This window comes from Streptomyces spinosisporus, assembly GCF_022698145.1.
Lineage (GTDB): Bacteria > Actinomycetota > Actinomycetes > Streptomycetales > Streptomycetaceae > Streptomyces > Streptomyces spinosisporus.
This window is the reverse complement of the sequence record NZ_JALDAX010000018.1, coordinates 113030-167978: the sequence shown is the minus strand read 5'-3', so window position 1 is coordinate 167978 and position 54949 is coordinate 113030. Positions and strand designations below refer to the sequence as shown.

Sequence of the window (54949 nt, the reverse complement as noted above, 5' to 3'; positions counted from 1 at the left end):
CCGTCTTCAGCGCCGCGCTCCGTCGCTGTGTGCGACGGACGGCCGTGGAACGGCCATCGTGGAGGCCCTGCTCGACGAATACGGGGGCCACCTCAGCACCGAGATGCACGACGACGGCAAGACGATCTGGGCAGAAGTGCCCAGTCGTCTCTTCGCATGCAGGTGATCACGCGGAATTGACGCACCCTCAGGCGCGGTCGGCCAGCGTGACCTTGATGCCGTCCAACGTGCAGCGCAACATGAACTCGAACATGTTCTGCGGTGTGACCGCCTGGAATTCGGCCGCTCCGAACTGCGAGATGAGGGGCAGGTCCCGGCTGGCGAAGACAGCGGTGATGGCTGACTGACGAGAGGCGAGCCATGCCTCGTCCTCCGCAGCGCTGGTGGCCCGGGCCAGAGTCAGTGCCGAGCCCTGCACCGCCGCACTGACGGCGACGGCCACTTGCAGCATTTCCGGAAACGCCAGGCCACGGTCAGCGACGGCACGCATGCGCCAGTCCGTGTAGGCCATCATGGACGCCGCCAGGGGAGGGCGCGTGGTCCCGGCGACGATCAGTGCGAGCCATGGATGCGCACGGTAGATCTCCCATTCCCGGCGCGCGGAAAGCTCCAGGTCGGCCCGCCAGCCGTCCGTCCCGTGGGCGGGCAGCGGATGGGCGGCGAACAGCGTTTCGACCACCAGGTCGATCAAGGCGTCCTTGTCCGGGACGTGCCGGTATTGCGACATCACCCCCACGCCCAGCTCTGCCGCGGTGCGGCGCATGGAGAGGGCTTCGAGCCCTTCGCGGTCGGCGATCCTGATGGCCGCCTCCACGATGCTCTCCGCGGTCAGGGACGACTCCGCCGCCTCACCTCGCCGTGGGGCGACGCCGGCCGTCCTCCGTGTCGGGGCGGGTGGTTCGAGGGAGCCGTCCTGACCAACTCCGTTGCCGTCGACGGCGTGAGCATCGCGACGGGCGCGGTAGGCCCGAGATCTGCAGGCCGGCGAGCAGTACCGCGGCGGCCTGCCTCGCCCCTTGGCGTGGACGGGCTTACCGCATTCCTCGCAGCGCATAAGATCCCTCACCTTCATTTCGTGACGCACTCGACCTGTCACGAAATATAGCAGGCGAACGATTGGCCGGGGGAGTGTGGCGCCTGTAACTGCCTTGAGCAGTGCGCAATTTGCTTTCGTTCCATGACGGCGTACGATGCACGCATGATGCATACGCCGTACTCATCCGCTCGTATGTCCGCCAAGACCGTGCTCGTCAGACAGGCGGCCGTCGAGCTTCGCTCCGTCTCCAAAATCCATGGACGTGACGCAGGGGCCGTCCGAGCGCTGGACGACGTCTCCCTCACGTTCGACTCCGGCACCTTCACGGCCGTGATGGGTCCTTCCGGATCCGGCAAGAGCACCCTGCTGCATTGCGCCGCCGGCCTCGACAGGCCCACCTCTGGCAGCGTGCACATCGACGGGGAGGACCTGTCGCAGTACGACGAGGCCGGGCTGACCCGTCTGCGCCGGGACCGGATCGGGTTCGTGTTCCAGACGTTCAATCTGCTGCCGACGCTGACCGCCCGTCAGAACGTGACGCTCCCACTGGAACTGGCGGGAAGGCGACCCCGCCGCGGTGATGTCGACTCCCTCTTCGCCCGGCTCGGGATCGAGGAGCGGGCGGATCATCTGCCCGGAGAGCTCTCGGGCGGCCAGCAACAGCGCGTCGCCTTCGCCCGCGCCGTCCTGGCGGAACCCGCAGTGATCTTCGCCGACGAGCCCACAGGCGCGCTCGACACCAACGCCGCGCGCGAGGTGCTCCAACTGCTCCGCTCGGCGGTGAACGAGAACGGGCGGACCATCGTCATGGTCACCCACGATCCGAACGCCGCCTCCTATGCGGACTCGGTGATCTTCCTGGCCGACGGTCGCATCGTCGACACCCTTGCCCGCCCCGGCGCGGAAGCCGTGGCGGCCCATATGACACGACTGGGAGAGAGGGTTCGGTGACCATCATGGCTATTCGGACGCGCACCACACGCCCCACCAACGCGCTTCTCCTCATGGCTCTACGAAGCCTGCGCGCCAGGCCCACGACACAACTGGCCGCCGGCCTGGTCCTGCTCATCGGTTCGGCCCTGCTCACCGCTCTGGCGGCACTTCTCGAGACGGGACTGGCTGCGAGCGGCAAGGACCACACCCTCTTGATCATGCTGCCGGCCATTCTCGGCGGATGGTCCCTGCTGATCGTGACCTTCGGTGTCCTCTCCACGGTCTCGCTCGTCGTGAGGCAACGGGAGCGCGAGACAGCTCTGTTGAGGACCATCGCGGCCAGCCCGAGACAGGTACAGCTACTGACCCTGCTCGAAGTGATTGCGATCGCCCTGCCGGCCGCCCTGGCGGGCCTCGTACCGGGAATTCTGCTGGGCCGCCTCCTGCTCTCCAGACTCACCGCGGCACACGCGGTCAAGTCTGTGACTGCCCTTGAAAACGGATGGCTCACTGTCACCGTGGGCGCGGGAGTTGCCCTGACAGCTGCTCTTGCGGGTGCCATGCTCGCCGGGCGCCGAGCCGGCCAGGTGCCGCCTGTCTCCGCGCTCTCCGCGAGCGCGGGCGTCGACACGACCGGAAAGACCCTGACACGCACCAAAGTCGTGAGCGGTGGCCTCATCACACTCATTGGCCTGGGGACCGGGATGAGCACGCTGGCACAGGAAAACGGTCCTCTGTTGTCCAGTACGGCCGGGCCGGCAGGGGTTGCGGTCGCCGTGGGACTTGCCCTGCTGGCACCTGCCGCCGCCACCGCGGGCGGCCTGGGACTGGCGCGCTCTCGTTCAGTGATCACACGCCTCGCCGGGCGCACACTCAGGACTCGCGCTCGCCAACAAGGCAGCCTGATCGCGCCGTTGACCCTGCTGATCGGTGTCGGCAGCGGGACACTGGCCATGCAGCGTATCGAGGACAGTCGACCGGCCACCGACGGACCGCAGTTGGCAACCGTCAACTACCTCATCGTATTGGCCATCGTCGGATTCGCTGTCGTGGCCGCGAGCAACACCCTCGTCGCAGCTACCCGGGCCCGCGGACACGACTTCAAGCTCCTGGCCCTCACGGGTGCCACCCGTCGCCAGATCCTGGCAGTGGTGGGCACCGAGGCGCTCATCACCACCGTGATCGCCGCAGTTCTCGGAGGCGTCTCCACCGCGGTGACCGTGCTCCCCTTCAGCGTGGTGCGCACCGGTACGTTGATTCCGGGCCAGGCGGGACCCCTGTTCGCGCTCCTCGTGGCGGTCGCGCTGGCGATCACCATTCTTGCGAGCGTACCGACAGCATTCCGCCAGATCCGTTCGAGCACGGCTCGGTAGGCGGGCACTGAATCCGTGGTGCGCATGTGCAGATGCGGCGTTCACGCGGGTGTTGAAGTGCACAGTCCCACGCTGCGTGACGGCCACTGAGGGGCATGCCGAAACCCACCGAGAGCAAACAGTGCATATCCACGGTGGTTCAGCGTGCCGGTCGTTCCTTAATGTCGGTCCTCGGCACACGTACTTACGTCAAAGGAGCAGGCATGTTCGGAGGCGGGCGTCCCCTTCGAAGTCAGTCAATTCAGTTGGCTTGCGAGCCGGCCGGTGCGCCGACCGTGCATGCCGCGTTCGACGTGGTCGATCTGCGCATACTGGAACTCATGGGGTGCGGCCTGCCGGACTCCACCATCGCCAGACGTCTGACCCTGAGCCACCGAACCGTCCAACGGCGCGTGCAGCGAATGATGATGAGGACCAGCGTGGTCAGCCGGTTCGCGCTGGGACTGCGCGTGAGTGAACTCGGACTTCTCCGAACCGACGACCAGCTGCCGACACCGTGACGGCCTCTGAAAAGACAGGGTAGCCAGGAGGTCGCCCCAACTATGCTCTGCACCATGCATGCTCGCCGGCACATCTGCCCGCCGCCCCGCTTCTGAGCGGGGTGTTGCCAGGGCCAGGCCGACGCATACGGCCGCGGCCCCAGTTCGACGTAGCTTGAAGCCGTCGAAGTTCTGCTGATGCCCCCGCTCCGACGATGCCCTTCATCCACGTCGAAGCCGGAGCCCAACCATGCTCACACGCTCGTCACTCTCTGCTGCCCTCGTTCCACGGGGCACTGCCTTGCTGGTCCTCGCCGGACTGCTATGGGGTACCGGCGGCCTCGCCGGCTCACTCCTCGCCTCTCGCACCGGGATGCAACCCGTTGCCGTCGCCGCCTTCCGACTGTTGCTCGGAGGAATCTTCATCACTCTCTACGCCGCCGTCGCAGGGGGGGTCAGGACGGTGCCGCGCACGCGCGCGGCGGCAGCTCGGCTTGCTGTCACCGGCGTACTGATGGCCACGTACCAGACCGCATACTTCGCGGCAGTGGAGGCCACGTCAGTGAGCCTGGCAACCCTGACCACCATGGTTGCCATCCCCGTACTCGTGACGTTCGGCACCGCCGTCCTCGACCGGCGTCCGCCCACGCTGCGTGCGGTCACATCGATCGTGGTCGCTGTCGGCGGGCTGATGCTGCTGCTCGACTCCCCAACCGGCGCGGGCGGCAACGGAATTGCGGGTGCGGGCTTGGCCCTGCTCGCCGCGCTGGGGTTCGCCGTGCTCACGCTGGACCGCCGAGCACCACTACCCGGTCTGGACCGGAACGCCGCGACCGGACTGGGCTTCCTGACGGGAGGCCTGCTGCTGTTGCCCGCCGGTCTGCTGTCCGGGATGGTGCTTCCGCTGCGGGTCGACACGGTCGGTGCCGTGATGTTCCTCGGGCTGGTGCCAACAGCCGTTGCCTACACCAGCTACTTCTCGGGGCTGCACCTCGCCGGTGCAGCCGCAGGGATCGTCGCTGTCCTCCTCGAACCGCTCACAGCCACACTGCTGGCTGTGCTACTCGCGCATGACCACCTGAGTGGGACTCAGATTCTGGGAGCTGTACTCGTCCTGGTCTCCATCGGCGTCCAGCAGGCTCCGAGCAGGACGACCTCCCGACCGTGACATCTGCTCGGGCAATGAGGTCATGCCGTTGCCCGAGCACCGGTCACGCCGGTGACCGGCCTGAGGAAGGTCCGGTCGAAACGGCGGATGCAGCCGGTCTGTTCACTGAGCTGCCAGAGTCCGCGTGCCTCAGCGTCACGGCGAATGGCCTCGCGGTAGCTCTCGTAGGCGGCGAGACTCGGGAACGAGAAGAGGGCGTAGGCGATGTCGTTGGCCCCTTCACTCGGGAGGAAGCATCCATGATGGGTGCCTCCCAGTCGGTTCACGATCGGTATCCAACCGGTCACGTACTCCTCGAAGGCGGAGACCTGGCGCGGGTCGATTTCGTAGCGCAGATGACAAGTGATCACGAAGTCGTCCGTCCTGACCGAAGGGGAGGGGGTCTTGAGGTCGCCTCAGATGCGAGAGCAGGCCGACGACAGGGCCAAGGGAGGTGTGGGCCGGCGTAGTTGGGGACGTCCCAGCAGGACGTAGGCCGCGACACCGACGTCCGCAATCGTCATCCTGTTGGTGTCGTGCATGTCGGTCGTCCTTGCTTCGACGTCCATTCCGAGAAGCTCTGTCGCGTCGTGGATGTGATGACGGACCGTTGCCTCCGAGACTCCCAGTGCCGTCGCGGTTCTCCGTGCCGACAGGTCGTGTTCGAGCCACACGCACAGCGTGTTTTCAAGGTCTCGCTGACCGGACCGCAAAGGGCTCAGCCGGATCTCGGCCCATGACCGGACTGCTTCGGCCTCGTACGCCAAAAGGTCGTCGAGGTCGTGGACAGAACCCGAGACGGCCGGCGGCGCGTCGGGCAGGGACAGGATGTCCAGGGCCAGGAGGACAAGGATGCGGTCGTTCGCGGTGTTGAGGTCCAACCCGAGGACACGGCTCGCCCGCGCAAGCCGCTGGCGCAGTGTGTTGCGGTGGATACCGAGACCCCGGGAGGCTTCCGCCGGTCTGAAGGAGCATCCGATGCGCAGGGTGTCGAGAAGTTGCTGCTGTGCGGGGTGCCCCAACACCGGCTCGAGCAGGTTCACGGCCCAGGCATGCGCTGTCGGGCGCGGAAGGAGCGGAGCCAGTTTCGACTGCGCACCAGTACTGATCCGACCAGCAACACGCGCCGCGTGCTGGAGTGCCTGGGCGGCCTCTGCGTGGGCGCGAGCGCCGGACTCCATGTCATGGGAACGGCTGGCCCCCATGACGAGCCAGCCGCGCTCGCTGACGAGAGCGCGGAGATCGGCATCCACGCTCGCATCGTGTCGTGCAGACGTGACGATGACGATCTGGCTCCCCTTTTCGGGGCAGGGTGTCACGAGGGCCCGGCCGCTCAGGTTGTCTTCACACCACCGCAGCGTGGCCTCTCGGTCATGTCTCCCGGTGTCGAGGATCCGGACACGGACCTGCTCGGTCTCCGCGAGGGACGGGGCGAGGGCATGGGCGACGAGCTGTGCCTTCGTCGGTCCCGTGCCGAGCAGCAACTGCGCCGCCGCCTGGCTCACACGACGCGGTTCAAGCACCGTGTCCCGATGCCCGCGCCCCACCTGCTCGAAGAAGCCGAGGAACTTGGCCGCGTGGCGCATCAGACGGACTTCGGGCGCGCCGAAGGGGCGGTGCGACGCGACGCCCAGTACGAGAGTGTCGCCGCCGAAAACCCCGATCGCCCGCGTGTGTTGAGTGGATACGGCACTGCCGGCCTGCGTCCTGGTGACCAGATGAAGGGCACGGTTGGTGCGGTCCCCAGGGGCGGCCACCAGGACGCCCCTCTCGTGGGAGCCCAGCGCCACATCCGCATCGAGGGCGGAGGACAACCAGGTGATGATGTCTCTGGCCGCACGGGAGTTCTGGACACGGGCCGGCAGCCGGAGCATCAGGTCTTCCAGCCGCTCGACATGACGCTCCGCCACGGCGGCCCGCTGCTGCTGAATGAAGTGGTTGACGCCGACCCACTCCGAATCCGCGTCCGTCGTCAGGACCGGGAGCTTGAACTCCTCTGCCTGCGCCTGCACTTGAGGACTTCTGGCGACCGAGCTCTGCAGTGTTCGTAGAACCAGTCCCGCCGAGTTGTGGAGGCGAAGATCCGCGATGAGATCGCAGAGCTTCCTGGCGCTGTGCCCCCCTGGAGGGTGCCCCCATGTCACCAACGCCAGACCGCCGCCCGACACGGGGAGATGCTGCGAGCTGGTGTCGTGCCCCGTCTGCCGTGCCGGAACGACCGCGGTGACCTCGGCCACGTGTGTCTCACCGTACGTGCTTGCGTGCGCCGGATGCGCCCAGCGAAGCCGTAGGTCCGGTCTTGTCTCGATGAGGTGATTGAGAGTGAGCATGGAACCCCTCCCTTCCTTGTCGCTCCGGGATCACGGCACCGCCCGACTCATGGCCATTCGCATAACAAGCGTTACGGTAATATACCGTGGGGTCATGGCACGTACCAAGGGAGATCACGAGGCCCGCCGACGCGATGTATCCGAAGCGGTCTGGCAGGTGATGGCCACCCGCGGCTTCAGCGGTCTCACCCTCCGCGCGGTCGCCGACCAGCTCCGCGCGACCACCGGCCTGCTGACGCACTACTTCCCCAACAAGCGGGCCCTCGTGACGTACGCCCTGGACCTGCTCGAGGAACGAACCGCGTCCCGGCCCCGGCGCCCCGCAGGCGAAGGAATCGAGGCTCTGAGGGCGGCCCTGCTCGACATGCTGCCGCTGACCGAAGAGACCACCTCCACCAACCGGATCTGGGTCTCCTCCTGGGACCAGGCCCTGTCCGACCCGGATCTCACGGACGCCTACGCCCGCAAGTACGCCCAGAGCCGCGCAACGCTCCGCGACCGGGTGGCCGCCGCTCAAGAACTCGGTGACCTGCCTCCCGGCGATCCCGAACACATCGCAGCCGGCGTCCAGTCGTTCGTGCTCGGACTCGTGGTCCAGGCCCTGTTCGCCCCATCGGCCTTTACTCCTTCCCGGCAGATCGAACTCCTGGAAGAGCACCTTGCCGCGATCGCCGTCCCGCGCCCGCTCGAGGACCCCCACTAGGGTCGTCGCCGGAACTCTTCTGCGGAACAAGGCCGTTGCGCCGAATCACGTAGGAAGCTGGATGTGCGCCCTGCTTACGGAGGCGCTCTTGGCGAGGACCTGGAGCACATCGGTTCGCACACGCTCGCATCGTGCACGCGTGGCGTCCTGAGCGCCGTCCACGTCCCGATCACGCAACCGCTCGTAGATGGCCTCGAGTTCGCCGGGCGGACTGGCGATGCCAGGATCGATCAGCGCGGCCATTCGCAGTACTCGTTCCAACTCGTCGAGTACGTCCACGACCGCCTTGCTGAGACGGTTGTTGCCGCTGAAGTTAACGATGATGCCCTCGAACTCTATCCCCGCCCGCAGTGATTCCTCCTGTTCCACCTCGCCTGCCGCCAGCGCGAAGGGCACTTTGGACAGCACTTCGAGTCGCTCCAGCGCCGGCGCTGTGAGTCCCCGGCGCGCCGCGGCGCCGGCAGCTTCGCTCGACAGCAACGAACGCAGGGCACAGAGATCGTCCGTGTCCTGGAGCGTGACAGGGCTGACGACGTAACCCGCTCGCGGCAGGGCATCCACAAGGCCGTCGCGCCTCAATCGCGCGAGCGCCTCACGCACCGGCGTCTTGCTGATATGCCACTGCTGAGCGAGCGACGTCTCAGTGAAACCGCTACCCGGGGGCAGCGTCAGGTCGATGATCTGACGCCTGATGGCTCGGTACGCCTGACTCGTCCGGTCGAGGCCGCTCTGGTCGCTGTCGATCAGCAGGAGGGCGGGGATGTGAGGGGTGCCGGTCAGCACGCTGTGGATGTCGGACACCGGGGAAGTATATCAACGCGACCTGTTGATACACCAGGGCGCGGGTCACAGGGCCCGAGCGAACACCACGCGATCCTGTTCAGGGCCGTCGTAGCCGATCATCGGTTCAGAGCAGTCGAAACCCATGGCCTTGTGAAAACGGATGGACCGGTTGTTGTGCGGCGAGGTCACGGCCTTGACAGTCGTGCGCCCTTCTTCGCGCGCCATGGCAAAGAACTGCTCGTACAAGGACCGAGCCAACCCGGAGCGCCGCATGTGCGGTGCCACCCCGGTGAAGTGGATGTAGGCCTCGTCCGGTCGGGACGGAGACATGAAACCAATGACGAATCCAGCGAGCTCGCCGTCCCTGCTCTCGGCGATCAGGCTGGTGTCGTGGAAATGGTTCAGATAAAGCCGGTTGAGTAGCCCGGTCACGGGTCGCCCCCACCAATCATCTATCACGCGCACGATCACGTCGTAGTCCTCTGGGCGAGCGCTACGAGTCACAACACCGCGTGTCAGACGTTCAGAAGTCATGTCCTACCTCTCGTGCGATCCGGGCTCTCCAGTAGTCGCCCATTTGACCACAGGTCCGCCGATTGCGGACCGTACGTGGCGCAAATACGCCAACCCGGAATGACGTATCTACGACAATTCGTGGGTCGGGGTGGGCCGACCTATGATCTGATGTGGGTGACCTGTCACTCGGAGATCGGGATCCACGCACTATGTCTTTCGGGCCGCCGCCCTCACCCTTCACCCAATCGACGCGCACTGCCCAACAGCGGAAGCTACGCCGCATCAGGCTCTGGTGTGCATTCACCGGCTTCCTGGTCGTCCTCCTCGGTATTGGGGGATGGATAATGTGGCCGAAAGGGAATTCCGATTCCCCAGCGAATGTACGTAGCGCGGCGCTTTCGCCTGACGCTATACGGGAGACCGTTGAGAAAACCCCGCGAAGCCCGGAGGGGCAGACGGGCGGGCGGTGGTATGAAGACGGATACAAGAAGTACGAGACTCACAAGGCGCCCGGAACCTGGGCCACGGCAAAGATAGTCGCCAGAGGGATCGGCACCGGTACCGTCGCCGGTGTCGACGCTCGGACGGGCGACAAGGCGTGGACGTTCAGACTCAAGGGACATCTCTGCGCGACGACACAGCACGTCACCAATGCCGGTGAAACGGCTGTCGTCGCCCAGTCGGAGCCGGCGCACATGGAGGATGGGGCTCCTGCGCTGGACGGCTGCGACCAGGTGATCTTTTTCGATGTCGACACGGGGAAGAGGCTTTGGCAGGTGAAACTGCCCCGAGCCCAATCAGCCAGCGTGTTCAACACGAACGTGACCATGACCCGCGGCACAGTGGCCGTGGCGTGGGGCGATGGCTCGGCCGCATTCGCCATGGACCACGGACAGCGCCTTTGGGCGAGCGCAGGTGCCTCTGCCTGCCGCGACATAGGCTTCGCCGGCGGCCGCGCTCTGCTGGCACTGGTCAACTGCGAAGAAAACGGTGACGCGACCTATAGGGTACAGAAAATCGATCCGCAGACAGGTAAGCCGAAATGGAATTACCGAGTCAGTCGCGGTGTCAAGAGCGTGTACCTTCCTTCCTCTGAGCCGCCGGTGCTCGCCGTCGCCGCGGGTGATGACAAGGTCACCGACCTGATCACACTGGATGATCAGGGTAGGCATCGAGCCACGATCTCGATGCAGGATTACTACGACCCCATGTGCTCGCGCCAAGAGTACGGCGTAATAGAGCGCTGCGACGCACTTGTCGTCGGACGCGAACAGCTCTTCGTAGCAAGCAAAGACACCATCGAAGTGGACCAGGCTTCCAATTGGATCATCTCCTTCGACTTGGCGACGGGAAAAACTGGGCGCAAGTTCGAGGGGAGGGCCGCATCGCCGATCTACCCCTTGCGGATGAGCGGAGACAAACTCCTGGCGTATCGCGAGAACAGCATCGATGTCGGACTCTCCGCCGTCATCAGCATCGACCCCACCACGGCAGAGCAGACTCCGTACCTGCTTTTCGGGCTCGATATGCAGACGGGTCCCGAGGTGCAGGATCCCTCGATGGCTGACATCGTCGTGGAACATGGCCGGGTTTTTCTGGCCCCGAAGGAAATCGAAGGGGATGCGACGGACGAGGAAAATCTCGCTCTGGTTGTACTGGGCATGGAACCAGCGAAATGAGTGCGTGCGACAGTGGGCGATGTGATGAAGACTCCTGACGAAGTGGTGCTTCGAGTCTCGCTGGCGCATGCCCGGTTGCTTGAGTTGGTCGAACAACTGGATGATCGACAGAAAGACGCCGCCTCTGCCTTGCCGGGCTGGAGCCGCGGCCACGTCGTGAAGCATCTCTCCGACAACGCCCGAGCCTTCGAGCGGCAGGCACGTGCGGCCATGCGGGGCGAGCTGGTCGACATGTACGACGGCGGCCAGACAGGGCGTGACTCGTCGATCGACTCCGGTGCCGCTCGGTCCGTGACGGAGTTGTGCGAGGAACTGGACCTGGCCCAGCGGGGTCTCGAAGACGCGTGGAGTCGTATGACGGAGGCCGATTGGCGACGCCCTGTCCGGTTCCGTCGCGCCACGGTCCTGGACACCGCGCTGGCGAGGTGGCGTGAAGCCGAGATTCATGCCGTAGACCTCAAGGCCGGCTGTCGCCCGCGCGACTGGTCAGTGGACTTCGCCCTGCATGCCCTGGATTTCCTGTCCTCGCGGACGCCCACCGGGGTGCAACTCGTCTTGCGCGTCACGGACGAGGAATTCGCTCGAACTCTGGGAATTGGCAGAACAGTTGAAGTGAGCGGGCCCCTGCGTGACCTCGCGGCCTGGATGGCCGGACGTGATGTCGACGCCGGTCTGATCACGACTGACCCCCACTTGCCGACACTGGGCGCCTGGCCTCCGGACCCTGCAGATTGAGAGCTGAGTCGAGTTGCGGGGCTGCGACAGTCACCGAGGTCCTCACCGCAGGTTCCGGGCCGACTCCGGCCTTGGTGAGGGACCGGTCGAGCCACGTACTGACGCCGTCGGGCACCGAAGCGGGCACCAGCGCCACGTCCACTGTCGCCTCGCCGACGGCGCAGGCGCACGTGGCGCGACGGGGTGACGGGCCGTGATGTGGTGTTCCACCTCGCTGCGGAGACGGACATCACCGCTGATCGTGAGCGCCACGAGTTGGTGACGGTCCGCGGTACCCGGGCAGCTGTCGACGCGGCCCGCCAGGCGCACGTTCCCCGGTTCGTCCATTGCGGAAGCGAGGCCGCACTCCTTGCCGGTGACCCGCTCGTGGACGTCGATGAGAGCGCGCCGCTGCGGCCCGACTCGGAGGCCGCTTACTGTGCGATGAAGGCCGTGGCCGAGAAGATCGTGCTCGACGCGAACACCGCGGACTTCGCCACGGTGTCGATTCGCCCGAGGTTCGTCTGGGGTCCCGACAGCATCCTCGTCGAAGGCTTGGCGGCCGCTGCGAAGGCCGGGCAGTTCGCCTGGATCGGCGGAGGCCGGCACACAACTGACGTCACGTTCGTCGAGAACGCCGTGGAGGGACTCATGCTCGGATGGCGGCGCGGCCGACCCGGGCAGGCCTACTTCGTCACCGACCGGCAGCGTGTCACCCTTCGCGAGTTCCTGGAGACCCAGTTCGAGATTCTTGGCGTCCAAGTCTCGATCCCCGACCTGGACTTCGAGATCGCCGCCCGCGAAGTACCCGTGCCCGCCCGGTGGTTCCTCGGGCAGGAATGCACCCTGCGGACGGACAAGGCCGTGTCCGAACTCGGCTACGAGCCCATCGTCTCGCACGCCGCCGGTCTGGAGGCCGTCAGGAACTCGGTGGCCGCCGGCCGCGCGTGACCATCGCGCCGGCTGACTCGTACACCGGCGGGCGTGGGCAAGGTGTGGCGTGTTTCTAAGTCACTTCCTTGCCCACGCCCCGACCTGGCCCGGATCAGGCGACGGCAGTGCCGCCCGCGCTCGAATCAGGAACGCTCGTCACCCGCCCAGTCCTTGTTGAAGCCTCCGAGATGCGGGTGGTACATCTCGTCACGGGTGTGTTGCGTGAACTCGACCTTGATCCACAGACTGTCGAGCTGGAATTGGTCGACGCAGGCATCGATCAGCGACTGTGCCAGCGCGGCCCGGGTCTCGCGAGTACGTCCGCTACGGATGTCGCACATGATGAGGGCGGACGGCGTGGGCTCCTCATCCTCGTGGCAACGCCAGACGCCGCCGTCTCCGAGAGCGTGGATGGAAACGGTGAGCAGGTCGGCGTTGACCTTCATACGGTCGGCGTAGATCTGTCCCACGCGTCTCGCGAGTTCTTGCCTGGCGGCCACTGACGCGTCGAGCGGCAGGTCGATCTGGATGGATGGCATGGTTCACATACCTCGGCTCTCGATCCCGGCGGCGATGGCGAAGAGCGACTCCTCATCGCCCGTGTTGGTGATCAGTTGAACCCCGACCGGCAGCCCGTCGACGTGCCCAACAGGCACGCTCAGTGCGGGAACTCCGGCCATGTTCCAGGGGCTTGTCAGCGACAGCAGGGCCGCGCGGGTGTCGAGGGTTGTGCCGCCGACCCGCACAGTTCGCTGATCGATGTGCGGAGCGGTCACAGGAACGGTTGGCATGGCGAGGACCGGATGGTCCTCGAGCAAGCGCAGTACCAGGTCCCGGAATTCGCGTCGCGCGCGATCGGCCGCCGCGTACTGCTCGTCGCTGATCGACTGGCCGGTGCGAAGCCGCGCGCGGACGTCGGGGTCGATCAGTGACTCCTCGCCGCTGAGATGTGCCTCGTGGACGGCGAATGCCTCCCGTCCCTGCAATGTCGAGAACGTCCGGAACAGGTCCTCGGTGTCGCCGAGGGCTCCCGAGAGTGTGTATGGGCCAACTCCGTTGCGGGTCAAGGAGTTGTGTACGACCTCGGCGACCCGGGAATCGGTGGGCGCAATCTCCTCGGGGGTCACCCACGCGACGGACCCCTCACGTGCCGCGCGGCTGCCCGACGGCACCTGCTTGTGCTCCGCACGTCCGACGGTGAGGGCACGAGACGCAAGCAGCGCGTCGTGACCGGTCGTTGTGAACAGGCCGACATGGTCGAGCGTCGGCGCCAGCGGATGGACCCCGCTCACGGGAAGTGCGCCGAAGGCCGGCTTGAAGCCGACCACACCGCACAGGGCAGCCGGGACGCGTACCGATCCCGCCGTATCGGTGCCCAGAGCGAGGGGAACCATCCCAGCCGCCACCGCGGCGGCACTGCCGCCACTGCTGCCGCCGGACATGCGTTCAGGGTTGACCGGGTTTCTGGACGGACCGTGGACCGAACGGTCCCCGGTCGCGCCGTAGGCGAACTCGTGCAGGGTCGTCTTGCCGATGATCACGGCTCCGGCTCGTCGTAGGCGGGTGACGATCTCCGCGTCCTCGGTGGCCCGGGTCGTGCCGAACGACGAGGCCGATCCGCACGTGGTCGGCAGCCCCGCCATGTCGATGAGGTCCTTGACGGCCACGGGTATGCCATGCAGCGGTCCGAGATCGCATCCGGCGGCGAGGTCTGCGTCCGCCTGCTCGGCGGCGGCCAATGCGCCGACGGCATCGACCAGGACGAAGGCGTTCACGACCGGGTTGCGCTCCTCGATCCGTTGCAGCGCGGCACGGACCAGTTGGACGGACGTCGTCGTCCCTTGCCGGAGCGCGCGCCCCAGTTCGGAGATCGTGACGGGTGTGGTGACAAGGTTGCTCATGACGTGACTCCCGGAAGGACGGAGAGCAGGGGCACGATCAGCGCCGTACAGATGCTCATGGCGGCGACGTTGCCCACGAAGGGGTGGAATCCGGCGGGGAGGCGGCCCGAGATCGCCGCGGCGGTCGGAGGAGCGACGAGCGCTCCGGCGAGGGCTGCGACCACGGTCGGCAACAGCGCGCCGTGGTAGGTGAGGACCGCGGCCGGCACAAGGGACACCGCCGGCACGAAGGTCGGGTAGAAGCCGGCTGCCAGCCAGCGGTGCCGCCAGAGGAACACGCCGGCCAAGGCCGACATGAACTGGCCGACGAGGATGGTCACGAACAGGCCCGACCCGTAGGCCAGCGACTCCGACGACGTCGCGTACGCGAGGAGCGCGCCGATGACGAGTGCCGCGCTCGCCCACTCGTTGCCGAAGAACTGCGCTTCGGACAGGTCGGCCAACGCACGCCGAAGCATCCATACGGGGCCCTGTTGGGCCGGCCGGCGACCGGAGGCCGGGGGAGCAGGGACCACGGACCGCCATGCCCATGGTTCGGGCATCCATGGCAGCCGGGGGCAGATCGTGAACGCCAGCGCCGCGGCCAGTGCCATGCCGCCCGTCGCCCCGACGACCGACGGCAGGTTGAGCGGTTGGCAGACCCACGTGACCAGCGCGATCGCCGCCGGAGGGGCAAGCAGCGCCCCGGAGACGGCACCCGTGAGAAACACCCGCCAGCCGGGCCCGTACAGGGCGACGACCGCAGGAGCCACGGACACGAGCGGCACGAACAGCGGCTGCCACGTGCCGTCCGCCAGCGTCGCACCCCACACCAGGGCGCTGAATACGACGCTGAGCAGCGCGGCGCCGGCGACCGAGGGCCAGATCCCGGTCCCGCATGCCTGGACGAAGCCCTGGAGGTACCAGCCGCGGCGGTGTGCGATGTGGCCGGTCAAGCCACCGGCGAGGAGAAGAGTTCCGGCCGATCCGACCGCGTAGAACTGCGGTTCGGAGATTGCGGCGAGCACCCACCGGGCCAGGCCCGGCAGGTCGCCGTAGTCGCCTTGCCAGGTGTGCCCGCCGGCCAAGGCCCAGACGGTTACGCTCGCCAGGGCGACGAACGTGACCGCCACGAGGGCCCGCAGCGCGGACCCGTACGCCGGTTTCGTCGGATCGACGACGCCGCTCACGTCGTCACCGTGGCAGCGGCGGCGCGCCGCGGTAGCCGAGCATCTGGTCGTAGAGGTCCGTGCGCCGGTCCCTGTGCAGGTCGTTGAGCTGGTTCCAGATCGGCGCCGTCCTCGTCGCGGTGAGGTCCACGTCGGCGTAGATGATCGTGTCCTCGTCCGGACCGGCTATACGGTCGATCGGCCACCCATTGGTGCTCGCGATGAGCGAGTTGCCCATGAAGCCGGCCCCGCGCTCCTGTCCGGTGCGGTCCGCCGTCGCGATGAAGACGTTGTTGACATGTGCCGCCGTGATCGTGAGGTGGGCGGCCATGCACACGCCGCTCGCGTCGTACAGCGGCGGCGGAGTCCACACCCAGCCGGTCGGGATGCAGATGATGTCGGCGCCCATCTGGGAGACGATGCGGGCGGTCTCCGGGAACCAGATGTCCCAGCACACCAGCAGCCCGATGCGGCCGATCCGGGTGTCGAAGACCTTGAATCCCTCGTCACCGGGCGTGAACCACAGCTTCTCGGTGTTCCACAGATGCGTCTTGCGGTAGCGGCCGATGTAGCCGTCGGGGCCGACCAACACAGCCGTGTCGTAGAGCCGTTCGCCGTCTCGCTCGACGATGCAGCCGACGACGTACATGCCGTGCTGCGCGGCGAGCCGCTCGAACAACTGCAGCGACGGCCCGTCCGGGATCGTCTCGGAGTGGGCGAAGGCCTCCTCGCGGGTCTCGAACACGTAGCCCGTCGTTGCCAGTTCGGGCAGGACGACCAGATTGGCGCCGGCCTCACCCGCGGCGTTCAGACGCTGTTCGACCGCGGCCGCATTGGACTTGAGGTTCTCCAGTCCGACCTGCGGCTCGAACTGAACGACTGCTACCCGGGCAGCGCTCACGCGGGCCCGGTTCGTCTCGGTCACTTCGGTGGACATCAGTTGCTCCTTGATGGCTGGTTCGGCGGATGGCCGGCTCGGCAGATGGCCGGCTCGATAGACGGCCGGTTCGGCATCTGGTTTCAAAACAAGACCAGGCGGGTGGAGAGTATGATGGGTGGTCTAGTTTTGCAACCACCTCGGAGAGGCTTGCCCAGCGGGCAGACAGGGAGAACTGATGGGAGCGTCGAAGGTGGCTCTCGCGAAGGCGTCGTGCCCGGTCGCACGGGCGGTGGACGTGATCGGGGACCGGTGGTCGCTGTTGATCATCCGCGACGTGTTCGACGGGATCTGTCGCTTCGGAGCGCTGCAGCGCAGCCTGGGTCTCGCGCGGAACATCCTCACCGAGCGGTTGCGCACCCTGGTCGCCCAGGGAGTGCTCGAGACCCGCCCCGCGTCAGATGGCACGGCCTACCACGAGTACGCCGTCACCGAGAAGGGCGCCGATCTCTTCCCGATCCTCGTGGCACTGAGGCAGTGGGGCGAGGGGCACCTTTTCACGGAGGGGGAGGAGCACTCCGTCCTGCTCGACGCCGACAGTGGGCAGCCCATCCGCAGGCTGCAACCGCTCGACGCCGAGGGTCGGCCGGCTACTTACCGCACCTCATACGTTCGCAAGGTGCCGGAAGAAGTTGAGGGGGATGACGGGCGGGCGCGCCGAAGCTGATCGGCGCGCCCGAGGTGGCAAGGTGCCGGTGCGATCTCCTGTCGGCCTGACTCCGGCAGACCCCTGCCCTCGTCACTGAGCAGGCCCCTGCCCTCGTCACTGACCGGAGAAGGTCAGACGCCCGGCTGACGCAGTCCTGCTACGAGCACTGCGACCAGTCGGCGTGCCTCGTACTGCGGGTCGCTCTCCGCGCCGATGCAGAGGTTTCCGATGCCGCGCATGAGGTGGTAGGCGTCGAGGTCGGACTTGATCTCCCCGGACGCGGCCGCGGCGTCGAGGAGTTGGGCGCACACCGGCAGGAGACGTTCGAGGAAGTGGGCGTGCAGTTTCTCGAAGCCGGCGCCGTCCCCCTGCATCGCGGCGGCCAATCCGTGCTTGGTGACGAGGAAGTCGACGAAGAGGTCGACCCAGCGCGCCAAGGCGGCATGGGGAGTCGGGCCGGCTGCCAGCAGGGCCGGGCCGGCCTCGGCGCAGGCCTCGACCTGGTGCCGGTAGACGGCGATGACGAGGTCCGCGCGGGTGGGGAAGTGGCGGTAGATCGTGCCCACCCCGACGCCGGCCTTGGCGGCGATGTCGCGTACCGGCGCGTCCACGCCCGAGGCGACGAAGACCGCGGCGGCCGCGTCCAGCAGGGTCTGCTGGTTGCGGCGGGCGTCCTTGCGCCTCGACTGCGCTGAGCTCCCCGCCCCCTTGCCGCTGTCGTTCACCGCGGCACTCCTTCCCTGACCGCCTTGCGAAACGGAATGGTGTTCCGTATCGTGGCGGAGCGACGTTCCGTTTCGTCGATGATGACAGACCGGGTGGCGACCGGCCAGGCCGGTTTCGCCTGCCACTGCCACTCCCGTGGCCACTGCAGTGGCCATTGCCATCGACCGCCCGGCTCTTACGAAGCGAAGAGTGCCAGCGAAGAGTGCCAAGGCACTGACCGGAAGGCTCTACATGTCCGACTCAACGACCGCGCACGCACACAAGATCGCGAATGTGCCCGGCAAGGTGATCTCCGCGATGCCCCTCGTCCTGCCCGCCTCCGGCGGCCGGGGCGAGGACCTCCAGATCCGGGTGTCCGCCCCCGCGACGGGCGGAGACCTGCCCGTCATCGTCTTCTCGCACGGCTTCGGCGGGTCCATGAGCGGTTACGCCCCGCTGGCGGACCACTGGGCCGCGCACGGCTTCGTGGTCATACAGCCCACCCACCTCGACTCGCGGACGCTCAACATCCCCGCCGAGGACCCCCGAACACCGGCGATCTGGCGCTTTCGCATCGAGGACATCACGCGCGTGCTGGACGGACTCGACGTTCTGGAGGCATCCGTACCGGGGTTGGCCGGACGCGTCGACCACGACCGTATTGCCGTCGCCGGTCACTCCTGGGGAGCCCAGACGACGAGCACGCTGCTGGGCGCGCGCGTGCTCGACTCCGACGGGAAACCCGGCGAGGACATGTCCGACGCGCGCGTGAAGGCAGGTGTGTTGCTCGCCCTGACCGGCCTGGGGGATGAGCTGACGCCGTTCGCCGCGGAGCACTTCCCCTTCATGAAGCCGTCCTTCGACACCATGACCACCCCGGCGCTCATCGTCGCCGGGGACAAGGACCAGTCCCAACTGTCCACGCGCGGACCGGACTGGTTCATCGACCCCTACATCTACAGCCCGGCGCCGAAGAGTCTGCTCACGTTGTTCGAGGCGGAGCACTCGCTCGGTGGCATCACCGGCTATCAAGTCACCGAGACGACCGACGAGTCGCCCGAGCGCGTCGCCCTGATACAGCACCTCACCACGGCCTTCCTCCACAGCGTCCTTCGAGGCGAGGACGCCGACTGGAAGGCGGCGGTCAAAGCCTTGGAGGAAGACGCCAACCCGATGGGGACGCTGCAGAGCAAATAGCCGGTTCCTGCCCGTCACGGACTGGCGAGCTCCTGCGTACGTCGTGACCTACACCCTCGCCACTGGCGGTTGCTCGGTGCCGCAGTGGCGGCACTTGGTGGCGGCGGCCGGCAGGTCTTCGGAAAGGCAGGCAGCGCACGTCTTCACCGGCCCCGGCTCACCGAAGACCGTCGCTCCACGTCGCGCCGAATAGTGCTTGTAGGGCACGACGATGAGGAAGTAGACGACAGCCATGAAGATGATGAAATAGATGAGTGCCGAGATGAATGAGCCGATGTCAAGGTACGTGGCCTTGTTGCCTCCTTGACCGAGCTGCCACCCCAGTCCGACGGAGCGGCTTCCCTGAGCGCGCGCGATGATGGGGTTGATCACGAAGTCGGTAAATGCCTTGATCAAGGTACTGAAGGCCAGAGCGACAATCAGGCCCACAGCTACGACGATGACATCTCCGCGCATCAAGAAGTTCTTGAACCCCTTAATCACTTACGCCTCCTCGTGTTGGATTTTCTCGATCAGAATCACGCGGCATGCTACGTTTTTGTGCGGACTTTGAGCGTCACGACACGTACGAGCAATAGATCGTTCCTTCGAAAGCCGCAATCTTCCGGCATCGGGAGCGCAACGGGGATGAAGGGGCGGCTGTATCCACGGCACACCATCAACCGCACGTGAGGAGACCACCATGACCGCTGTCTACACCTGGGACGTCTTTTCCACGCTCGACGGCTACGGCTCCTACGGCCCCGACGGCGACTGGGGTGGCTACTGGGGAAAACACGGCCCTGAGTTCCTCCACAACCGCCTTGCCGTGGTCAGCGAAGAACAGCGGATGGTTCTCGGGGCCAACACCTTTCGGGAGTTCGTGGAACTGCTGGGCCCGATCCCGGACGGCGACCTCGACCCGGTGAACTCCCGGATGCGGCACATGCCGACAACGGTGGTGTCGACGACGCTCGCAGGCCCCCTCGCCTGGCCGGACGTGACTGTCGTGGCCGGCGACGCCGTCGATGTCGTCGCCCGGCTCAAGGAGGAGTCCAAGGTGCCGCTGCGCTCGCACGGCAGCCTGTCGCTGAACCGGGCACTGATGGCGGCAGGACTCGTCGACTTCGTTCAGGTGACGCTCTTCCCTGTGATCAGCGGCCGGACCGGGACCGACCGGGTCTTTGAAGGCGCAGCCGACTTCGACCTCGAGCTGATCGAAAGCCGAACGTTCGACGGCCGCACGCAGGAACTCATCTACCGGCCGACTTTGCACGGATAAACACAACTGCAATTTTGTCCGAGAGCTGGAGAATTCCGCCTATTCGAGCGAGCCGACGGTCGACCCCAGAAATGAAATGCATGCATGACCTATCGACGCGCGGTGGCGCCGTCCCTCAACTTCGGTTGGAGCGGGGAGGCGTCGGGGCGGAGGGCGTGGCGGATCGCCTCGTGGACGTGGGTATGAGGGTCCCTCTCGCTCTTCGGTGCGCGCCAGATGATGACGTGATCCGGGCGGACGAGGACGCCGTCGCAATGCGGGCCGCCGTAGGCGTGCTCCCAACGTTGCCGGTGGCGGGCCTCGATGCCGGTGGTGTCGACGGTGCGGACGCGGAGACCGGGGATCGGATTGTGGTTCAGGGCGGCCGCGGTGTGGCTGGTGGCATCGGCGACGAAGGTGAATGCGGTGGGGTCGAGCAGGTCCAGCGTGTTGCTGGCGGGGCCGCGGTGGAGGGCTATGTGGGGTGCGCGGGTGCCTGGCCTTCCACTCGGGGCGGCCGGGTCCTCGACAGTCGTAGCCCCGTCCGGCGCCTGGGCGTGGGCGAGTTGGTAGCGGAATCCGAGAGCCAGTGTCGTGGCGTCGAGCTGTTCGGCAGGGGCCGGTTGGCCGGGCGTTTTGCGTGAGCGCAGCAGCGCCTGGGCGACGGTGAGAGCCGCGAGTGGGGCGCGTTCGGTGTCGTAGGTGTCGAGCAGGGCTTCCGAGGCGTCACCGCGGCAGACGGCGGCCAGCTTCCAGGCGAGATTGTGGGCGTCCTGGACGCCGGTGTTGCCGCCGAAACCGCCGTAGGGCGGCATCTGGTGGGCGGCGTCCCCGGCGAGGAAGATCCGTTCGTGGCGGAAGCGTTCGGCGGTGTACGCGCCGGTGGTCCAGGTCTGCACGCTCTCGATCTCGGGGGTGAGATCGGGCAGGCCGGTGGCGGCGCGAATGACCGGCACGATATGCGGGGCCAAGCTGTCCGGGTCGTCCGTGGGCCAGCCCGCGCGCAGGTGAGTGCCCAGCTGCCAGGTGCGGTCGGCTTTGTCCCCACGGGCGAACAGGAAGGCTCCGGCGTCGCGCGCCAGGAGTGCATCGACCCACCGGCCGTGCAGGGCGGGTTCGAGGTCGGCGCGGAACAGTGCACTGACCGCGGTGCCAGGCACCGCCTCGCCCACCAGGCCGATTCCCAGCGAGTCCCGAATGCCGCCGCGGGCACCGTCCGACGCGACGAGGAACCGGGCTCGGACCGTGCGCTCGCCATCTGGCCTACGCAGGCGAGCGGTGATGCCGTCGGAGTGCTGGGCGATGTCACCGACCTCGGTGTCGAACAGCACCCTGGCGCCCAGGGCGACGGCTCGCTTGCGCAGGATCGGCTCGATGCGCTGCTGATCGCAGGAGAACGGAACCACCGGACTCAGACCCTCCTCGGACACCGCTTCCTCCGGCGGTGCGATCCAGGACTCGTGCAGTCCGGCGAGGTTGTCGGCCACCACGAAACCGGCGCTCGGCTCGCCCGCGGCGCGGATCTCATCGTCGACGCCCAAGGCCCGATACAGCTCCATCGACCTGACGTTGACCAGACGCGCCTTGGGATGCCGGGACGTCTCACGATGCCGTTCGGCCACGGTCACGTCGACACCCTGCTGCGCCAGGAACGCCCCTGCCGCCAGACCCACCAGTCCGCCCCCGACGACCAGTACGTCGAAGTCCTGCTCGCTCATGCTGCTCTCCTCACGTGCTCGACCGACTCGTTCTCACTTCTCCGGCTGTCGCCAGGGGTTGGCCGTCCGCGCAGTGCCCTGGCTCGCCGGGGCTTCGGCGGCCAGGGCGGAGACCAGGCGGCTGAGTTGGCCGGCGAAGGTGTCGATCTCCTGCTGAGACCAGTCAGCAAGCAGCCGGGAGAAGTCCGCCGACAGCTGCTGCCGGAAGTCCGCGCGGGCTTGCCGACCGGCGTCGGTGAGCTCGATCGAGTACGAGCGTCCGTCCGCCGCGTTGCCGACGCGACGTACCAGCCCGGCTTCCATCAGGTCCGCCACCGCGCGGGTGATCGACTGCGGGGGGACCTGCAGCTCCTTCGCGGCGTACGAGGGCGGCACCGGCGACTGCGCAGCGAGGTTCAGCAGTCCCAGCGCAACCGGTCCCATCGGCGAGCCGGCCGCCGCCCGCCGCTGCAGCTGCGCGGCCCGGTGCAGTTCCCGGATGATCACCCACACCGAATCAGTTCCTTCCATGAAGGAACTATATCGAGGTGCGGCACCCTGCCGACAAGGCGGTTCCGAGGCCCCGTGGCTATGAACGCCGGTCGTCTCCGTCACTTGTGTCGATGCCGGAGGGCTTTCCTGGGACGCACCCGGCAGGGCGGCAGGTCGGCAGGGGAGGGTTCAATGGCATTCATGATGCGTAAAAGGACGTCAATCGCAGTCGCTCCCGCCGCTGTTGCCGTGTGCGTGCTCGCCGCGCTCACGTCGTGTTCCTCGGACAACTCGGACGCGTCGACCGCTGACGGTCGACCCGGCGGGACCGGCTCCAGCTCGGCGTCCGCTCCCACACGGACGGCCGCCCCGTCGCCGTCGCCAACCGGACCGTGCGCCGACGGAACCTGCGAAATCAAGGTCGCCGTGGGAGACGTCGTCACCGTGCCGGAAACGTACGGCCTCGGACCGATCAAGGTGACGGCGATCGACGCCGACAAGGTCGACATGGCCGCCGAACTGACAGGGTCGGGCTACAGCGTCTCGGGATGTTCCGGAGGCGGCAGCGTGACGTCGCAGGGCAAAGGCGGTGTCGCTTTGAGCTGCAGCAAGGGACCGGCCGCGACCATCAACAACGCCATGAGCCTGAAGGTCGTCGACATCCAGGACAGGACCGCCGTCCTCCGCATCAAACCCACTGGGTGAGGCGGCGCCCACACGGCGCCGCCTCAGTGCTGTGGTCGTTTGCTCAGCAGTTGGCGGGCAGCCGCGACCGCTTCCTGATTGAGTTGTTCACGGGAGACGTCCCAGTTCTCTTCCCAGCCGTCCAGACTGTGCGCACATTGGACGAGTGGCTCCAAGTCGCCTGGATAGCCGAGTTCGTAGGCGATGTCTGCCCAGATGAGGTGCGTGCCAGTAGCGGGATCGAGGGATCCGTCCGCGATCTGGCCGGCGATCCAATGAGCCATCGCCCACTTCGCGGCCCGGGGGTCAGCAGGTGGGTGGAAGGCCAGCCCCAGTTCTTCCAGCACCTGGTCGAAGAGAGCAGGGGCTTCGGGTTCCTCGCTGCGCAGTAGCCCAGCGAGCATGGGGAGGGACGGGGCCTCGACTTCGGCGATCAGCGCGTCCACCCCCGCCTGAATGAGGCGGTCAGAACCGACGTGCATTCCGAATGCCCTCTCACGCGCTATGCGGCTGAGTTGCTTGAGTGCCTCGTCGTGCGTCATCTGGGCATTTTCCCATGGCAGGCGATGTGCACCGGGCACGGAAAACCCCAGATTACTGGGGTACCGGCCGGCATCCCACGGTTGAACACTGAAGCCATGGATACCGCAGAAACCACCCTCACCAGGAACAAAGACATCGTGCACGCGTTCATTGACGCGCTGTTCACCAAGGGCGACCTCGGCGCAGTCGACGACTATCTCGCCGAGGACTTCGTCAACCACAACCCGCCGTTCGGAGTGCCTGGCGACCGTGAGGGCATGCGGTCCGCCGGAGCGGTGTTCCGGGAAGCTTTTCCCGACTGGCACAGTGAGCCGTACCAGATGATCGCCGAGGGCGACTTGGTCGTCGAGCACTTCGCGGCGGCCGGAACCCAACGAGGTGACCTACTCGGCGTCCCCGCCCCTGCCCAGGACGGTCCGGACCGCCCCGTGACCCTGCACGGGATCAACATCTTCCGAGTCCGGGGCGACCGCATCGTTGAACAGTGGTGCCAGCTCGACGAACTCGGCGTTCTTCGCCAACTGGGGATCATTTCCTCCGAGGCGTAACGTCGAAAGCATGGCAGCCGCAGCGGCCTCGCTGGCACACCTCGAGCACCGGGTGTCGGGCATCCACGCCCTGTGCCGGACCGGTCTGGACACGGACACGCTCCGTGCGGACTTCCTACGCCGTCTGCGTACGATCGTGCCGGTGGACGCGGCCTTCTTCGCCACCGTCGACCCGCTGACGTTGCTGTTCACCTCCGCGGTGGCGGAGGAACCACTCGGCTCGGTGACGCCGCTCTTCCTGGAGAACGAGTTCGGGCAACCGGACGTGAACAAGTTCGCCGTGCTGGCCGAAAGCGCGGACCCCGTCTCCTCGCTCGACCAGGCCACCGACTGGGACCGCGCGAGCAGCGCGCGCTACCGGGATGTGATGGCCCCGCTCGGGCTGGGCGACGAACTGCGAGCCGCACTGATGGTCGGCAACCGTTGCTGGGGTGTGTTGTGCCTGCACCGTGAGGACTTGCCCGGCGGCTTCTCCGCGGAGGAGGTACGCCTGGTCCGCCGCCTCGCCCCGCACCTCGCCGAGGGACTGCGTCGGGCGGTCACTGCCGGCGCCATCGGCGCGCCACCGCCCTTCGCCGCCGCCGACACCCCGCCACCCGGAATCCTCGTACTCGACGACAGCCTCGCTCTGGTGTCCATGACCGAGGAGGCAGAGCAATGGCTGTCCGACATCCCCGGCCACACCTGGCCTGCCTCCGGCGAGCTGCCCGTGACGCTCCATGCGGCCGCGGCCCGGCTGATCCTCGCCGAACGGGAAGACGACCTGATGTCCCTTCCGCCCAGCGCCGTACGCCTACGGGGCCATTCCGGGCGCTGGCTTTCGGTGCATGCCAGTCGATTGCAGGGCCCCACCGGGCCGCTGATCGGCATCGTCATCCAAGCCGTTCCGCCGACCGAGCTGAGCTCCATACTGCTGAGCGCACACGGCCTCACCAACGCCCAACAGCGTGTGGCGGCCCTCGTCCTCAGAGGCCACTCCACCCGCGAGATCGTTGCCGACCTGCACATCTCCGCCAACACGGTGCAGGAGCACATCACGGGGATCTTCGACAAGTTCGGAGTCCGTAGCCGACGAGAACTGGTGGCCGCCCTCCTCGCAGGCGGCGCACCACCGGCCTGACGTCACTGTCCGCCTCGCCGCCCCAGAACAGCGTCACCAACGGTTGTGTACTGCGACCGTCGGTTGCCTCATCCTGAAGACCCAATGAGCGGGACAAAGGAGACAGCATGATCGCGAGGGTGGCTGTTTGGGAACCGATGCCGACGGACGACCGTGACTGGGTACTGGAGGCCGCCGCCACCGTGCCCGGTGTCCACGGCACGTACCACCTCATCGATCCCGCGACCGGCAATGGATTGGCCGTCGCCTTCTTCGAGGACGAAGCCGCAGCTCAAGCCGCACGACAGGCGATCGAAAAGCGCGCCGAGGAGATCGGCTGGAACGACACCCCGCATCCGGCACCTGTCTCCCAGACGTTCTACGACGTCGTCCGGCACGCGTAGTGCGTTTGCGTAACCAGTAACGGCCGTGTGCGGGTAGGTAGTTGGGAGGCGTGGCGCACTGGTGCGCATGACCCGCCGGAGAGACCTCAGAGGTCGATCACGATCTTGCCGTGCACATGCCGACCGGCCTGGAGTTCGGCCGCGCGGCGGATCTGCTCGACCGGGAAACTCTCCGCGATGGGCACCTGAAGCTGACCCGACGCGACCAGGCGGGCGATCTCTTCCAGGGCGCCCGGAGCGGCGTTGGCACCATTGGCTGCCGATACGCCGTCGACCTGCGCGGCGATGGTGCAGATGCGGTCGTCCGGGACGCCGAGTTCCCGTGCGGTATGCACCGTCTCCGTCCCGTGCAGGTCGAGGGCGGCGGTGACGCCGCCGGGAGCCAGGGCTCGGACGCGGTCGGCCAGGCCGTCGCCGTAGACGACCGGCTCGGCTCCAAGATCGCGCAGGAAGTCGGACGAGGCGGCCGATCCCGTCCCGATCACGCGCGCTCCCGCGATTCGGGCCAGCTGCACGGCGAACACCCCGACCCCGCCGGCCGCGCCGCCGATCAGCCCGGTGTCGTCCGGGCCGAGGGCCAGCACGGCGAGAGCGGCGGACGCCGTGCGACCTGCGATCGTGAGGGTCGCGGCCGTGCGGTCGTCGACCTGGTCAGGGGTGTGATGGGCCTCGTCGGCCGCAACCCCTCCGGTCGGGTCGACCACCACGAAATCGGCGACCGCGCGGGAGAGCGCGCCTCCGAACACCCGATCGCCGGGCGCGAAGCCGGTCACTCCGTCACCGACCTGGTCTACCACTCCGGCGTAGTCGGTCCCGAATCCCGCGGGGAGGCTCAGGCCGAACCGGGCGGCGGTGTCCGCGTCGGCGGTCATGATCCAGTCCATCGGATTCAGACCCGCCGCGGTGACCCGCACCCGGACCTGCCCGGGGCCGGCCTGCGGCGCGGGAATCTCATGAATGTCCAGAACCTCGGGACCGCCGAATGCCTTGAGTTGGACTGCCCTGCTCTTGCCCGCCGACGGTTGGTCGTTCTGCTCCAGCATGTACGCCTGTCTCCTTGGGATCGAGGGAACGCAGGCAAACGGACTATGCTCCGTTTACGTGAATGACCGTAGCATAACCGGAGCGTGATCCGTTTGTCTGAGGCAGAGATGCGCACGCCACGCGCGGACGCAGCCCGTAACCGCGACCAGCTGCTCGCGGTGGCGACCCGCGTGTTCGCGTCCGCCGACACCGAGCCGTCGATGCGTGCCATCGCCCGCGAGGCCGGCGTCGGCATCGCCACGCTCTACCGGCACTTCCCGACCCGTGAGTCGCTGGTCGATGCGATCTACCGCCACCAGGTCGTACGTCTGACGACCGGCGCCCACGAGCTGCTCGGTGAGATGCCCCCGGCTGCGGCGATGCGGCGCTGGATGGACTTGTTCGGGGACTGGATCGCGACCAAGAACGGCATGCTCGACACGCTGCTCGTGATGATCGAGTCCGGCGAGATCGCCCATGCGCAGACCCGGACAGAGCTACTGACAGCCATCACCACGATTCTCGACGCCGGCCGGGCAGCGGACGACCTCCGCACCGACATCACCGCCGAAGACATCGCCGCTTCCCTCATCGGCATCTTCACGGTGGCCCCCCGACCCGAACACGAAGCCAAGGCCAGTCGCCTGCTGAACCTCCTGATGGACGGCCTCAGGCCCGCTGCTCGGCCAACTTGAGCCCGGATCAATGCGTGTGGGTTCATCAGGCCCGCCCACGCCGACTCCCGTCGTACACGCTTTAGTAGCGTGAGGGAATGAGAACACGCGGGGGGAAGCTCGCAGTTGTGGCGAGCCTGGTGGCCGGTGCGGCCATGGTGCTGGGCGGTTGCGGAAAGGTCCATGCAGGGGAAGCCGGTACGGGCGACACGAGCGCGGTGGGGCTCGGGTTCAGGAAGTATGCGGGTGCCGTGGGCTACCCCTCGGTGACCGGTCCGCACAACAAGGGGTACGTTGCGCCCGGCGAGGGGCTGCGTCAGTTGGTGCCGCTGGGTGACTGCGTTCTGGGGGAAGGGACGTTCGCCAACGGGTATCACTATGTGAACGTCAACTGGATTGGTTCCAGAGGCTGCACGAAGCTGTCGATCACTCCGAAGCCGGGCGCCGACGACGAGGCCGACGTGCCGTACTCCATGCGCAGCGGCTGGCTCGGTGGTGAGCTGCCGGGGGACGTGGTGGTGCCGTGGGGCGACGGTTCGTTGACCGGTGTCGGCTCCACGTTGACCCGCCGGATGCCGGACGGCGAGCAAGTCCGGCTGGCCACGCTGCCGTTGACGTTCAACACTCACCCCGAGCAGGAGACCGCGGACGACGCCTCGGTGAACACCGCGGTGAAGGTCGGCTCGCTCCTGCTGATCGGTGGCGGCCAGACCGTGAACCAGGTGGAGTCTCCGTACGTGTTCGCGTCCGACGACGCGGGCAAGACCATACGCCGGGTGCCGCTGCCGACGATCGACGGAGGTCAACCGTCCACGCCCGTGGGCGACTTCGGTGTCAACGGCAGGGAGGTCGTCGCCTTCGGCGAGGCAGCGACCAACGCCTACGACTTCCACTCCTCAGGCACGATCCCGTTCTGGCGCAGCTCGGACGGCGGTGCGCACTGGACGTCCGGCGAAATCACCGGAACGCCCCCCGGCACACGGGTGCACAGCGTCCTCTACGCGTCGGGTCACTGGTTCGCCGTGGGCGGCCGTGCCAAGGCCGGTGCCTTCTATGATTCCCTCCCGCTGATTTACACCAGCCGGGACGGCAACCACTGGACCCGCATGGACACTTCGGCCATGGGTACCGGCGAGATCACGGCCACGACCATCGGCTCCGCAGGCCGCCCGGTCCTGGTCGGCTCGGCCCCTCGCCCCAAGTCCAAGCCGAACACCCGCACCGTGCTGTGCGCTGCCGTCTGGGTCGGCGACGGGACGACGACCGGCTTCAAGCGGGGCGGCCTCGGCTGCAGCGAGGACCCCCCGACAGCAGCCGTCACCCTCGCGGACGGGCGCGTGTTGATCGCGGGGAATCGGGACCTCTGGATCTCTCGGGGGCCGAGGCAGGGGCACGGCAACGGATCCTGAGTCCGTCTCGCGGTGGGCCGGGATGACTACGACTAGTCCGGGCGATCTCTGAGCAACGATGACTGACCGGCTGACCTCGTTGTCGAAGGTCTCGCGCAGTGAGGTAGAAGAGCGGCATGGACACAGCCGTACTGCAACAGATGCTGGACGAGACCTCCGATCACGCTGTCGTGCACCACGGATTCACCAACTACATGCGCGACTACGAGGTCATCGTCTACGCGACGGCTGATCCTCGCACCGGCATCACGCCGTCCCACCTGCGCTATCTCTTCAGGTACTGCGTGGAGGCACGGTGCGAGACATCAGTGCCGGCCGAGACCTGGCGGGTCTCTTTGGACGACCGGCTCATCGACCACGAAACCGGTGTCGACCTCGATGGATACGTCTGGGGCGTGAAGTGGCACTGCGTTTACCCGGGCGCCCAGCTCCTTCCCGAGTCGGAGTCGACCCGACGCTGGTCGAACGACCTCGGGATCGACTTCCACGAGGTGCGCATGGAGACCAACGCGCACAACCTGACCCTGATCTTCTCCGACCTGCAGGTGAGCGAAGTCCCGGTGGGATATGCGCCGTTCGTCACGGAGTAGGGGGCGGGGTTCGGGCCCTGGAACCCACCAGTCCAAGGCGAGGCGTCGGGTCTGTTGCGCGGGTGTGGGAGTGGGGGAGCGGGCCGTGCCGGCCGGGTTTGGCCGGTGTTCCCGGTGCTCGTGGGGTGGGACGGCCTTGGGGTCGTGCGTGTTCGCCGGGTCGCCGTCTTGTGGTCGCACGGCAGGAGATCGTCGCTATATACATCCGGCGGGATCGGCCCGGCGCGAGTAGGGACTTCCAGGATCGGTTCCGCTTGAAGGGCAATTCACACACCTGGGAGAACATCCATGCACCGAGGATCGAAGCGGGCAGTGCCACCAGGAGCGTGAAGCAGAATGTGGGCATGCCCTGCGATACGAAGCGAGGGGCTATTCGCCGAATGACGATCATGACGATCGGCAGATGGATGAGGTAAAGGCTGTATGAGAAGTTTCCAAGGCTGCGAATGGGGCGCGTACTCAGCAGGCGCATGAGAAAGCGCGGCCTTCCTGTGGCAACCGCGGCAAGCAGCATCGTCATGGCGGGAGCAATGGCCAGGTCCACCCAGAAATAGTGGTTCACGGTCCAGACGGATCCCTTGGCGGCAACGAGAGCCAGGACCGGCAGGGCGGCCAGGGCGGCAAGCCAGTGCCAAGGCAGGCGTTGGACCCTGTCCGAGGCGACGACAATTCCCGCGCCTGCCAGACCGGCGACGAACACCGGGACCAGATGTGGAGTGAGCCAGTTGTCTCCTTCTGCTGGAGTCGCATCTGCCGCCATCAAGCCGCCTCCGACGACGAGGAGTGTCACGCCGGCAACCAGGACCGCTGCACCAAGGCGCCGCCGGAGAAACAGGAGGAGCGGGAACGCGAGATAGAGCTCCGCTTCTACGCCGATCGACCAGAACGCGCCGTTCGGAGTCGGTGCGGTGAACATGTCCTGGATGACGAGACCGTACACCAGGAGGGTCTTGTCTGTGGGTGGCCCATGATGTGACGCCGGTACCACGAGCCAGGCAATGATCAGGCTTAGTGCGAGTGCCGCCCAATATGGGGGCAGGATGCGCCATGCGCGGCGACGGAGGAACTCCTTGATGTCGTTCAGTTGCCAGCCGTTTCGTGCTGGAGAAATAGCGAGAGAGAACCCGGAAAGTACCAGGAAGAAGACGACAGCGATACGGCCGAACATCAGCCCGTCCAGCCACGGCGGAGCCGAACTGTCAGGATAACCAGGAAAGGTGTACAACCAGCAGTGGAACAACACCACGTACATTGCCGCTAAGCCTCGAAGGCCATCGAGCCCCAGCAATTGCCCCCGAGCGCAGTCGATGGGACGGCTCGCATTCGCTTTAATTGTTCGGCCCTTTCTCCCAGCGCCGTGCATGCCGCACAGCGCTGACCCCGTTGCGATCACTGCACCCTGCAACCCGCTGGAAAGGTACGGTCGCCCAGCGTGGCTTCCCTGGCAGCTCACCGGGCGACACAGTGCCACCCATGGTGACGATACGTAGCGAGGGGGCAAACGGTTCAACGGGCGCCGAACCGGAAATGAGGCGCAGCAGGCGGCAAACAGAGCTTGTGCAGCCTGTTCTCAGAAGGGCAGGCCCCGCAGGTCGACACTGACGGTGGGATGAGGCAGGTCGGCCAGCTCGTAGACCATGGTGGTCATCGGCAAAGTCCGGGCGCTGCCTGCTTGGTGGAAGGTGATCGGTACCGAGAGCCCGCTCCATCCGAGCTGGGTGTAGAGCGGGACGAGGTCCGGGGGACTCAGCGCAATCATCGTCTCGGCGCCGGCTGCTCGTGCGTGTTCGACCGTCACGCTGATCAGCGTCCGGGCGATGCTCTGGTCCCGGCAGGTCGGGTGCATCACGACATCGCTCAACCCCGCTGTGCGACGCGGCAATCCGTCGAAGGACATGTCCCGTAGCAGCCATCCCGCAGAGGCAACGGGTCTGCCTTCGGAGACGGCCGTGAGGGTGTGTTGTCCGTCGGTCGGCACCAGTTCGGGCATGTTCACCCCGTGGCGGTCGGCACCACCCCCGTCGACCGTATGCTCCGCGGCAGCCGCGCAGGTGGGGTCGAACCGGTAGCGCAGGCAGTGAAGGCCGCTGGACTGGACGGATCCGTCCTCCTGGGCGCCGAGACGGCGCAGTACGGCGATCGAGGCGGCGTTGTCGGGCAGGACGAACGCGAAAACAGCGGGGAGGGAGAGGCGACGAAACGCCAGATCCAGGCACGCACGGCCCGCCTCGCCGGCAATCCCACGGCCCTGGGCGCGTGGGTGCAGGGCGAAGCCGAGGTCGACCCCGAATTGGCGTCGATTCCGTAGTCCAACCCGGCCGAGGAACGCGTGTGTTGCGGCATCCCTGACCGCGAAGTCGCCGTAGCCGTGTCTGGCCCAATGGGTACCGTGGTCGTCACACATGGCCTCGGCCGCAGACCGGCTGCCCGCCCGGCCAGTCGCCAGCCAGCGCATGACGCTGTCCTGACTCACCACAGCTTCGAAGAGGTCTTCGCTGTCGCTCCGGCGAATCGGCTCCATCACCAGCCTCTGCGTGCGCAGTACGGGTCCCCCTGATTCGGCCACTCGGCTACTCCTCTCGGCCAGGGCCGCCTCGGCTGCGGACGGGCTCACGGGTGGAATCGCCAGCGGCCCTCGGAGAGGACGTTCAGTGTGCCGTCCTTGATGTGGATGGCGGTGTCGTCGTCGATGAAGTAGAGGGGGAAGTCGGCGCGCGCGACGATGCGGTCGGCCCAGGCGTCGTCCCGTGCGGGGAAGCCGGGTGAGCACAGGTGGGGTTTGAGGTACCAGTCGAAGAGGCCGAACGGCGGCTCGAGGGTGGTCGTGCCGAGCATGTGGAGGTCGGGGGTGTCTCCGATGATGTCGGCGGAGTGTGCGTCGAGATGACGGCTGAAGATCATTGATCCGGCGCTGACTCCCACATAGACCCGTTCCTGCAGCGCCTTGAGGAAGCCGTCGGCCAGGTTGTTGCCCGTGATGCTGCGCGCGAGGTGGTAATGGTTGCCGCCCTCGACGTAGATGACGTCGGCGTTCAGCAGCCTCTCGAGGACCAACTGGCGGGGCAGGCCGTTCAGTTCCAGGACGTCGAACTGGCGCCAGCCGAGGCGGTGCAGGCTGTTCATGTGGTCGACGAGCCATCCGTGGTCGCCGGGCTCGGCGAGTGAAGCGGTGGGCACATACGCGACGTTCGCCGATCCGAACGGCTTTCCCAGCATGTCCCGCAGTGCACCGAGCAGGGTCTCGTTGCGCAGGCCACTCGATGTCAGCAGAAGGTTCATCGGGCGAGCCAAGCACGGTGTGCGGGCGTACGCAACGCACTCACGGCGCCAGGGCAGCTCGACGCTTCCTCCCGTCGCCGCTCATCGCCGCTCATCGCCGCTCATCGCTGGTCAGCGCTGCTCATCGCCGGTCCTCGTCGGCCGTGGCAGGGATGGCGTTGTCGATGAGGACGGTGGCGATGGCGGCGGCGGTGGGGAAGGTGTCGGCGTTGAGGACCCGGGTGCGGGCCGCGGCGCCGTCGAGGAGCAGTGCGAGTTGCTCGCCGAGCTGCTCGGGGTCGGTGGCGCCGGCTTCGCGAGCGGCTTCGGCGAGCCGCGCGGCTACGGCCTTCTTGTAGTCGTGCGCGTACTGGGATGCGGGGTGCTGGGGGTCGTGAAGTTCGACGGCGGCGCCGATGTACGGGCACAGGGGGGTGGTGGGAGGGATATCGAAGGCGGCGAGGAGCCGTTCGCGGGGCGTGAGGTCGGTGCGGTCGAAGACGTCGGGCAGGACGGAGGGGTCGAACTGCCGCAGGTACTCGGCGACTAGTTCGTCCTTGTTGGTGAAGTGCTGGTAGGCGGTGCGCTTGGACACCTGGGCGGCCGCGCACAGCTGATCCATGCCGGTGCGGTTGATGCCCTGCTCGCGGAACAGCTGCTGGGACGCGCTGAGGATGCGTTCGCGGGCGCCCCGGCCGCGGCGGCGGCCCGTGGGGCCCTTCTCCAACTCCGTCATGAGTCCATCGTACCGCAGACGGGTAACGACCGGTGTACTTAGTTTGCGTCCCGGTCGCTTGCCCCGTACCGTAAGTACACGAGGCGGTTTACATAACGCCGCCATCTCCTGTGCTCACGGCACCACCACCGACCCAAGGGAACGACAATGGGAAAGCTTGACGGCAAGGTCGCGGTCATCACCGGCGGCACCAACGGCATGGCGCTGGCGGGCGCGAAGCTCTTCGTCGACGAGGGAGCGCACGTCTTCATCACCGGCCGTCGCCAGGACGCCCTGGACGAGGCCGTGCGGCAGATCGGCCGCAACGTTACCGGCGTCCAGGGCGACGCCGCCGACCTGGACGACCTCGACCGCCTGTTCGACACCGTCAAGCGGGAGAAGGGCAGCATCGACGTGTTGTGGGCCAGTGCGGGCGGGGGCGAGCCCGCCCCGCTCGGCGAGATCACCGAGGCCCAGTTCGACACCTGGTTCGGCCTCAATGCCCGCGGCACGCTGTTCACCGTCCAGAAGGCGCTCCCGCTCTTCAACGACGGCGGCTCCATCCTCATGACCGGCTCCAACGCCTCCCTCGGGGCCTTCCCCGGTTGGAGCGTCTACGCCGGCAGCAAGGCCGTCCAGCAGGCATGGGCGCGGGTCTGGCTCAACGAGCTCAAGGACCGCCGTATCCGCGTCAACGTCCTTACTCCCGGCCAGGTCGCCACCGCCAAGCAGGCGGAACTCTTCGACGAGGACACCAAGCGTCAGTTCGAGTCGCTCATCCCTCGCGGACAGATGGGCCGCCCCGACGAGATCGCCACCGCCGCCCTCTTCCTCGCCTCCGACGACTCCAGCTACGTCAACGGCATGGAACTCGTCGCCGACGGCGGCACCACCGCCATCTGAACGGCCGGCTCACAACCACCCAGCTAGGACATCTCATGAGCGATATCAGCATCATCGGCACGGGCAACATGGCCCGCACCATCGGCGCGCGAGCGATAGCGGGCGGCAACACCGTCGAAATCATGGGCCGCGACCGGTCCAAGGCCGCTGACCTGGCCAAGGCTCTCGGCGGCGGCACCACGACGGGGGAGTGGGGGGCCGCCCCGGCCGGGGACATCGTCATCCTGGCCCTGTTGTACGACGGTGTCGTGCCGGCCGTCGCCCAGTACGGAGACGCTCTCGCGGGCAAGGTCATCGTCGACATCAGCAACCCCTTCAATGCCACGTTCGACGGGCTGGTCCACCGCGAGGAGACCTCGATCGCGCAGGAAGTCGCCAAGGTGGCCCCGGCCGGCGCCGGTGTGGTGAAGGCGTTCAACACCATCTTCCGCCATGTCCTGGAGAAGGGACGGCCCGCCGTCTTCCTCGCCGGCGACGATGCGCAGGCCAAGGCGAGTGTGGAGGTGTTCGTCAAGAGCCTCGGACTGCGCCCGCTGGACGTCGGCGGCCTGAAGATGGCGCACTGGCTGGAAGGCGCGGGCGTGGTCACGGTGGGTCTCGCCAACCACGGGGTGGGGAACTTGGACTTCGCCCTCAGCATCACCGAACTGCCGGTCTGAGCAAGACGACTGCGGCGGCGACCCTAAGTGGAGGAGGGCCGCCGCCGCGGGGCTTACGGACTCTGTGGGGGTGTGGGGCGTGCTGTGGGTCTATGGCCAGGTAATGGGGTCGCCGGCTTTGTGGTCCCCGAGCCAGATCGTCTTTTCCGGCTCGTCGTAGTAACTGATCTCCGCGCAGGGCCCTTCCGGTTCCTTGTCGGCGGTCTGGAAGTGGCCGCTCTTCCAGCCGGTGAGGCCGTGTTCGGCGAGGAGTTGGCGGACGACTTTCCTGAACTCGGGATAGGGGATACAGGTCCGCCCGGCGAAGTGCGCCTTGATGTCGGTACGGAAGTGGGAGAGGCCGAGTTGCTCGCGCGTCGGCCCGAGATAGGGGTCCGCGTGGTGGTGTCCGCACTGCTCCCGGCCGCCGGCGTACACGACGATGGAGCCCTGTTGAGAGCTGTCGACGCAGGCGGTGAGTGTGCTGGGCGCCGGCTCGCCGAACATCTCCTGCCATCGCTGGCGACACTTGCGTACCGGATTCTCCGTGCCCGGATCGAAGGTGACGATGGCATCGCCCTGGTCGGGGCCGTGGCAGGTCAGTCCCGTCGAGTCGAGCGTGTGGCCCTCGCCGTCGCCGGCCACCCATGCATAGGTCCCCCCGGTGACACCGGCGACGGTGAGAGCCAGCACCGGGACGAGGATCAGGGTGCGCCTGCGTCGGCGGCGCGCGTTGCGGCGAACCCGCGCGAGGATGCGGGTGGCGGCGGGCGCGTCGGGGTCGGTGGCCGCCTCGCCGGGACGCGGATCGCTGTCGCGCAGCCTCCGGTCGAGTTCGTCATCGCTCAGCATGGTCCGTCTCCTTGTGGGACTTCTCCTCGGTCGGATCCTGGTGACCGCTCGCCGCGTCGAGTCGTGCGCGCAGGCGCTGTCTGGCGCGGTGCAGGCGGGTGTCGACGGCGCCTACGGAGATGCCGAGTACGGTCGCGATCTCCTGCCTCGACAGGTTGTCCCAGTAGGCCAGGCGCAGCAGTTCCCGATCGGCGTCCGACGCCTGTGCCAGGGCCGCCGCCAGATCGTCGACCCCGTCAGCCTGCAAGGGGCCTGCGTACGGGGGATCGGCCCGTTCGGCCATCCTTAAGAGCAGCCGGGTCCAACGGCGTTGGCTGCGGGCCTGGTTAGCCAGCACCCGGCGCGCGATGCCAAGGAGCCACAGCACCGCTTCCTCGTCGCTCGAGGGCAGCTGCCGTCGTCGGCGCCAGGCCACCCCGTAGACCTCTGCCACCGCGTCGTGCGCTGCCGTCTCGCCGGTCCGGCGCAGGCAGTACGCCATCACCCGGCGGTAGGTCTGTCGGAACAGCCGCTCCAGCTGTTCGCCCCGTTCATCCGCGTCCATACACAGCAATGTCCACCACGGCGCGATGCCTTACGCGTCCGCGGACGCTGCTGTCGCGCACCGGCTCCGCTACGACGCCGGATCAGCACGACAGGCAAGGTACCTGTCGAAAATCTCCTGACTCTCAGGGGTGAAGGTCCACTGCCCTAGAGCCCGCCGCAGCTCGGACTCGGTCAGCCATGTGTACCAGGCCACCTCGCCCGGGTCGGGAGCGACGATCTCCGGAAGCAGGGCATCGCACACCCCGAGCCAATAGGGGCTGAGCCCACGGCAGTTGAGGAACGTGAACCGAAGGCACACGGACGCCCGCGCCCCCAGTTCCTCACTGAGCTCGCGGACAGCCGCCTGCTCGTATGACTCGCCGACTCCAGCAGCGCCGCCGATTCCGAGTTCGTGGTGCCCGGGGAAACGGGACAGCTGAGCGGCGCGCCGATGGACCAGATAGCGCCCGTGCCCATCGCGGCACACCGCCACGCCCACCCGGTGCAGCCAGCCCTCCCGGACGGCCTCACTCCGGCTGACCACTCCCAGCACTCGGTCCTCGGCATCGACGCGTTCCACGAGTTCATCCACTTCATCCACTTCATCTACTTCATCCGCTTCATCCACGACGCACACGGTCCCAGGCGCCTCTGACACCTGACGCGATTTCCTGGAGGTCTGTGGGCATCGGATGGATGGTGCGACCCTCTATGTGGACAGCGGTGATGTCCCCGAGCGGGCGAAGTTCGTTTCGGGGCTTGTGAGGGGGGCGAAGTGCTGGGAAGGGATGTGCGGTTGGTCGTGGGCGCCGTGATCGTGGCGTGCATGATGCTTGCCGGATCCTGCACGCCGGGCGGGGCACCCTTCACCAGGTCGCTGCCCGCCGGTGGGGCCCGGGAGGCGGTGGCGAACCGGGTCATGACGTGGAACCTGTGCAACCCGTGCGAGACGAGCAATGTCGATCGGGCGGCGGAGATTGCCGCGTACGCGCCCCAGGTCATCGGCGTGCAGGAAGCGTGCGCGGGTGATGTCGAGCGGATCCGGAACTACCTGGAGCGTGTCTACGGGCTGGTGTACCACGTCGCGTACGGGTCGGTGCTGCGCAACTGGGGCCGCTGCGGGGGCGTGCCCTGGAACCCCGGGGCGTACGGCCAGGCGATTCTCTCGGCGGCGCCGATGACGGACCGCGTCACCGTGGAGTACCCCGACGGCGGCTCCGAGGACCGCGGCTATCTGGCGGTCACCACCGAGGTCGGCGGCCGGTCGATCCGCGTTTTCAACACTCATTTCGCCGAACGGCGTCAGGAGTCGGTCCGGGCGGACCAGGCCCGTGTCCTCGCGGCCGCCGTCGCCGAGTTCGACCGCGCGATCGTCATCGGTGACTTCAACGCCGTACCGGACGCCCCCGAGCTCAACCCGATATGGAAGCTGGCCCTGGACGCCGACCCGCGCTGCCGTCCGTCGGCCGCTCACCTCTGTGAGCCGAGCACCGACTGGCAGACCAGGTTCGACTACGTGTTCCTGCGGGGCATCATCTCCCGCGGACATGGCGTGCATCCCACCCGGTACTCGGACCACAACCTGCTCCACGCCGACCTGCAGCGGGTCTGAGCACCCCGCCATGGTGAGGGCGACTCGTTGGCGTCCGGAGGGGACATCGGGAAGGCTCGTACGCATGGTCTCGGTATTGCAGAACGTGGCGATCGACTGTGCGGATGCCTACGAGCTGGCCCGGTTCTGGAGCAGAGTGACCGGCCGCCCGCTGGACCCGGAGGACGGACCGGGCGACCGGGAGGTCCAGGTCCTGCTGGCGGAGGGGCCGGTCCTGTACTTCAACCAGGTGCCCGAGGCCAAGACGGTCAAGAACCGGATCCATCTGTGTCTGCGCCCGGAGACCTCGCGCGAGCAGGAGGTGGAACGACTGCTGGGCCTCGGCGCCACCCTTGTCGCCGATCACCGCAGTCCCGATGGCACTGGCTGGGCGGTCCTCGCTGATCCCGAGGGCAACGAGTTCTGCGTTCTGCGCAGCGCGTCCGACCGGGCCGCCATGGCCTCCTGACGGCGATCTGCTTCACCGAGGGTGTACGGGACGCCCGCGTCACACGGCCCCGGCGAGGGTGAGGGCGGCCGACCCCGGCCCCTGTCACAACTCGCCCGAGCGGCGGGGACGTTGGCCGATCAGACCTCCGACAGCAGCCAGCCGATGCGCAGTTCCTCCGCGCCCGAGCGGGATATCCGCTGGAGTTCGGCGCGCTCCGGGTCGTCCTCGGGGAGGTTGGCGGCGAGGCAGGCCTGTGCGGCGATGGTCTGAGGTCGGGCGCCGAGCGCTGCGCGCAGGTGGAGCGAGCGGCGCAGCATGGCGAGTCGCTCAGCGGGCTCCCTGTGCGGTGCGAGGTGCCGGATGATGTAGGACTCGAAGTAGGCGTCGCCGGTCTTCGTCGCGATCTCGAGGGCGGTCTCGTAGCGCGGGAGGGCGCCGGCGGCATCCTGGTCGATGTTGTCCAGCAGGACGGCCCAGTGGTACTCGGCCCAGCCACGCTGCTTCTCGTCGCCGCTCGCGACCGCCGCGTGGTAGGCGGCCTCGGCCACGGCACGGTCGTCGGGGCGGGGCTCGTGCTTGAACAGCAGGCGGCTGTAGGCCAGTCGTCCCGTGAGGATGTGTGCGGTCGGCGATGCGGGGTCGAGCGCCGCGACCGCCTTCTCTGCCTCCTCGTGATCCTCGATCCGGAAGAACCAGCGGTCGACGGCGATCTCGGCGCGCAGTTCGGTATCGGTGTCGGGACCGAGCACGGCGAGCGCGGCGTCCCACTCTCCGAGCAGCTGCAGGCAGCGAGCTGTGTAGGTGTCATCAGCTATCATGACACCTACAGTAGGAAGCGGCGATGTAGGTGGTCAAGTGGATTACGGTGACTACACAGGGAACGTGACGCGGCTGGCCGTAGAGCTGGCCAATACCGGCACGCTCGACCAGGACGGCGAACTGGTCTCCGGGTTCTTCAGGGAGCACGAGGTCACGGCGCCGCCGGGCGGCGACTACGGCGATCTGCCGGACCTCGTGCGTACGGCCCTGGCGCAGTGTGTCGACGGCTCTGCCCCCGACGCGGTGCACCGCCTGCTGCGTGACTATCCGCCGGACATGCACCTGTCCGACCACGACAACTCCGGGGGCTGGCACGTTCACTTCAGCCGCAACGGCACCCCGGGCAAGCGCTGGGTCGGCCAGCTGATCGCCGCCGAGCTCGCTCTGATCGTGGCCGGGGATCCGGCGGTGACGCTGGGGCGGTGCGCCGCGGTCGGGTGCGGAAACTACTTCGTGGACCAGTCACGCAACCGCACCCGCCGATTCTGCTCCAACGCGTGCGCGAGCCGGACGACGGTCGCGGCGCACCGGGCCCGTGCGGCGAAAAGCGCTGCGCCGCTCCGGCGAGGGACTGAAAAGTGAGGCGTGCGCTCAAATGCCTTCGCTGGCGCCCCACTTGGTGCAGGAGTTGAGGTAGGTGTCGCCCTCGTAGCGGGCAACCTGCACGCCGATGTCGGCGAGACCGCTGCTGTACTGGGCGGTGGTGTTCCAGACCTTCTGGGTCGCGTACCCGTCATAGTTGTAGTGCCACGCCCAGTTGATCGGCGTGCCGCCCGGGCCCTTGCCGACGAGCCGCACCCTCACATGGTGATCGTCCGCCAGCGTGTCGGTGACGGCCAGTCTGACGGAGAACGACTCGGTGGTGTTGGCGTAATAGCCGTTGAGCGTGAGGGAGCCTCCGGCGCCCGTGGTGGCGCAGTTCATTGAGCTCTCCGCAGCCTGGGCCGGACCGGCGCTCATCGTCACGGCTGCAGCCGCCGAAATACCGGCAAGGACCACTGCTTTGGTGCGCTTCTTCACCTGAAGCCTTTCGAGAGATTCGATGGATTCGATAGAGATCGCCTGCTGTCAATAGCGACAAAATTGCGAACGACCTTTATGCGCTGCGATTCTTCGGCAGCTCTCGATATTTCTACACTTTCGGTGAGCGCTGTGAAAGGGAATGACGTAATTGCGTCACTTCTTGAGGCTTGGCGAGGCGTGGAGGGGGACGACCGCGTCAAGCACGGCGCTGCTGACGGCTGCTGCGGTGCCGGATAGGCTGGCGGGATGTCACAGGAGAAGCCGTCGTTGGAGGCGCTGGTTCTGCGGCGCGCGGAGGAGGGCAGTGTCCTGCCGCGCCAGCAGACGGGCGCGTCGCCGCAACGGCTGCTGACGACGCTTTTGGGCGAGTACTGGCTGGACAGTCCGGCGGCCCTGCCGATGAGCGGGCTCATCAGCTTGCTCGCCGAATTCGGCATCAGCGAGACGAGTGCGCGGGCAACGGCCAACAGGCTCGTCAAACGGGGCGTTCTGGCGGCCGAGAAGTCCGGGCGGCAGTCGTATCTGCGGCTGAGCGACAGCGGGCGCGAGGACAGTCGTCAGAAGACCGCCAGCATCGTGCGGTTCGGCAGTGAGGCCCAGGACTGGGACGGCCTGTGGACCGTCGCGGCCTTCAGCGTGCCCGAGCAGGAGCGGCACGTACGGCATCGTGTGCGCAGTTACCTGCGGTGGCTCGGGTTCGCGCCTCTCTTCGACGGCCTGTGGGTGTCCGCACACGCCGATCCTGGCTCGCTCGCGCCGATTCTGCGGGCCGCCGGTGTGGAGAACCTGACCGTGCTGAGGGCTTCGGAGGCCGGCGGTGCCGCTCCGCTGAGGGCGTGGGACCTGGACGACGTCGCCGCGTCGTACCGGCGGTTCGTCAGCGAACAGCAGGATGTGCTGGCGCAGATGAAGGCCGGGGCCCTCGGCCCGAGCGCCGCGCTGGTCCATCGGACCAAGGTGTTCGACGCATGGCGCGTCTTTCCGGGATTGGATCCGAACCTGCCTGAGAAGCTGCTGCCCGCCGACTGGCCGCGGGCACAGGCCCGTGAACTCTTCGCCGCCCTCTTCGACGGGCTGGCCCCCCTGGCGGCGCTGCGGTTCCGGCAGATCGTCGAGACCTACGGCAGCGATCTGGCCGAACTGACGGAACACCGCACCGTTGCCACCTGGGCCACCTATTGAGCGACGCCGGGCGCATCCACCGCCCGGCATGACTGCCGCCCCGCCGACGGCTCCCGCGGTCAGTCCACCGACTGGAACCGCGCCTGTGCCGCGGCGTCCTCGTCGTAGGCGCCCATGATCTGTTTGACGCGTGTCTCGGCCAGCGGTCCGAGGGCGTTGTACGCCTGGGTGAACAGGGAGCGCGCCTCGTCGCGCGGCCATCCGGACGGCATGTGGTCGCTCGGGAGGCCGGGGTCGATACCGGGGAAGCGCCGGTAGGTGTCCATGAGGCGGGTGCGGGCGATCAGCGCGTGCTGCGGTGTCACCTGGCCGGCCAGTGCCTCCTGCAGCAGAGGGCGGGTCTCCTCGATGAACGAGGCGTACACCTCGGCCAGGGCGTCCAAATCCCAGGCGGCCAGAGGAGAGCGGTCGGCCGTGAGGTCGGTGGTGCCGCGCAGGACCGTCGCCGTGACGATGTCGAGTTCCTTCAGCACGGCCTGTGCGTCGGCGGCGGTCGCGGACGCCGACACCCACACCGCGTCGTAGAGCGGCGCGAAGCCGAACCAGCGCAGCCGGGAGCGCAGCAGGTGTCTGCTGTCGCGCCGGTCCTCGGGCACGGAGAAGGCGACGACGGTCCAGTGGCCGTCCCAGTTGGGGTCCAGCCCGAAGGCAGCAATGCGCCGGGCGCCCTCGCTCACGCGCTCAGCGGCCTGGGCGGCCAGGCGGTAGAAGGTCTGGCGCCCTGCCTTGCGGACCTCGACGACGCCCCGTCTCAGCAGCCGGTTCATCGCTGCGCGTGCGCTGGATCTGCTGATCCCGAACTCGCACAGCAGGTCGATGAGCCCGGCCGAGGACAGGTGCCGGTCGTGGCGCAGCCAGTAGTCGCCCAGCAGGGTCACCAGCAGATGCTGGGGCGAGGGGCCATCCTGTAAGCGGGGTATGGCCTGGCTCCCGGAGTCCCTGACCGCGGCCGATCGGGCCCTTGTGTCCACCGTGACACTCCTCAAACTGATCACACATTCGATGCCGGACGTCATGACGCGCGCTCGAATCATTGAGATCCTAGCGCCATATGTCAACGTCAGGGCGGGTTTCGCGAGTCGCATCGGAGCCGAGCTCGGCGAACTATATGTTGCACTTGTATTGACGCTCGTTACGCAGATGGATACGTTCACGGCATCTCGTGGTCCCCATCACTGCCGCTGAGGAGCGCCATGCACGGCACCATCCCCGCCCCCGGACCCAGCCGAAGAGGTTCCCGACCCCGTCTGGCGGCCGCGGCCGCCCTGTGCGCCCTGTCGCTCGCGGTGGCCGGCTGCTCCGGCTCAGGCGCGAGCGGATCGCAGACGAGCACCCAGCTCTCGCTCCAGTTCCCCGGGCCGCCGGTGAGCCTGGACCCGGCGAAGGCCGGCAACGGCAGCTCCACGGTCTTCGTGTCACTCGCCTACGACCCGCTGATCTACCTGAGCGGCAAGGGCGAGATGGTGCCCGACCTGGCCGTGAAATGGGGCTTCACCGACCAAGACAACAAGGTCTTCGAGCTGGCGCTGCGCGAGGGCGTGAAGTTCTCCGACGGCTCCGCGCTCGACGCTAAGGCGGCGGTCGCCTCCATGAACTACTTCCTCAAGGCCGGCGGCGGCCTGGTCGGCAAGGTGGGCCCGGTCGACAAGATCGAGGCCGTCGGGCCCATGCAGGTGCGCATCACCTACAAGAAGCCCACCCCGGAGGCGCCGTCGACGCTGACTCAGTACAACGGCATGGGCAACCTCATCGGGCCGAAGGGCCTGGCCGCCCCCGACTCGCTGCTGACCTCCAGCGACGGCACCGGCCAGTTCGTCTACGACGGCACGACCTCGGTCGCCGGCAACCGGTACGTGTACAAGAAGAACCCGCACTACTTCCAGCCCGCCGCACAGCACTTCGACTCCACCGTCATCCGCGTCATCAACAACCCGAACGCCGTGCTGTCCGCGGCCCAGACCGGCCAGGTCCAGTACGCCTCCGGCAACGCCAACACCGCGGAGGCGGCCAGGCGTTCGGGGCTGAAGATCCGTACCGCACCGTTCTTCAACTGGTCCCTCAACCTGGTCGACCGCAAGGGCACCGTCGCCCCCGCCCTCGCCGACGTACGGGTGCGCCGGGCGATCGCGCTGGCCTTCGACCGCCCCGCCCTCGCCAAGGCCCTGGCCGGTGACTACGCGACCGGCAGCAACCAGGTACTGCTGCGCGGCACCGACGGCTACGACAAGAACATCGGCTACGGCTACGACGTAAAGAAGGCGAAGTCCCTGCTGGCGGAGGCCGGTTACCCGAAGGGCTTCAAGCTGACGGTCCTGACGCAGTCGATCATCGACCCGAACAGCAACTACTCGCAGGCCGTCGCCAACGCCCTGAAGGCCATCGGCATCGACGTCACGCTGAAGGTGCAGGCCACGGGCATTGCCCAGTTCACCGCGGACGCCCTGTCCAAGAAGTACGCGGCGACCATCTTCCCCACCGCCGGCACCACCATGGCCGAACTCAACTCGCAGATCACGAGCGGCGGTTTCAACCCGTTCAACTCCACCGACAGCGAACTCGACTCGATCCTGCACAAGGCGGCGACGGCGACCGACGCCGCGTCCCGCACGGCCGAGTACCAGATGGCCTCCAAGCGTCTTGAGGACCTCGCGTGGACGGTGCCGCTGTTCGCCACCCAGAACATCTCCTACGCGGCGGCCGGACTGGAGAACATCCAGACCTCCGTCCTCAACCCCAACCCCGTGCCGGTGGGCCCCACCGCCGACCTCTCCTGGCGGCTGAAGTGACCCGCACGGCCCCCGAACACACAGGAACCGGAGGTAGATCGTGCTGCGGCTGATCGGTCATCGCATCGCGATGTCCATCCCCCTCCTGCTGATCGTCTCCCTGATCGTCTTCGCCCTGGAAGCGCTCGTGCCGGGCGACGCCGCCCGCACCATCCTCGGGGAGAACGCGACGGCCCAGAGCCTGGCCGCACTGCGCGACCAGCTCGGCCTGAACGACCCGTGGACCGTGCGCTACGGCGACTGGCTGGCCGGCGCCTTCCACGGCGACCTGGGAACGTCGATCATCAGCGGCGTCGACGTCTCGTCCAGCCTGAGCACCCGGCTCGGGGTCACCCTGTCGCTGCTCATCCCGAGCATGCTGCTCAGCGCCGTCGCGGGCATCGCCCTCGGCTTCGCCAGCGCGGTGCGCGGGGGAGTGCTGGGCCGGTTCATCGACGTGGTGTCCCTGCTCGGCTTCGCCCTGCCCGGCTTCTGGGTCGCGCTGATCCTGGTCGCCTTCTTCGCCGTGCAGCTCGACCTGCTGCCGGCCACCGGCTACCAGGAGCTGACGGTGTCCCCCGGAGGATGGCTCAAGTCGATCATCCTGCCGGTCCTTGCGCTGAGCCTGCACGGCATCACCGCGGTCGCCAAGCAGACCCGCGACTCGGTGATGGAGGTGCTGGAGGCCGACTACGTCAAGTTCCTGCGCGCCAACGGCGTCAGCGAGCGGTCCGTGCGCTACCGGCACGTGCTGCGCAACGCTGCCATCCCCGTGGTGACCTCGCTCGGACTGGTCTCCGTCGGCATGCTCGGCGGGGCGGTGTTCATCGAGAACGTCTTCGTCCTGCCGGGCCTCGGCTCCCTGGCCACCCAGGCCACGCTCGACCACGACGTCCCCGTGATCCTCGGCGTCGGCGTCTTCTTCACCCTCTCGGTGATCGTCATCAACCTCCTGATCGACATCGCCTACGGCCTCCTCAACCCGAAGGTCCGTGTCTCATGACGACGGCAACCGAGTCACCCGCCAAGAAGCGCGGCATCGTCCGCTCCGTGCTGGCCACCTGGCGCGGCCGGATCACCGTGGGCTTCCTGCTGCTGTTCGTGTGCTGCCTGGCCGCACCGCTGCTCGCGCCGGCCGACCCGCTCCACCAGGACCTGCGGCACATCCTCGAACTGCCCTCCGGCTCCCACTGGCTGGGCACCGACAGCCTCGGCCGGGACGTGCTCAGCCGCCTGCTGTACGGCGGCCGGTCCTCGATCGTCGGCATCCTGGAGGGGGTGGCCGCGCACCTCGTGGTCGCCGTACCGCTGGGTGTCGCCGCCGGCTATCTCGGCGGCAGGTTCGACCGGTACGCGATGCGGGCCGCCGACATCGTGATGTCGGTGCCGACCATCGTGATCCTGCTGGCCATCCTCACCATCTTCAACCGGTCCATCGCCGCCGCGATGATCACCCTCGGTGCGCTCGGCGCCTCGGGCATGATGCGCATCGTCCGCGGCACCGCGATGACGGTCCGTCAGGAACTGTACGTCTCCGCCGCCGAACTGCTCGGGCTCAGCCGCACGCAGATCATCTTCCGGCACATCCTGCCCCGCTGCCGCGGCGTCATCATCGTGCAGACCTCGCTGTTCGCGGCCATCGCCATCGGCATCCAGACCGGTCTGACCTTCCTCGGGCTCGGCCCGCCCCCGCCGGCCGCGACCTGGGGCGGCATGGTCAACGAGGCGGCCACCACGCTGACCACCGCGCCCTGGCTGCTGGTCCCGGCGGGCGGCGTCATCGCCCTGACCGTGCTCGCCCTCGGCATCCTCGGCGACACCGTGCGGGACGTCACCGCGCAGAGCCACACCTCCTCCGGCGGCCTGCGGGTCAAGCCCGCGAAGCGCCGCCCCGAGGCGCCCGCCCCGACGGCGGCACCCGAGCGCCGGGCCCTGCTGTCCGTGCGGGACCTGAGCGTGTCCTTCCTGACCCCGCGCGGCGAGGCAGAAGTCCTCACCGGCGTCGGCTTCGACCTGGACGCGGGCCAGACCCTGGGCCTGGTCGGCGAGTCGGGCAGCGGTAAGTCCGTCACCGCGCGCGCCGTCCTCGGCCTCCTTGAGGCCAACGGCCGCGTCACCGCGGGCTCGGTCGTCTTCGACGGACAGGAGCTGACCCGGGCGAGCCGCAAGGAACTGGCCGCCCTGCGCGGCACCAGGATCGCCCTGATCTCGCAGGAGCCCATGGTCGCCCTCGACCCCTCCTTCCGGATCGGCGCACAGCTGACCGAGATCGTGCGCTCCCACACCAAGATGTCTCGCAGGGACGCCCGGCGCCGGGTGCTCGAACTCATGGAGCTGGTCGAACTCCCCGACCCGGAGGAGATGGCCAGGCGGTACCCGTTCCAGATCTCCGGCGGCATGGCCCAGCGCGTCGCCATCGCGGCCGCCCTGGCCGGCTCGCCCGACCTGCTGATCGCCGACGAGCCCACCACCGCCCTCGACGTCACCGTGCAGGCCGAGATCCTGGCCCTGCTGCGCCGCATCCAGCGCGAGACCGGCATGGCCGTCCTGCTCGTCACCCATGACTGGGGCGTCGTCGCGGACATCTGCACCCATGTCGCGGTCATGTACGCGGGCCAGGTCGTCGAGAGCGCCCCGGTCGAGCAGGTCTTCGGCGCCTCCGTGCACCCGTACACCAGCGCCCTCATGGCCGCCAGCCCCGACAGCGCCGCGCGGCGCACCCCGATCGACGCGATCGCCGGGACCGTGCCGCCGCCGGGCAGCAGGCTCGACGGCTGCCGCTTCCGGGACCGGTGTGCCCTCGCCGCGGCCGACTGCGCGGACAAGGACATCCCCCTGCTCCAACTGACCGAGGAACGTGCCAGCCGATGCATCCACACCGAACTGCTCCAGGTGCGGCCGTGAAGGGCGCCACGACGGCCGACGCGGCCGAACTCACCGTCAGCGACCTCGTCGTGGACTATCCGATCGGCCGGCGCAAGCACCGCCGGGCCGTGGACGGGGTGAGCCTGCGGGTGCCCGCCGGGCGCGCGGTCGGTCTGGTCGGCGAGTCCGGTTCCGGCAAGTCCACCGTGGCCAAGGCCGTCCTCGGCATGGCCCCGGTCAGCGCCGGACAGGTCGCCTGCGGCGGCACGAGCCTGGGCGACCTGGGCCGCAGCGGGCGTCCGCAGCAGATCCAGGTCGTCTTCCAGGACCCGTACAGCTCACTGGACCCCACCAAGACCATCGGGTACACCGTGCAGGAGCCGCTGCGGGCGCACGCCGACTCCACCGGTGCCCGGCTGTCGGCGGCCGAGCGCGAGGAACGCGTCCGGGCGATGCTGGCCAAGGTCGGCCTGCCTGCGGAGGCCGCGGACCGCTACCCCGCCCAGTTCTCCGGCGGACAGCGCCAGCGCATCTCCATCGCCCGCGCGCTCATCCTCGAACCCCGGCTCGTCATCTGCGACGAGGCCGTCAGCGCCCTCGACCTGTCCATCCAGGCGCAGATCCTCAACCTGCTCCTCGAACTCCAGCAGGACCTCGGCCTGTCCCTGCTGTTCATCACGCACGACCTGTCCGTCGTCAACCACATCGCCGAAGACCTCGTCGTCCTCTTCCGCGGCCGGGTCATGGAGACCGGGCCCGCGGAGCGCGTGTACCGGCAGCCGCAGCACCCGTACACGCGGCAGCTCGTCGTGTCGGCGCCGCTGCCGGACCTCGGCCGGCAGCGCACCCGCCGTGAACGGCGTGAAGCCCTCGCGCTGCCGCCCGCCCGGCAGGCCCCGCTCGGCGAGTCCTGCCCCTTCGCGCACCGCTGCCCCTTCGCCGTCGACCGGTGCCGCACCGAACGGCCCGTCCTGCGCGACGCACCCCTGGGCGGCCAGGTCGCCTGCCACCGCGCCGAGGACCTGCCGCCCTGGACCGACGACCTCACCACGTCCCCCGAGGCGACCGGGAGCACCGCACTGTGACCCTGCACCACCTGCGCGAACTCGCCGTCAGCGGCACCTTGCAACCGCTCGGCACCAGCCACCTGCCCGACGACGGCGTCGGCGTCGACCTGCGCCCGCTCGGCTACCAGGAGCGCGAGTTCCTGGTCACCGGCACGGCGGGGGAGTACCGGCACGTCGACGGCACCCTGCAGCAGACCGGCCAACTGCCCTACGTCACCCGCGTTCTGGTGCGCACCCCGCCCGCCGAACGCTTCAACGGCGTCGTCCTCGCGGAACCCCTGCACCCCGAGTACGACAGCGCGAGCACCTGGCGCATCGCCCACCCGTGGATCACCGGCACCGGCGCCGCCTGGGTCGGCATCACCCAGGACCACCGGATGGTGACGGCCCTGAAGGAGGCCTACGACCCCGCGCGGTACGGCGAGTTGTCGATCCCCGCCGCAGGCTTGCGCTGGGACATCGTCGGCGCGGTCCTCGCCGCGCTGCGCACCCCCGGCCGCAGCGTGCTCGCCGGGCTCGCCGACCGGGTACGGCACGTGTACCTGTCCGGCTGGTCCAACACGGGCAGTTTCTGCCGGGTGTTTCTCCAGGACGGCTTCCACGGACGCCACCGCCTCGCCGACGGGGCCCCGGCCGTGGACGGCTATCTCATCGGCATCTCGTCCGGGGCGGCCGGAGCGGCCGGCTATCCGCCGCTGTCCGACGGCTCCCCGGCGCTGCCCGCCGACGACCCGCGGCGCGTCATCGGCCCCGCCGACGTACCCGTCTTCGAGGTGCTCAGCGAGTTCGAGAGCGAGACCCACCGCCCGGCCCTGCGCGAGGACAGCGACGCCCCCGGCGACCGCTACCGCCTCTACCAGGTCGCCGGCACCTCCCACGACAACCCGCTGCTGGAGTCCGTGCTCACCAACCACACCCAGTTCCGCCGACGCAGCCACGACGTGCCTCTGCGGCGCATCACCGAACAGCCCAGCGACGCCCGCCTGGACGCGGTGGCCCGCGCCGCCTACGCCCTGCTGCACCGCTGGGCGGCCACCGGCGCCCCGCCCCCGCGCGTGGAACGCTTCCCCTTCGCGAGGGACGGGGTGACGGGCGGCGTCGACGAACTGACCCGCGACGAGCACGGCAACGTACGCGGCGGAGTCCGCACCCCCTGGGTCGAGGTCCCGCTGGCCGCCTACCACCCGCACAGCACACCACGGCCCGGCTACTGCCACCCCTCACCCTGGGCACCCATGGGCACCCCGGACCTGGTCGCCCGCCTGATCGGGCACATGACCCCGCTGCCCGGCGCGCAACTGCGCGCCTTGTACCCCACCCGGCAGGACTACTTGGACCGCTACGAGGCCGCGTGCGCGCGCCTGTCCTCGCAGGGACTGCTCCTCGAAGCCGACGCGCACATGCTGCTGCGCGCCGCGCACGAGCGCCCGCTTCCCCACCTGCCGGACCCGTCCGTACATCCCCTGCCCGACCTGTCCGGACCGCACTCCCCTTCCGGACCGCATCCCCCTTCCGGGCCGCACCCCTTTTCCGGAATGCACCACCCGCCCGTCGAGACCCCGGCGGCACCGAAGAAAGGACCCCGTTCGTGACCACCCTGGCTCTCGACGGCGCCGACATCTGGTTCGAACAGCACGGCTCGGGCGGTGACGTCCTCATCGCCAGTGCCTCGGGCTTCGGGGCGTATCCGGCGATCCTCGCCGAAGCCCCGTACCACTGCACGGTCGTCACCGTGCAGGCGCGCGGCTTCGGGCGCTCGACGCATCTGGCCGAACCGCCGGCCGCCGGCTGGCTCGACCAGTGGGGCGAGGACGTGCTGGCCGTCGCCGACCACCTCGGCATCGACACCTTCGTCTACACCGGCATCTCGCACGGCGCCGGCATCGGCTGGCACCTGGCCCGCCGCCACCCCGAGCGGCTGCGCGCGCTCATCAGCGTCGTCGGCACCCCGCACGACCGCTCCGGCGACACCTCGTCCTCCGCGGGCCGCCGGCGGATCGTCGAGGAACGCCGCAACCCGGCCGTCCTGGAGGAGCAGTTCCGCATTCTCGGCGGGCGCACCGAGGGCGAGGAACGGCTGCTCAGGCGCGAGCGGACCATCGCCGGACTCGTCCGCAGGCACCTCGACTACTCGGAGGAGGAGGCCCTGGTCAACCAGGGCATGCCCTTCCCGGAGGCCACCACCAACGAGGAGCTGGCCAAGATCCTGGAAACCATCCGGCTGCCCGTGCTCTCCCTCGCCGGACTGCGCGACGGGGTCATCTCCCCGCAGTCGGCGCTGCGTGCCGCGATGGCCGTGGCGCACAGCAAGACCGTGCTGTTCGAGGACGAGGGCCACTTCATGGGCGACGAACGCCCGCACCGGGTGGCTCGCGAGGTGCGGGTCTTCCTCGACGAACTGGCCGACTACGAGAGCAACGGGGGCACCTGGCGATGACGACGCTTCTCGCCGTCGGGGACATCATCCTCGACGAACCCGACTCGGACTCGTTCTTCGAGCCCAGCCGCTCCGCCCTGCGTGGCGCCGATGCCGTCATCGGCCATGTGGAGGTGCCGCACTCCACCACCACGGTCAGCAGCAGCACGGACGTCCCGGCGCCGCCCGCCGACCCCGCAGCGCTCGGCGCCCTGAGCCGGGCCGGGTTCCACGCGGTGACCCTGGCCGGCAACCACATCGCCGACGCGGGCGCCGAGGGCGTCCTCGACACCGTGCGGCACGCCCGCGCACACGGCCTCGCCACCGCCGGCGCGGGCCCGTCCCTGGCCGAGGCGAGGCAGCCCGCCCTGATCCGCGCCGGCGACCGCACCGTGGCCGTCCTCAGCTACAACTGCGTAGGCCCCAGGGAGAGTTGGGCCACCTCCGCCAAGCCGGGCTGCGCCTATGTGCACGTCCTGACCCACTACGAACTCGACCACGCGAGCCCCGGCGGACCCCCCGCGATCTACACCTTCGCGAACCCCGACAGCCTCGACGCGATGCGCCGGGACATCGAGGCCGCCCGCGACCGGGCCGACATCGTCGTCGTCGGCCTGCACAAGGGCGTCGGCCACACGCCCGCCGTGCTCGCCATGTACGAGCGGCCCCTGGCGCAGGCCGCCGTCGACGCGGGCGCCCACGCGGTCTTCGCCCACCACGCGCACATCATGCGCGGCATCGAGATCCACCGGGGCAGGCCCATCTACCACGGCCTGGGCAACTTCGTCACCGTCACCCGTGCCCTGACGCCGGACGGCGACAACGACAGCCCCGAGCGGCGCGCCTGGGCGCAGCGACGCGTCGAGCTGTACGGCTTCGCCCCCGACCCGGCCATGCCGTACTACCCCTTCCACCCCGAGTCCAGGAACACCGTCGTCGCCCGTCTCGACGTCGACGACCAGGGGGAGGTGCGTGCCGGGCTGCTGCCGTGCCGCATCGACGACCGGGGCAGACCCGTGCCCGTGACCCGCGAAGCCGGGGGTGAGGACGTCGTCGCCTACGTGCGGGACATCAGCCGCCGGGCCGGCCTCACCACCCGCTTCGACTGGACCGGCGACGACCTCGTCACGATCACACAGGGAGACCAGCGGTGACCGACATGCCGCACACCGACCGCACGCCGGGCCGCCCCCTCGCGGGCACCGTGGTGCTCGACCTGACCACGGCCCTGGCCGGGCCCTACGCCACCCTGCTGCTGGCCGGTCTGGGCGCCACCGTCGTCAAGGTGGAGAACCCCGCGACCGGCGGCGACAGCGCACGCAACAACTCGCCCTACTACGGACGTGACGGCCTGAACATGGCGCGCGTCGACGACACCGACATGTCGGTGTCGATGATGGGCCGCGGACGCAACAAGAAGAGCATCACCTTGAACCTCAAGGACCCGCGCGGCCGCGCCACCTTCCTGCGGCTGGCCCGCAACGCCGACATCGTCGTGGAGAACTACGCAGCCGGTACCGCCGACCGCCTCGGCATCGGCTACGAGGACGTACGCGCCGTCAACCCGACCGTGATCTACACCTCGATCAGCGGATTCGGGGCCGGCGGCGGCTCGGGCAAGGCGATGGACTCCATCATCCAGGCGCTCAGCGGAGTGATGTACACGGCCGGGGAGCCCGGCACCGAGCCGGTACGCATCGGCCTGCCGGTGGGCGACCTGCTGGCACCCCTCTACGCGGTCATCGGCACCCTCGCCGCCAAGACCCAGCGCGACCAGGACGGAGTGGGGCAGCACGTCGACGTCTCCATGCTCGGCGCGCTGACCTCGCTGCTGTCCACGGAGCCCTTCGACGCCCACGAACAGGTCGGACTGCCGGTGCGCACCGGCAACGAGGTGCCGCGCCTGGCCCCGTTCGGCATCTTCCCGGCCAAGGACGGCTTCCTGGCGCTGTGCGGGCCGACCGACACCTTCGCCCGCGGTGTCTTCCGCGCGATGGGCCGCCCCGACCTGATCGAGGACGAACGGTTCGCCACCCGCGACCAGCGGGTGCACCACGCCTCCGCCCTGCACGAGATGGTCGGGGCCTGGTCGCAGAGCAGGCCCCGGGCCGAGGCGGTCGCGGCGCTCGCCGCGCAGGGCGTGCCCGCGGCGGAGGTCCTCACCCCGGCGGACGCGCTGCGCAACCCCGACGTGCGGCGCCGCGAGGAGGTCGTGGAACTCGGCCATCCCGAGCACGGCTCCACCGGCGTGATGGGCCCGGGCGTGCCCATCCGCTTCTCGCACGCCGACGTGCGCCTGGACCGGCCGGCGCCCCATCTCGGCGAGCACACCGGCGAGTTGCTGGCGGACCTCGGCGGCCTGTCCGGCGAGGAAATAGCCGAACTGCGGCAGGCGGGGGTGATCTGAGATGCGCCCGATCGACGCACAGCAGGCCGCCGCCGCGCTGCGCGCCGCCCACGACGACAGGGCGCTGCACGCCCGGCAGTTCGCGGCACAGGGCCGCCCGGTGGTCGGCTACGTCGGCTGCGACACCCCGGTCGAACTGATCACGGCCGCTGGCGCGCTGCCCGTACGCCTGGCCGGGCGGGCAGGGCGCGACACGAGCCTGGCCCGCACCTACTTGGACGGCGCCGTCGACCCGCAGGTGGTGAACGTACTGGCAGCCATCCTCACGCCCGAGGACGGCGACCCCGTGCCCGACCTGATCGTCATCACCCACGACTGCGACGCGTCCCTCCAACTGTTCTACACACTGCGGGAGTTGCGCCGTACCGGAACGCACAGCTGCCCGCCGGTCCACTTCGTCGACCTGCTGCACCTGCCCGGGGAGGCCACCCGGCGCTACAACCTGGGCCGCCTCAGCCGCTTCGCCGACCAGCTCGCGGCCTGGCGCGGACGCGCCGTCAACGCCGCCGAACTCGCCGAGGCGGTCGCCGACCATGACGCCGCCCGCCGCGCCCGCACCGCACTGCGGAAGCAGCGCGCCAGTGCACTGACCGGCGGTGAGGCGCTGCGCTGGTACGCCGCAAGCACGGCCATGCCGCCCCGCGCGTACGCCGACACCCTGACCGCCGCGCTGACCGGCGAGTTCACCCGGCCCGAGGGCCGCCCGCTGTTCGTCTCCGGCAGCACCCACGACACCACCGACGTCTACGACGCGCTCGAAGGCGACGGCTGGCTGGTGGTGGGCGACGACCACGACTGGGGCGACGGCGGCGACCAGCCACCGGTCGGCGAGCCGACCCTGGAGGCGCTCACGGACCACTACACCCGCGAGGTCGTCCCCAGCACGGCCCGCACCCCGCAGCAGATCGCCTCCGCGGCCCGCGGCGCGGTCACCAGGAGCGGCGCCGCACACCTCCTCACGTACTGCCGCCAGTACGACGACGCCCACCGGTGGGACCACCCCGCGCGGGCGGCCGCGGCGGGCGTACCGGCCGCGCTCCTGCGCGACCAGCCCTACGCCGGCCTCGACCTGCCCGCACTGACCGCCCAACTCGCCCCGCAGGAAGCGCAGATGACCCGATGAGCGAGAGCACGAGCATACGTCCGCGCCGGCGCACGGGGCCGCGGCTGGCCGCGGCACGGGACGCCCTGCAGCACCAGCGCGAGTGGTTCGCGACCCTGCGCGGCCAGACGGAACAGGGGCGCCCCCTGGCACTCGTCAACGCCGACGCCCCGCAGGAGCTGTTCCGCGCCATGGACGTCCCCTACGTCGTCAACCAGTGGTGGTCGTCCATCATCTCCGCCAAGCGCATGTCGGGCCGCTACCTGAAGGCGCTGCGCGAGCGCGGACTGCCCGACGACGTCGAGCAGTACAGCGCCCTGCCCCTGGCCGAGGCGCTGTCCCCGCGCGGCGACGACGCGCCCTGGGGCGGACTGCCCACACCGTCCCTGGTCCTCGCCGAGTGCACGGGCGACAGCATGCGCCGCATGTTCCAGCTGTGGGAGAGCGAACTGGGCGTGCCCTTCTGGCCGTTGGAGAGCGCGGCGGCGGAGACCGTGGCGGTGAACTGGTGGGAGCTGATGCGCCACGACTGGGAGACCGCCATCGGCTCCGCGCGCATCGACCTGCTGCAGGACGAACTCAAGGCGCTCATCCCGCGCATCGAAGAGCTGGCGGGGGCCCGCTTCGACGAGGAACGTCTCGCGCAGGTCATGGCGCTCTCCAACGAACAGGCCGAGTGGAACCGCAGGACCCGCGACCTGCTCGCCGCCGCGCCGCGCTGCCCCGTCCCGGTCGACGACATCATCCCCGCCGTGATGATCCCGCAGTGGCACCGGGGCACGTCCTGGGCGACCGCGGCGGCCA

60 protein-coding genes (2 of these 60 cut by a window edge) are annotated in these 54949 nt (G+C 68.4%); 35 read left to right on the top strand and 25 right to left on the bottom strand.

The window, feature by feature from the left end; translation table 11 throughout:
* Positions 1–166 carry the end of an ATP-binding protein gene (locus MQN93_RS35440; RefSeq protein ID WP_242712756.1) on the top strand. It extends 302 nt beyond the left edge of the window, so only the last 166 of its 468 coding nucleotides appear in the window; the start codon falls outside the window, past its left edge; its stop codon occupies positions 164–166.
* A gap of 21 nt (positions 167–187) precedes the next feature.
* Here the strand turns inward: MQN93_RS35440 and MQN93_RS35435 are convergent, their stop codons facing one another.
* Positions 188–814, bottom strand: coding sequence for a TetR/AcrR family transcriptional regulator (locus MQN93_RS35435; RefSeq protein ID WP_242712755.1), 627 nt, complete (start codon positions 812–814; stop codon positions 188–190).
* Between the two features lie 387 nt (positions 815–1201).
* On the opposite strand from MQN93_RS35435, the gene MQN93_RS35430 reads away from it, so the two are divergent.
* The 4 genes from MQN93_RS35430 (at position 1202) to MQN93_RS35415 (ending at position 4989) form a co-directional block, all read left to right on the top strand.
* Positions 1202–1987 (top strand): ABC transporter ATP-binding protein, encoded by a 786-nt coding sequence (locus tag MQN93_RS35430; protein ID WP_242712769.1) that lies wholly within the window; start codon positions 1202–1204, stop codon positions 1985–1987.
* 5 nt (positions 1988–1992) lie between these two features.
* Entirely contained in the window at positions 1993–3342 is a 1350-nt protein-coding gene (locus MQN93_RS35425; protein ID WP_242712768.1) for an FtsX-like permease family protein, read from the top strand.
* A 203-nt stretch (positions 3343–3545) separates the two neighbouring features.
* Positions 3546–3842, top strand: coding sequence for a helix-turn-helix domain-containing protein (locus tag MQN93_RS35420; protein ID WP_016430184.1), 297 nt, complete (start codon positions 3546–3548; stop codon positions 3840–3842).
* Between the two features lie 280 nt (positions 3843–4122).
* A complete protein-coding gene (locus tag MQN93_RS35415) occupies positions 4123–4989 on the top strand; it encodes a DMT family transporter (protein ID WP_242712754.1) in 867 nt (288 codons plus the stop codon).
* A gap of 20 nt (positions 4990–5009) precedes the next feature.
* Here the strand turns inward: MQN93_RS35415 and MQN93_RS35410 are convergent, their stop codons facing one another.
* Positions 5010–5339, bottom strand: coding sequence for an NIPSNAP family protein (locus tag MQN93_RS35410; protein WP_016430182.1), 330 nt, complete (start codon positions 5337–5339; stop codon positions 5010–5012).
* A 45-nt stretch (positions 5340–5384) separates the two neighbouring features.
* The gene (locus MQN93_RS44305) at positions 5385–6980 is read right to left on the bottom strand and encodes a helix-turn-helix domain-containing protein (protein WP_242712753.1); all 1596 of its coding nucleotides are present in this window, start codon (positions 6978–6980) and stop codon (positions 5385–5387) included.
* Between the two features lie 412 nt (positions 6981–7392).
* Here MQN93_RS44305 and MQN93_RS35400 point away from each other — a divergent pair, with 412 nt between their 5' ends.
* On the top strand, positions 7393–8001 hold the full coding sequence (locus MQN93_RS35400) for a TetR/AcrR family transcriptional regulator (protein WP_016430180.1): 609 nt from the start codon (positions 7393–7395) through the stop codon (positions 7999–8001).
* A 45-nt stretch (positions 8002–8046) separates the two neighbouring features.
* Here MQN93_RS35400 and MQN93_RS35395 read toward each other — a convergent pair whose 3' ends face one another.
* Complete coding sequence (locus MQN93_RS35395; protein ID WP_016430179.1) at positions 8047–8802, bottom strand: GntR family transcriptional regulator; 756 nt, start codon at positions 8800–8802, stop codon at positions 8047–8049.
* 45 nt (positions 8803–8847) lie between these two features.
* Positions 8848–9255, bottom strand: coding sequence for a GNAT family N-acetyltransferase (locus MQN93_RS35390; protein WP_016430178.1), 408 nt, complete (start codon positions 9253–9255; stop codon positions 8848–8850).
* Positions 9256–9509: 254 nt separating this feature from the next.
* Between MQN93_RS35390 and MQN93_RS35385 the strand changes: the two genes are divergently transcribed.
* From MQN93_RS35385 to MQN93_RS35375, 3 genes are all read left to right on the top strand, one after another.
* A complete protein-coding gene (locus MQN93_RS35385) occupies positions 9510–10979 on the top strand; it encodes an outer membrane protein assembly factor BamB family protein (protein ID WP_242712752.1) in 1470 nt (489 codons plus the stop codon).
* A gap of 24 nt (positions 10980–11003) precedes the next feature.
* On the top strand, positions 11004–11714 hold the full coding sequence (locus MQN93_RS35380) for a maleylpyruvate isomerase family mycothiol-dependent enzyme (protein ID WP_016430176.1): 711 nt from the start codon (positions 11004–11006) through the stop codon (positions 11712–11714).
* A gap of 183 nt (positions 11715–11897) precedes the next feature.
* On the top strand, positions 11898–12644 hold the full coding sequence (locus MQN93_RS35375; RefSeq protein WP_242712751.1) for an NAD-dependent epimerase/dehydratase family protein: 747 nt from the start codon (positions 11898–11900) through the stop codon (positions 12642–12644).
* 125 nt (positions 12645–12769) lie between these two features.
* On the opposite strand, the gene MQN93_RS35370 is transcribed toward MQN93_RS35375, so the two are convergent.
* From MQN93_RS35370 to MQN93_RS35355, 4 genes are read right to left on the bottom strand one after another with little or no spacing between them, the layout of a single operon-like run.
* Positions 12770–13165 (bottom strand): tautomerase, encoded by a 396-nt coding sequence (locus tag MQN93_RS35370; protein WP_242712750.1) that lies wholly within the window; start codon positions 13163–13165, stop codon positions 12770–12772.
* A 3-nt stretch (positions 13166–13168) separates the two neighbouring features.
* Entirely contained in the window at positions 13169–14527 is a 1359-nt protein-coding gene (locus tag MQN93_RS35365) for an amidase (protein WP_278191520.1), read from the bottom strand.
* Positions 14524–15696: a hypothetical protein gene (locus MQN93_RS35360; RefSeq protein ID WP_242712748.1), complete on the bottom strand. Its 1173-nt coding sequence runs from the start codon at positions 15694–15696 to the stop codon at positions 14524–14526. The genes MQN93_RS35365 and MQN93_RS35360 overlap by 4 nt, the downstream gene beginning before the upstream one ends.
* A 4-nt stretch (positions 15697–15700) precedes the next feature.
* Positions 15701–16612, bottom strand: coding sequence for a nitrilase family protein (locus MQN93_RS35355; RefSeq protein WP_242712747.1), 912 nt, complete (start codon positions 16610–16612; stop codon positions 15701–15703).
* 178 nt (positions 16613–16790) lie between these two features.
* Between MQN93_RS35355 and MQN93_RS35350 the strand changes: the two genes are divergently transcribed.
* Positions 16791–17279, top strand: coding sequence for a winged helix-turn-helix transcriptional regulator (locus MQN93_RS35350; RefSeq protein WP_242712746.1), 489 nt, complete (start codon positions 16791–16793; stop codon positions 17277–17279).
* A 113-nt stretch (positions 17280–17392) separates the two neighbouring features.
* On the opposite strand, the gene MQN93_RS35345 is transcribed toward MQN93_RS35350, so the two are convergent.
* Positions 17393–17986, bottom strand: a complete 594-nt coding sequence (locus MQN93_RS35345; RefSeq protein WP_242712745.1) for a TetR/AcrR family transcriptional regulator — start codon at positions 17984–17986, stop codon at positions 17393–17395.
* 232 nt (positions 17987–18218) lie between these two features.
* Here MQN93_RS35345 and MQN93_RS35340 point away from each other — a divergent pair, with 232 nt between their 5' ends.
* The gene (locus tag MQN93_RS35340; RefSeq protein ID WP_242712744.1) at positions 18219–19163 is read left to right on the top strand and encodes an alpha/beta hydrolase family protein; all 945 of its coding nucleotides are present in this window, start codon (positions 18219–18221) and stop codon (positions 19161–19163) included.
* A gap of 48 nt (positions 19164–19211) precedes the next feature.
* On the opposite strand, the gene MQN93_RS35335 is transcribed toward MQN93_RS35340, so the two are convergent.
* Positions 19212–19646: a large conductance mechanosensitive channel protein MscL gene (locus MQN93_RS35335; protein ID WP_242712743.1), complete on the bottom strand. Its 435-nt coding sequence runs from the start codon at positions 19644–19646 to the stop codon at positions 19212–19214.
* A 199-nt stretch (positions 19647–19845) separates the two neighbouring features.
* Here MQN93_RS35335 and MQN93_RS35330 point away from each other — a divergent pair, with 199 nt between their 5' ends.
* Positions 19846–20424 (top strand): dihydrofolate reductase family protein, encoded by a 579-nt coding sequence (locus MQN93_RS35330; protein ID WP_037780509.1) that lies wholly within the window; start codon positions 19846–19848, stop codon positions 20422–20424.
* An 89-nt stretch (positions 20425–20513) separates the two neighbouring features.
* On the opposite strand, the gene MQN93_RS35325 is transcribed toward MQN93_RS35330, so the two are convergent.
* Together MQN93_RS35325 and MQN93_RS35320 are read right to left on the bottom strand one after the other, a co-directional pair.
* Positions 20514–22121, bottom strand: a complete 1608-nt coding sequence (locus tag MQN93_RS35325) for an FAD-dependent oxidoreductase (protein ID WP_242712742.1) — start codon at positions 22119–22121, stop codon at positions 20514–20516.
* A gap of 33 nt (positions 22122–22154) precedes the next feature.
* Positions 22155–22631, bottom strand: coding sequence for a MarR family winged helix-turn-helix transcriptional regulator (locus tag MQN93_RS35320; RefSeq protein ID WP_242712741.1), 477 nt, complete (start codon positions 22629–22631; stop codon positions 22155–22157).
* Between the two features lie 387 nt (positions 22632–23018).
* Between MQN93_RS35320 and MQN93_RS35315 the strand changes: the two genes are divergently transcribed.
* Entirely contained in the window at positions 23019–23297 is a 279-nt protein-coding gene (locus tag MQN93_RS35315; protein WP_242712740.1) for a hypothetical protein, read from the top strand.
* Between the two features lie 23 nt (positions 23298–23320).
* Here MQN93_RS35315 and MQN93_RS35310 read toward each other — a convergent pair whose 3' ends face one another.
* Positions 23321–23818: a hypothetical protein gene (locus MQN93_RS35310; protein WP_242712739.1), complete on the bottom strand. Its 498-nt coding sequence runs from the start codon at positions 23816–23818 to the stop codon at positions 23321–23323.
* Between the two features lie 96 nt (positions 23819–23914).
* Here MQN93_RS35310 and MQN93_RS35305 point away from each other — a divergent pair, with 96 nt between their 5' ends.
* From MQN93_RS35305 to MQN93_RS35295, 3 genes are all read left to right on the top strand, one after another.
* Positions 23915–24367 (top strand): ester cyclase, encoded by a 453-nt coding sequence (locus tag MQN93_RS35305; protein WP_242712738.1) that lies wholly within the window; start codon positions 23915–23917, stop codon positions 24365–24367.
* 10 nt (positions 24368–24377) lie between these two features.
* Positions 24378–25487, top strand: coding sequence for a LuxR C-terminal-related transcriptional regulator (locus MQN93_RS35300; RefSeq protein WP_242712737.1), 1110 nt, complete (start codon positions 24378–24380; stop codon positions 25485–25487).
* 107 nt (positions 25488–25594) lie between these two features.
* On the top strand, positions 25595–25870 hold the full coding sequence (locus MQN93_RS35295; RefSeq protein ID WP_242712736.1) for a hypothetical protein: 276 nt from the start codon (positions 25595–25597) through the stop codon (positions 25868–25870).
* Between the two features lie 86 nt (positions 25871–25956).
* On the opposite strand, the gene MQN93_RS35290 is transcribed toward MQN93_RS35295, so the two are convergent.
* Complete coding sequence (locus MQN93_RS35290; RefSeq protein ID WP_242712735.1) at positions 25957–26913, bottom strand: NADP-dependent oxidoreductase; 957 nt, start codon at positions 26911–26913, stop codon at positions 25957–25959.
* Positions 26914–27006: 93 nt separating this feature from the next.
* Here MQN93_RS35290 and MQN93_RS35285 point away from each other — a divergent pair, with 93 nt between their 5' ends.
* The 3 genes from MQN93_RS35285 to MQN93_RS35275 all read left to right on the top strand — a co-directional run bounded on the left by MQN93_RS35285 (position 27007) and on the right by MQN93_RS35275 (position 29566).
* Positions 27007–27588 (top strand): TetR/AcrR family transcriptional regulator, encoded by a 582-nt coding sequence (locus MQN93_RS35285; RefSeq protein WP_242712734.1) that lies wholly within the window; start codon positions 27007–27009, stop codon positions 27586–27588.
* 77 nt (positions 27589–27665) lie between these two features.
* On the top strand, positions 27666–28976 hold the full coding sequence (locus MQN93_RS35280; RefSeq protein ID WP_242712733.1) for a beta propeller repeat protein: 1311 nt from the start codon (positions 27666–27668) through the stop codon (positions 28974–28976).
* 116 nt (positions 28977–29092) lie between these two features.
* A complete protein-coding gene (locus MQN93_RS35275; RefSeq protein WP_242712732.1) occupies positions 29093–29566 on the top strand; it encodes a YxiG-like protein in 474 nt (157 codons plus the stop codon).
* Here MQN93_RS35275 and MQN93_RS35270 read toward each other — a convergent pair.
* The 4 genes from MQN93_RS35270 to MQN93_RS35255 all read right to left on the bottom strand — a co-directional run bounded on the left by MQN93_RS35270 (position 29556) and on the right by MQN93_RS35255 (position 33560).
* A complete protein-coding gene (locus MQN93_RS35270; RefSeq protein WP_242712731.1) occupies positions 29556–30818 on the bottom strand; it encodes an acyltransferase family protein in 1263 nt (420 codons plus the stop codon). The genes MQN93_RS35275 and MQN93_RS35270 overlap by 11 nt on opposite strands.
* A 318-nt stretch (positions 30819–31136) precedes the next feature.
* Entirely contained in the window at positions 31137–32132 is a 996-nt protein-coding gene (locus MQN93_RS35265; protein WP_242712730.1) for a GNAT family N-acetyltransferase, read from the bottom strand.
* Between the two features lie 44 nt (positions 32133–32176).
* Positions 32177–32845, bottom strand: coding sequence for a Type 1 glutamine amidotransferase-like domain-containing protein (locus MQN93_RS35260; RefSeq protein WP_242712729.1), 669 nt, complete (start codon positions 32843–32845; stop codon positions 32177–32179).
* Positions 32846–32966: 121 nt separating this feature from the next.
* Positions 32967–33560, bottom strand: coding sequence for a TetR/AcrR family transcriptional regulator (locus MQN93_RS35255; protein ID WP_242712728.1), 594 nt, complete (start codon positions 33558–33560; stop codon positions 32967–32969).
* A gap of 147 nt (positions 33561–33707) precedes the next feature.
* On the opposite strand from MQN93_RS35255, the gene MQN93_RS35250 reads away from it, so the two are divergent.
* On the top strand, positions 33708–34442 hold the full coding sequence (locus MQN93_RS35250; RefSeq protein WP_242712727.1) for an SDR family NAD(P)-dependent oxidoreductase: 735 nt from the start codon (positions 33708–33710) through the stop codon (positions 34440–34442).
* A gap of 35 nt (positions 34443–34477) precedes the next feature.
* Complete coding sequence (locus MQN93_RS35245; RefSeq protein ID WP_242712726.1) at positions 34478–35101, top strand: NADPH-dependent F420 reductase; 624 nt, start codon at positions 34478–34480, stop codon at positions 35099–35101.
* Positions 35102–35191: 90 nt separating this feature from the next.
* Here the strand turns inward: MQN93_RS35245 and MQN93_RS35240 are convergent, their stop codons facing one another.
* The 3 genes from MQN93_RS35240 to MQN93_RS35230 all read right to left on the bottom strand — a co-directional run bounded on the left by MQN93_RS35240 (position 35192) and on the right by MQN93_RS35230 (position 37085).
* A complete protein-coding gene (locus MQN93_RS35240; protein WP_242712725.1) occupies positions 35192–35932 on the bottom strand; it encodes a hypothetical protein in 741 nt (246 codons plus the stop codon).
* Positions 35919–36476, bottom strand: coding sequence for an RNA polymerase sigma factor (locus MQN93_RS35235; RefSeq protein WP_242712724.1), 558 nt, complete (start codon positions 36474–36476; stop codon positions 35919–35921). Before MQN93_RS35235 ends, MQN93_RS35240 begins: the two co-directional genes overlap by 14 nt.
* 69 nt (positions 36477–36545) lie before the next feature.
* A complete protein-coding gene (locus MQN93_RS35230) occupies positions 36546–37085 on the bottom strand; it encodes an NUDIX domain-containing protein (protein ID WP_242712723.1) in 540 nt (179 codons plus the stop codon).
* Positions 37086–37283: 198 nt separating this feature from the next.
* Between MQN93_RS35230 and MQN93_RS35225 the strand changes: the two genes are divergently transcribed.
* Positions 37284–38069, top strand: a complete 786-nt coding sequence (locus tag MQN93_RS35225; protein WP_242712722.1) for an endonuclease/exonuclease/phosphatase family protein — start codon at positions 37284–37286, stop codon at positions 38067–38069.
* 64 nt (positions 38070–38133) lie between these two features.
* Positions 38134–38517 (top strand): VOC family protein, encoded by a 384-nt coding sequence (locus MQN93_RS35220; RefSeq protein ID WP_242712721.1) that lies wholly within the window; start codon positions 38134–38136, stop codon positions 38515–38517.
* Positions 38518–38636: 119 nt separating this feature from the next.
* Here MQN93_RS35220 and MQN93_RS35215 read toward each other — a convergent pair whose 3' ends face one another.
* The gene (locus MQN93_RS35215; RefSeq protein WP_242712720.1) at positions 38637–39317 is read right to left on the bottom strand and encodes a hypothetical protein; all 681 of its coding nucleotides are present in this window, start codon (positions 39315–39317) and stop codon (positions 38637–38639) included.
* A 64-nt stretch (positions 39318–39381) separates the two neighbouring features.
* Here MQN93_RS35215 and MQN93_RS35210 point away from each other — a divergent pair, with 64 nt between their 5' ends.
* Positions 39382–39900 carry a CGNR zinc finger domain-containing protein gene (locus tag MQN93_RS35210; protein ID WP_242712719.1) on the top strand — a complete coding sequence of 173 codons (519 nt, stop codon included), beginning with the start codon at positions 39382–39384 and terminating at the stop codon, positions 39898–39900.
* Positions 39901–39909: 9 nt separating this feature from the next.
* Here MQN93_RS35210 and MQN93_RS35205 read toward each other — a convergent pair whose 3' ends face one another.
* Entirely contained in the window at positions 39910–40242 is a 333-nt protein-coding gene (locus MQN93_RS35205; protein ID WP_016430142.1) for a hypothetical protein, read from the bottom strand.
* Between the two features lie 345 nt (positions 40243–40587).
* Between MQN93_RS35205 and MQN93_RS35200 the strand changes: the two genes are divergently transcribed.
* Complete coding sequence (locus tag MQN93_RS35200) at positions 40588–41523, top strand: PaaX family transcriptional regulator (protein ID WP_242712718.1); 936 nt, start codon at positions 40588–40590, stop codon at positions 41521–41523.
* Between the two features lie 59 nt (positions 41524–41582).
* On the opposite strand, the gene MQN93_RS35195 is transcribed toward MQN93_RS35200, so the two are convergent.
* Positions 41583–42401 (bottom strand): PaaX family transcriptional regulator, encoded by an 819-nt coding sequence (locus tag MQN93_RS35195; protein ID WP_242712717.1) that lies wholly within the window; start codon positions 42399–42401, stop codon positions 41583–41585.
* Between the two features lie 315 nt (positions 42402–42716).
* Here MQN93_RS35195 and MQN93_RS35190 point away from each other — a divergent pair, with 315 nt between their 5' ends.
* The 10 genes in view from MQN93_RS35190 to MQN93_RS35145 are tightly spaced (at most 40 nt apart) and all read left to right on the top strand, a layout consistent with a single transcriptional unit that may run on beyond the window.
* Complete coding sequence (locus tag MQN93_RS35190; RefSeq protein ID WP_242712716.1) at positions 42717–44309, top strand: ABC transporter substrate-binding protein; 1593 nt, start codon at positions 42717–42719, stop codon at positions 44307–44309.
* Between the two features lie 40 nt (positions 44310–44349).
* On the top strand, positions 44350–45291 hold the full coding sequence (locus tag MQN93_RS35185; RefSeq protein WP_016430138.1) for an ABC transporter permease: 942 nt from the start codon (positions 44350–44352) through the stop codon (positions 45289–45291).
* Positions 45288–47192: a dipeptide/oligopeptide/nickel ABC transporter permease/ATP-binding protein gene (locus tag MQN93_RS35180; RefSeq protein ID WP_242712715.1), complete on the top strand. Its 1905-nt coding sequence runs from the start codon at positions 45288–45290 to the stop codon at positions 47190–47192. Before MQN93_RS35185 ends, MQN93_RS35180 begins: the two co-directional genes overlap by 4 nt.
* A complete protein-coding gene (locus MQN93_RS35175) occupies positions 47189–48238 on the top strand; it encodes an oligopeptide/dipeptide ABC transporter ATP-binding protein (protein WP_242712714.1) in 1050 nt (349 codons plus the stop codon). Before MQN93_RS35180 ends, MQN93_RS35175 begins: the two co-directional genes overlap by 4 nt.
* Complete coding sequence (locus tag MQN93_RS35170; RefSeq protein ID WP_242712713.1) at positions 48235–49812, top strand: alpha/beta hydrolase domain-containing protein; 1578 nt, start codon at positions 48235–48237, stop codon at positions 49810–49812. Before MQN93_RS35175 ends, MQN93_RS35170 begins: the two co-directional genes overlap by 4 nt.
* Entirely contained in the window at positions 49809–50657 is an 849-nt protein-coding gene (locus tag MQN93_RS35165; protein WP_242712712.1) for an alpha/beta fold hydrolase, read from the top strand. The genes MQN93_RS35170 and MQN93_RS35165 overlap by 4 nt, the downstream gene beginning before the upstream one ends.
* Positions 50654–51790 carry a CapA family protein gene (locus MQN93_RS35160; protein WP_242712711.1) on the top strand — a complete coding sequence of 379 codons (1137 nt, stop codon included), beginning with the start codon at positions 50654–50656 and terminating at the stop codon, positions 51788–51790. The genes MQN93_RS35165 and MQN93_RS35160 overlap by 4 nt, the downstream gene beginning before the upstream one ends.
* A gap of 5 nt (positions 51791–51795) precedes the next feature.
* Complete coding sequence (locus tag MQN93_RS35155) at positions 51796–53043, top strand: CaiB/BaiF CoA transferase family protein (protein ID WP_242712767.1); 1248 nt, start codon at positions 51796–51798, stop codon at positions 53041–53043.
* 1 nt (position 53044) lies between these two features.
* Positions 53045–54166 (top strand): 2-hydroxyacyl-CoA dehydratase family protein, encoded by a 1122-nt coding sequence (locus tag MQN93_RS35150; protein WP_242712710.1) that lies wholly within the window; start codon positions 53045–53047, stop codon positions 54164–54166.
* Positions 54163–54949: the 5' portion of a 2-hydroxyacyl-CoA dehydratase family protein gene (locus MQN93_RS35145; protein WP_242712709.1), read on the top strand. It continues 506 nt past the right edge of the window; only the first 787 of its 1293 coding nucleotides appear in the window; it begins with the start codon at positions 54163–54165; its stop codon lies beyond the right edge, outside the window. The genes MQN93_RS35150 and MQN93_RS35145 overlap by 4 nt, the downstream gene beginning before the upstream one ends.

Excerpts from the sequence above, each read along its gene's own strand:
- MQN93_RS35420 (WP_016430184.1), top strand. The coding sequence starts at position 3,546 with ATGTTCGGAGGCGGGCGTCCCCTTCGAAGTCAGTCAATTCAGTTGGCT.
- MQN93_RS35310 (WP_242712739.1), bottom strand. The coding sequence starts at position 23,818 with ATGACGCACGACGAGGCACTCAAGCAACTCAGCCGCATAGCGCGTGAG.
- MQN93_RS35280 (WP_242712733.1), top strand. The coding sequence starts at position 27,666 with ATGAGAACACGCGGGGGGAAGCTCGCAGTTGTGGCGAGCCTGGTGGCC.
- MQN93_RS35250 (WP_242712727.1), top strand. The coding sequence starts at position 33,708 with ATGGGAAAGCTTGACGGCAAGGTCGCGGTCATCACCGGCGGCACCAAC.
- MQN93_RS35355 (WP_242712747.1), bottom strand. The coding sequence starts at position 16,612 with ATGTCCACCGAAGTGACCGAGACGAACCGGGCCCGCGTGAGCGCTGCC.
- MQN93_RS35270 (WP_242712731.1), bottom strand. The coding sequence starts at position 30,818 with ATGTACGTGGTGTTGTTCCACTGCTGGTTGTACACCTTTCCTGGTTAT.
- MQN93_RS35365 (WP_278191520.1), bottom strand. The coding sequence starts at position 14,527 with ATGAGCAACCTTGTCACCACACCCGTCACGATCTCCGAACTGGGGCGC.
- MQN93_RS35205 (WP_016430142.1), bottom strand. The coding sequence starts at position 40,242 with ATGAACTGCGCCACCACGGGCGCCGGAGGCTCCCTCACGCTCAACGGC.
- MQN93_RS35215 (WP_242712720.1), bottom strand. The coding sequence starts at position 39,317 with ATGATAGCTGATGACACCTACACAGCTCGCTGCCTGCAGCTGCTCGGA.
- MQN93_RS35190 (WP_242712716.1), top strand. The coding sequence starts at position 42,717 with ATGCACGGCACCATCCCCGCCCCCGGACCCAGCCGAAGAGGTTCCCGA.
- MQN93_RS35305 (WP_242712738.1), top strand. The coding sequence starts at position 23,915 with ATGGATACCGCAGAAACCACCCTCACCAGGAACAAAGACATCGTGCAC.
- MQN93_RS35330 (WP_037780509.1), top strand. The coding sequence starts at position 19,846 with ATGACCGCTGTCTACACCTGGGACGTCTTTTCCACGCTCGACGGCTAC.
- MQN93_RS35200 (WP_242712718.1), top strand. The coding sequence starts at position 40,588 with ATGTCACAGGAGAAGCCGTCGTTGGAGGCGCTGGTTCTGCGGCGCGCG.
- MQN93_RS35225 (WP_242712722.1), top strand. The coding sequence starts at position 37,284 with ATGATGCTTGCCGGATCCTGCACGCCGGGCGGGGCACCCTTCACCAGG.
- MQN93_RS35260 (WP_242712729.1), bottom strand. The coding sequence starts at position 32,845 with ATGAACCTTCTGCTGACATCGAGTGGCCTGCGCAACGAGACCCTGCTC.
- MQN93_RS35235 (WP_242712724.1), bottom strand. The coding sequence starts at position 36,476 with ATGGACGCGGATGAACGGGGCGAACAGCTGGAGCGGCTGTTCCGACAG.
- MQN93_RS35385 (WP_242712752.1), top strand. The coding sequence starts at position 9,510 with ATGTCTTTCGGGCCGCCGCCCTCACCCTTCACCCAATCGACGCGCACT.
- MQN93_RS35255 (WP_242712728.1), bottom strand. The coding sequence starts at position 33,560 with ATGACGGAGTTGGAGAAGGGCCCCACGGGCCGCCGCCGCGGCCGGGGC.
- MQN93_RS35320 (WP_242712741.1), bottom strand. The coding sequence starts at position 22,631 with ATGGAAGGAACTGATTCGGTGTGGGTGATCATCCGGGAACTGCACCGG.
- MQN93_RS35245 (WP_242712726.1), top strand. The coding sequence starts at position 34,478 with ATGAGCGATATCAGCATCATCGGCACGGGCAACATGGCCCGCACCATC.
- MQN93_RS35400 (WP_016430180.1), top strand. The coding sequence starts at position 7,393 with ATGGCACGTACCAAGGGAGATCACGAGGCCCGCCGACGCGATGTATCC.
- MQN93_RS35290 (WP_242712735.1), bottom strand. The coding sequence starts at position 26,913 with ATGCTGGAGCAGAACGACCAACCGTCGGCGGGCAAGAGCAGGGCAGTC.
- MQN93_RS35275 (WP_242712732.1), top strand. The coding sequence starts at position 29,093 with ATGGACACAGCCGTACTGCAACAGATGCTGGACGAGACCTCCGATCAC.
- MQN93_RS35325 (WP_242712742.1), bottom strand. The coding sequence starts at position 22,121 with ATGAGCGAGCAGGACTTCGACGTACTGGTCGTCGGGGGCGGACTGGTG.
- MQN93_RS35155 (WP_242712767.1), top strand. The coding sequence starts at position 51,796 with ATGCCGCACACCGACCGCACGCCGGGCCGCCCCCTCGCGGGCACCGTG.
- MQN93_RS35240 (WP_242712725.1), bottom strand. The coding sequence starts at position 35,932 with ATGCTGAGCGATGACGAACTCGACCGGAGGCTGCGCGACAGCGATCCG.
- MQN93_RS35340 (WP_242712744.1), top strand. The coding sequence starts at position 18,219 with ATGTCCGACTCAACGACCGCGCACGCACACAAGATCGCGAATGTGCCC.
- MQN93_RS35160 (WP_242712711.1), top strand. The coding sequence starts at position 50,654 with ATGACGACGCTTCTCGCCGTCGGGGACATCATCCTCGACGAACCCGAC.
- MQN93_RS35300 (WP_242712737.1), top strand. The coding sequence starts at position 24,378 with ATGGCAGCCGCAGCGGCCTCGCTGGCACACCTCGAGCACCGGGTGTCG.
- MQN93_RS35150 (WP_242712710.1), top strand. The coding sequence starts at position 53,045 with ATGCGCCCGATCGACGCACAGCAGGCCGCCGCCGCGCTGCGCGCCGCC.
- MQN93_RS35425 (WP_242712768.1), top strand. The coding sequence starts at position 1,993 with ATGGCTATTCGGACGCGCACCACACGCCCCACCAACGCGCTTCTCCTC.
- MQN93_RS35180 (WP_242712715.1), top strand. The coding sequence starts at position 45,288 with ATGACGACGGCAACCGAGTCACCCGCCAAGAAGCGCGGCATCGTCCGC.
- MQN93_RS35220 (WP_242712721.1), top strand. The coding sequence starts at position 38,134 with ATGGTCTCGGTATTGCAGAACGTGGCGATCGACTGTGCGGATGCCTAC.
- MQN93_RS35295 (WP_242712736.1), top strand. The coding sequence starts at position 25,595 with ATGATCGCGAGGGTGGCTGTTTGGGAACCGATGCCGACGGACGACCGT.
- MQN93_RS35380 (WP_016430176.1), top strand. The coding sequence starts at position 11,004 with ATGAAGACTCCTGACGAAGTGGTGCTTCGAGTCTCGCTGGCGCATGCC.
- MQN93_RS35370 (WP_242712750.1), bottom strand. The coding sequence starts at position 13,165 with ATGCCATCCATCCAGATCGACCTGCCGCTCGACGCGTCAGTGGCCGCC.
- MQN93_RS35350 (WP_242712746.1), top strand. The coding sequence starts at position 16,791 with ATGGGAGCGTCGAAGGTGGCTCTCGCGAAGGCGTCGTGCCCGGTCGCA.
- MQN93_RS35430 (WP_242712769.1), top strand. The coding sequence starts at position 1,202 with ATGCATACGCCGTACTCATCCGCTCGTATGTCCGCCAAGACCGTGCTC.